Origin of the sequence: Streptomyces sp. NPDC056160, from assembly GCF_042268205.1 — a bacterium.
In the GTDB taxonomy this organism is placed as follows: domain Bacteria; phylum Actinomycetota; class Actinomycetes; order Streptomycetales; family Streptomycetaceae; genus Streptomyces.
This window is the reverse complement of sequence record NZ_JBHJUW010000029.1, coordinates 1-57,671: the sequence shown is the minus strand read 5'-3', so window position 1 is coordinate 57,671 and position 57,671 is coordinate 1. Positions and strand designations below refer to the sequence as shown.

The following is a 57,671-nucleotide window of genomic DNA, read 5'->3' as shown; positions in this document are numbered from 1 at the left end:
CAGCGGCTGTCACCGGGATGCGGCCGTCCCGTGGCGTACGGGTTCTCCTGGTCCTCGGCCAGTACGCCGGAGAACGGCTCGCCCTCGCCGGCGAAGGTGTACGCCCCGCCCCGGACGCGGTCGATCAGTCCCCGCGTCCACTCGGCGCCGGTGTCGGCCAAGTGCACCCAGAAGTTCATGATCTCGCCGATGTGGCCCAGCCGGCCGGGGCCGTCCTCGGGGGTGTAGTACTCGGTGACCGACCTGCGCCACTCCCCGATGCTGCGCACCCGCTCCTCCAGAAGGGCCAGCGCCTCCGCCCGCTCCAGGTCCACCATGAAGCCGAGGGCGGCGGTCAGCACGTCGGGACGCTGGTCGTAGGAGGTGAGGGAGGCGCGCAGCAGGGAGAAGTACTCGTCGGTGCCCTTGTCGGTGATCTCGTACTCGACGCGCGGCGGGCCGCCCGCCGTGGACGGCGCGATCTCGTGCGCGTGCAGCATTCCCTGCTTCGCCATCTGCTTCAGGGCGTGGTAGACCGAGCCCGGCTTGGCATTGGACCACTCGTGGGCGCCCCAGTACTCCAGGTCGTTGCGCACCTGGTAGCCGTGGGCCCGCCCGTGCTGGCGGACGGCGCCCAGCACCAGGAGACGGATCGCTGACATGCGGTCCAGGTTATTGCCGGGGCCCCGGCCGCCCGTGCGAGGGCCGCCGGGACGGGGCGCGGGTCAGAACGGGAAACCGCTGCGGCCGTGCTGCACCGAGATCCACTTCACCGTGGTGAAGGCGTCCACCGTCGTCTCGCCGTTGAGGCGGCCGACGCCCGAGTGCTTCTCGCCGCCGAAGGGCACCAGCGGCTCGTCGTGCACGGTGCCGTCGTTCACGTGGAACATGCCGGTGTCGATCCGCTTGGCGAAGGCCACGCCCCGCTCGATGTCGCCCGTGTGGACGGCGCCGCTGAGGCCGTAGGGGGTGTCGTTGACGATCCGGACCGCCTCCTCCTCGCCGTCGAAGGGGATGAGGAAGGCGACCGGGCCGAAGACCTCCTGCTGGAGCAGTGCCGAGCCGGCCGGTACGTCCGTCAGGACGGAGGGGGCGACCAGGTTGTCGGTGGTGGTGCCGTGCACCAGCGCGGTGGCTCCCTCGGCGATCGCCTGCTCCACGACACCGGACACGGCGTTCGCCTGCGCGGAGTTGATCACCGGGCCGATGACGGTCCGCGGGTCGCGCGGGTCGCCGACCTTCAGCGACTTCACCTTGGCGACGAACTTCTCGGTGAACGCGCCGGCGATCGAGCGGTCCACGAGGACCCGGTTCGCGGCCATGCAGACCTGGCCCTGGTGGACGTAGCGGCTGAAGACGGCCGCGTCGACCGCGTAGTCGAGGTCGGCGTCGTCCAGGACCACGATCGCGCTGTTGCCGCCCAGTTCGAGGACCGAGCGCTTGAAGTTCGCGGCGCAGACGGTGGCCACGTGCCGGCCGACCTTGTCGGAGCCGGTGAAGGAGATCAGCTTCGGGACGGGGTGCTCGATGAAGGCGTCGCCGATCTCGGCGATGTCCGTGACGACGACGTTGAGCAGGCCGCCGGGCAGCCCCGCGTCCTCGAAGATCTTCGCGACCAGGGTGCCGCCGGCGACCGGTGTGTTCTGGTGCGGCTTGAGCACCACGCCGTTGCCGAGCGCGAGCGCCGGGGCGACCGACTTGACCGACAGCAGGAAGGGGAAGTTGAAGGGGCTGATCACGCCGACGACGCCGACCGGGACCCGGTAGACGCGGTTCTCCTTGCCGTCGGACGGCGAGGGCAGGATCCTGCCCTCCGGAGCCAGCGCCAGGTGGACCGACTCGCGCAGGAACTCCTTGACGAGGTGCAGTTCGAAGGCGGCCTTGAGATGCGTACCACCCAGCTCGGCGATGATCACCTCGGTGATCTCCCGCTCGCGCTCCTCGACCAGCCGCAGCGCCTTCTCGAAGACCGCGCGGCGCGTGTAGGGGTTGATGGCGGCCCACTGCTTCTGGGCGCGGGCCGCCGCGCGGTACGCCTCGTCCACCTCGTCGGCCGTGGCTATGGTGATCGAGGCCAGCTTCTCGCCGTCGTACGGGTTGAAGTCGATGATGTCCCAGGAGCCGGTGCCCTGGCGCCACTCGCCGTCGATGTACTGCCGGGCCAGGTCGGTGAAGTAGGACGACATGTGATCCCTCGAATCCCAGGCTCTCGCTGTCCGATGTGACGTCATCGTACGTGCGGGTAACCGGAGTTGAGGGCTTACCGGCACTTCTCCGGCGGAGCCGGGCGAGACCGGGGGGCCGCGCGCGCCTAGGAGAGCTGCAGCAGGCCGCGCAGGACGTCACGGCTCTCGTCCGGGCCGGGGCTGTCGTGCTGGAGTTCCTTGAGCGCCTTCTCGTACTGGGTGACGTCCTCGCGCTTGTCCAGGTAGAGCGCGCTGGAGAGCTGCTCCAGGTAGACGACGTCCGACAGGTCGGACTCGGGGAAGCTGAGGATGGTGAACGAGCCGGACTCGCCGGCATGACCGCCGAAGCTGAACGGCATGACCTGCAGCCGTACGTTGGGGCGCCCGGAGATCTCGATGAGGTGCTGCAACTGCCCGCGCATCACCTCGCGGTCGCCGTACGGACGGCGCAGGGCGGCCTCGTCCAGGACGATGTGCAGTTCAGGCGCGTTCTCCGACACGAGGTACTTCTGCCGCTCAAGGCGCAGCGCCACGCGCCGCTCCACGTCCGCCTCGCTCGCGCCCTGCATGCCGCGCCGGACCACCGCACGGGCGTACGCTTCGGTCTGCAGCAGGCCGTGCACGAACTGCACCTCGTAGACGCGGATCAGGGACGCCGCGCCCTCCAGGCCCACGTAGGTGGGGAACCAGCTGGGCAGGACGTCGGAGTAACTGTGCCACCAGCCCGCGACGTTGGCCTCCTTGGCGAGCGAGAGCAGTGAGGTGCGCTCCGCGCCGTCGGTGATGCCGTACAGCGTCAACAGGTCTTCCACGTCCCGCGTCTTGAAGCTCACCCGGCCCAGCTCCATCCGGCTGATCTTCGATTCCGAGGCGCGGATCGAATACCCCGCCGCCTCCCGCGTGATCCCCCGTGCCTCTCGCAGTCGCCTCAGTTGCGAGCCGAGCAGCATGCGCCGCACCACCGATCCGGGCTCTCCCGCGCTCACGTTCGCCAGCCTCCCCAGCCGTCCTCAAGAGCCGCAGTCTGCCACTAAAGCACTTCGAGCAGTACTCGGGTGGTTACGGAAACGGAAAGAGATCACAGAAAACGTGCAGCCCGAGGCAAGAAGGAGGCAAGCGGCGCTCGAGAAGATGGCGGAAAAAATGGCCAACAAGCGGTACGTGTCGGTCCAATTCGGTCGCGTGCACGTGCATCTGCCCTTGCATCTGCTGTGCGCATCCGAAACCATGGTCCCGCGCCACCGCTGCATCGCAACGACCAATGCATCGCAACGATCGCGATTTCCCGGGAGTGCCTCGCATGGGGACGAATGGATCGACCATGCTCCAGCCGTTACGGCAGGGCCTTCCGCCACTGGACCCCTCGGCCGTCTGCGATGCCGCCTCCCGTGCCCTGCCCGCCCGTTACGAGGCCGTGCGCGAGGCCAGGCAGTTCACCCGCGCCACGCTCGACCAGTGGCAACTGGGCGACCGCTTCGACGACGTCTGCCTGGTGGTCTCCGAACTCGTCACCAACGCCCTGCGGCACGCGCTGCCGGCCACGTCGGCCCCGCGCGCGTGCGAGGAGGGCCCGTCGGTGCGCCTGCACCTGATGCACTGGACCGAGCGGCTGGTGTGCGCCGTGCGCGACCCCAGCCAGGACAGTCCCGTCGCCCGCGACACGGACGACTTCTCGGCCGAGTCCGGCCGGGGCCTGTTCCTCGTCGACTCCTTCAGCGACAGCTGGGGGTGGCACCCGCTGGCGGGCACGCTCGGCGGCAAGGTCGTCTGGGCGCTGTTCCGGCTGCGGCCCGCGGGCTGAGGCAAGCCTCACGGTCCCCGAGCGCGGCCGGATCGCGGCATTCGCCCGCGCCGTCAGCCCCCGACCAGATGGTCGAACTCGCCGTCCTTGACGCCCAGCAGCATGGCCTCTATCTCCGCGCGGGTGTAGACGAGCGCGGGCCCGTCGGGGAAGCGCGAATTGCGGACGGCCACGTCTCCCCCCGGCAGCCGTGCGAACTCCACGCACGAACCCTGGGAGTTGCTGTGCCGGCTCTTCTGCCAGGCCACCCCGCGCAGGCGCGTGGCCGCCATGCCGTTGTGCACGTCGCACTCCCCGTACACGCCCTCGACGTCGTGATTCACAGGTCGCTCCCCGGTGGTGCACTGGCTGGTGTGGCCATAGATGCATTGGTCAACTGAACCGGATCATAACCTTGTTCATATGCAGTTGCATGAGCAGATGCACGTGCACGCGGAGTGTTTCAGCGGTTACAGCTTTGACGAGCGCTTTACCGAAGATGCTCCCGCGTTCGCCCCCGGAAGGGCAGGGCATGCGCGCGGGTGATCCGCGTCCCTGCCCCGCAAGCCACCACCGCACGCCCTCGCTGACACGTGCATGGAGGAAAGACGCACGGGGAGCCCGCGGTGTTCCGTCCACCACCGAGGAGCTTCGCGCGGGCGGCCGCTAGCCTGCTGAGTCGTACCGCCACCGGGCGGCCTACCGGTTCCAGGTTGGGGGATCTCAGTGACCAGGACGACCACGGCAGTACGGTTCGCCGCCGCCGGGCTGCTCGGCGCGCTCGCGCTGACCGCGTGCGACAGCGGCGGGAGCACCGGTTCCGACGGCGCCGCCGGGAGCGAGGCCCCCGCCTCCGCGGCCGGCACGCCCTCGGCGACCGGCGGCACGCCCCCGTCCACCGGCGGCGCGAGCGGCCCGGACAGCGCGCTGAACGGCAGTTGGCTCACCACCAGCGGCGGCAAGGCCGTCGTGCTCATCATCACCGGCCGCCAGGCGGCGCTCTTCTCGACGGACCGGACCACCTGCACCGGCACCGCGGCCGGGCAGGCGGGCAAGGGTGTGATCCACCTAACGCCGTGCAAGGCGCGGTCGACGGGCGCCGTCGACTCCGTCAACAAGACCACGCTCCAGGTGACCTGGGAGGGTGGTCTCGGCAAGGAGACGTACACCAGGGCCGAGGGCGGGGCGCTACCGTCAGGGCTGCCCACGGCGAGCCCCGGCACCTGAACGTCCGCGGCGTCCGCTCAGACCGCTGGCGGGGCGGGCAACCGCGCCGCACGCTCGTACGTGATGATCCTTGAGCATCGTCACGACCCGAGGAACCACCACATGCGCGCCTTTCCGATCACCGTCAGCGCCGTCGCCGCGGCCCTCCTCCTCGCCGCCTGCGACAGCGGTGGCGGCAGCGGTACCGACACCGACACCGGCAGCAAGAACACCGACAGCACGGCCTGCCGGATCGGCGAGGTGGGGCTCCAGGTGGGCCCCGCCAACGCCGCGCCCGCCGCCGGCGACACCGGCGACGTCCCGGTCACCCTCACCAACCGGGGCGCCCGGTGCACCCTGGACGGCTTCCCGGGCGTCACCCTGGCCGCCGGGGGCACCGCCGCGCGCGTGGCGGAGGACAAGACCGGCCGGCCGCAGAAACTCACCCTCGCCAAGGGCGACACCGCGTCCTTCACCCTCACCTACGTGCGGGGCAAGGAGGGCGACGGGAAGAGCCTGGCGGCGAACTCACTGAAGATCGCGCTGCCCGGGGCGGGCGAGGGCCAGAGCTTCAAGTGGTCCTACGGCCCGGTGCGGGGCAAGAAGGACGCGGGCGACCCGGACGCCTCGGTGACGGCCTTCCAGCAGGCCGGGGACTGACGACCCACGACGACACGCGTGCCGTGAGCGGCGGCTGGGGCGGGGGCCGTGTCCCGGCTGGGGCGGGGGCCGTGTCCCGGCTGGGGCGGGGTCGGGGTCCATGGCCCAGAGCGGGGGCCGGGTTCCGGCTGGGGCGGGGTCCGCGTTCCGGCTGGGGCGGGGGGTCCGCGTTCCGGCCGAGGCGGGGCCCGGGTTCCGGCTGGGGCGGGGGCCGGGTTTCGGCTGGGGCGGGGGGTCCGCGTTCCGGCCGAGGCGGGGCCCGGGTTCCGGCTGGGGCGGGGGCCGTGTCCCGGCCGAGGCGGGGGCCGGTGTCCCGGCTGGGGCTCGTGGGTCCGGCGGGACGCGGTGGCCCTCACTCCAGCCTGCGGCGGGATCCCACCTGGGCCCGGTCGGCCGCCTGCGCGCCCTCCGTCCAGCCCGCCTCGTCGCTCACGCCGCGCAGCCGCGTCGTGGTCGTCTCGGGGAACATGCGGTCCAGCCGGTCGGTGACCGCGACGTCCCGGCTCGCCAGGACGGGCAGCAGGTCCTCGGTCACCTGGGTCTCGGCGGCCGCCGCGAGCCGGGTGCCTATGCGGTGGGCGTAGGCGGCCAGGAAGGACTGGCGGAAGGTCTTGGTCCGTTTGCGCCCGCCCGCTCTCTGGGCCGCCTCGGCCCGCGCCATGGCGGTCGTGGCCTGCACGAGGAGCGAGGTGTACAGCAGTTCGACCGCGTCGAGTTCGGCCTCGAAGCCGACGACGGTGGAGAAGCCGAGGGGTTCGTTCCACACGGCACGGCAGTGGTTCGCGGTGGCGACGGCGTCCAGCAGGACGGCCTTGGCCTGTTCGTACGGCGGCTCGACGCCGATCCGGCAGGCGCCGGGGGCGTCGGGCGAGGGAGCACGGGCGGCCAGCAGCGCCTCGTCGACGCTGTGCCGGGCCATCAACTCCTGTGCCTTCGCGCTCAACGCCTCCGCCTCCTCCGGGAACCCGGTGGCCTCCGCCTTGGCGAGCAGCGCGCGGATGCGGCCGAGCACACGGGACTCGCCGGCCGGTGCGGCGGACGGGCGCCCGACGGGTGCGTCCAGGTGTTCGAGCGTGGGCAGCCGCAGCAGCAGGCGGTACAGCTGCAGCACGGCGGTGGCGTACGAGAAGCGGTCGGTCGGCGCCGGCTCCTCGGTGGTCAGCTCGTCGAGCTGGGCGGCCCAGCGGCGGCCGCGCGGCCGGTCGTGCGCGGCCTGGGCGCGGATCAGGGCGGCCACGAGCCGGGTCTGCGTCTCGCCCAGCTCCCGCCCCACGATCCGTACGACGTCGGCGGGCTGCCATCCGCGCTGCCACGCCGCCGACACGAACTCCCTTCCGCGCAGGCCGAGTTCGGCGTCGGACGCGGGGTCTGACGCGAGCAGGGAGGCACCCGCGTCGAGGGCGTCGTCGGAGGCGGCGTAGAGGGCGGCCCGGAAGGCGCGGTCGACGGTGCCGGACTCACCGGCCTCGCCGGCGGTCTCGGAGGTGCTGGACGTGCGGGACGTACGGGGCGGGGTCACGCATCGATCGTGCCACGAGCACCGGATTTGCCGTCCACACCCTGTGGACAACTCTGCGGGTGGTGGCAACGGGCGGTGGCACTTCCGGGTGCCGGGCCCGCGCCCGGGCGATCGCCCGCATCTTCATGTCAACCGAAGGTTGACACCCCTCGACTGTCAACTTAAGGTTGACATATGACGAACCCCATCCGGTCGACGGTCCGTCTCGACGACCTCATCTCGGCCATCAAGAAGGTCCACCAGGAACCCCTCGAACAGCTCCAGGACGCCGTACTCGCCGGCGAGCACCTCGGCGAGGTGGCCGACCACCTCATCGGGCACTTCGTCGACCAGGCCCGCCGCTCCGGCGCCTCCTGGACCGACATCGGCGCGAGCATGGGCGTCACCCGGCAGGCCGCGCAGAAGCGGTTCGTGCCCAAGGAGTCCGCCGACCTCGACCCCAGTCAGGGCTTCAGCCGCTACACGCCCCGCGCGCGGCAGGTCGTCATGGCCGCCCACGAGGCCGCCAAGTCGGCGAAGAGCGCCGAGGGGCTGCCCGCGCACCTCGTCCTGGGCCTGCTCACCGAGCCGGAGGCGCTGGCCTCCAAGGCGATCCAGGAACAGGGCGTCACCCTGGAGGCGGTCCGCCGGGCCGCGACCGCCGCCCTGCCGCCGGCGTCCGCCGACGCACCCGACCTCGTCCCCTACGGCCCGGCCGCCAAGAAGGCCCTGGAACTCACCTTCCGCGAGGCCCTGCGGCTGGGCCACAACTACATCGGCACCGAGCACATCCTGCTGGCCCTGCTGGAGCTGGAGAACGGCGAGGGCCCGCTGAGCGGACTCGGCCTGGACAAGGCGCGCACCGAGCAATACGTCGTGGGCACCGTGGAGCAGTTCCTGGCCGACCGCGAGCAGGACGGGGCCCCCTCCGAGTGATCCGCCGGGCCGCGGGCCGCGGGCGATTGTCAGAGGTGCCTGCGACACTCACGGCATGACCGACCGGTGGGCTCTCGCTCCGGCCGAGGACGGCGGCGCCGACGTCGCTCCCCTCGGCCCGGACGGGCTGCCCGCCGGACCGGTGCGCCGGGAGCCGGACCTGGCCGGGGCCGTCCGCAGCAGGCCGGACGTCACCCGGTGGGTGTGGCGGTCCACCGCGGAGGTCTACCCGCGCCTGCTCGCCGCGGGCGTGCGCGTCGAGCGGTGCTACGACATCGAGGACGCCGAGACGCTCCTGCTCGGCCACGAGGGGCACCACGGCGAGCCCCGCTCGGCCGCCGCCGCCCTGGCCAGGCTGCGCGGCGGCCCCGTACCCCCGGATCCGCCGCAGCGGCCGGCCGAACCCGGCGCCCAGTCCCCGCTCTTCGAACCGCAGGGCACGCACCTGCCGCTGACCGACCTGCTCACGGTCTACGCCGAGCAGCAGCGGCGGCACGACCGGACCGGGCACCCCGACCGCATGCACCTGCTGACCACCGCCGAGTCGGCCGGGATGCTGGTGGCGGCCGAGATGAACCAGGCGGGCCTGCCCTGGAGCGCGGACGTGCACCGCCGGGTCCTGCACGAACTGCTCGGCGAGCGGTACACGGGCGGCGGCGAGCCGCGCCGCCTGGCCGAGCTGGCCGACGAGGTGTCCGCCGCCTTCGGCCGCCGGGTGCGGCCCGATCTGCCCGCCGACGTGGTCAAGGCCTTCGCACGCGCCGGGATCAAGGTCAGGTCCACCCGCCGGTGGGAGCTGAAGTCCGTGGACCACCCGGCCGTCGCCCCGCTGCTCGAGTACAAGAAGCTGTACCGGATCTGGGTGGCCCACGGCTGGTCCTGGTTGCAGGACTGGGTGCGCGAGGGCCGGTTCCGGCCCGAGTTCCTGGCCGGCGGCACGGTCACCGGGCGGTGGGTGACCAACGGCGGCGGCGCGCTGCAGATCCCCAAGGTGATCCGGCGGGCCGTGGTCGCCGACCCGGGCTGGCGGCTGGTGGTGGCGGACGCCGATCAGATGGAACCGCGTGTGCTGGCGGCCATCTCCCGTGACCCCGGCCTGATGGAGGTGGCCGGACGCCCCGACGACCTCTACCAGTCGGTGTCCGACCGCGCCTTCTCCGGCGATCGCGGCCAGGCCAAACTGGCCGTGCTCGGCGCCGTCTACGGCCAGACCTCCGGGGACGGCCTGAAGAACCTCGCCGCGCTGCGCCGCCGCTTCCCCCGCGCGGTTGCCTACGTCGACGAGGCCGCGCGGGCGGGCGAGGAGGGCCGGCTCGTACGGACCTGGCTGGGGCGCACCTGCCCGCCCGCGGCCGGGGCGGCGGCCGACGAGGCGACGCAGGAGGCCGGCCTTCCGCAGGACGAGCCGGACGAGCAGGGCGCCGGTGGCCACGGCTGGACGCCGGGGTACGCCTCCGGCGACTCCCGGGCCCGGGGCCGCTTCGCCCGCAACTTCGTCGTTCAGGGCAGCGCCGCCGACTGGGCCCTGCTGATGCTCGCCGCGCTGCGCCGCACCTGCCGGGACATGGCGGCGGAGCTGGTCTTCTTCCAGCACGACGAGGTGATCGTGCACTGCCCCGAGGAGGAGGCCGACGCGGTCGCCGCGGCGATACGCGAGGCGGCGGATCTGGCGGGGCGCCTCACGTTCGGCCGGACGCCGGTGCGGTTCCCGTTCACGACGGCGGTGGTGAAGTGCTACGCGGACGCCAAGTGAGCGCGCGCGGAGCGGGACAGGGGGACGGGGGCAGGGCTGGGGCGGTGGCGGTGGCGGTGGCGGTGGCGGGACCGTCGTCAGACGATCGGGGGGCGGCCCAGCCGGGTGAGCCGCCAGACGGTTCGCCAGCGCATGGGGCGCCGCTCCCCCGCCGGCCGGCGCAGGCCCTCCGCGAACCCGCCGAGCCACGCCCGCAGTCCGGCGGCCGAGCGCGTCCGCAGCAGGGTGAGAAGCGTCCACACGCCGAGGTGGACCGGGATCAGGACGAGCGGCAGCCTGCGGCGGACCAGCCAGACCCGGTTGCGGGCGGTGACGCGGTAGTAGATGGCGTGCCGGGCGGGCGAGGTCTTCGGGTGCTGGAGCAGCAGCTCAGGGGCGTAGAGGATCTTCCAGCCCGCGTCGGCGGCCCGCCAGGCCAGGTCCGTCTCCTCGTGCGCGAAGAAGAATTCCGCGGGCCAGTCGCCGGTCTGGTCGAGCATCGGCATGCTCAGGGCGTGCCCGCCGCCGAGGAACCCGGTGACGTAGCCGCCGCGCATCGGGTCGGCGGAGCCGAGCCGGGGAACGTGCCGCTGCTGGGTCTCGCCGCGCTCGTCGGCGATGCGGAAGCCCACGATGCCGAGCCGCGGATCGGCGGCGTACAGGTCCCGGACGCGGCGCAGCACGTCCGCGTCGACGAGCAGCCCGTCGTCGTCGAGTTCCACGACCACGTCGACGTCGCCGAACTCGCGGAGCCGGGCGAGGGCGACGTTGCGGCCGCCGGGGCAGCCGAGGTTGTCGTCGACGTCGATGGTGGTGACCTCGCCGGGCAGGGAGAGGCGGTGCGCGAACTCGGGCAGCCGGCAGCCGTTGCCGACGATCACGATGCGGGCGGGCGCGAGGTCCTGCTTGGCCACGGACTCCAGCAGGGCGTCGACCTCGTCGGGCCGGTTCCCCATGGTCACCACGGCGACGGCGATCCTCGGCTCCACCGCTTCCACCACCTCTGCTCACCCCATCCGGCGACGGCGGACCCGTACTCCACCGCACGGCGCCCTGCTCCTCGTTCACCAAGATGTTGCCTCATTTCCGCCGGTTGTCCCGACGCGACATCGCTTTGCCGCCTCTTTCCGGCGTCCTACCGCGACTCACCCGGCGGCCGCTCCTGCGGTACCCCTGGAGAGCCAAGGAACCGTGGAGCCGTGGAGCCAAGGGGCCAAGGAGCCAAGGAGCCAAGGGGCCAAGGGGCCACGGAGATCCACTACCGGACCGGAACACCGAACCCGCAGGAGGAACGACAGACATGCGACTGCGCTGCGCTGTGCTCGACGACTTCCAGAACGCCGCGCTCACCGCCGCCGACTGGTCACCGCTGAGCGACCGGGTGGACGTCGTCCCGTACACCGAGCACTTCGCCACGGAGGACGCGCTGGCCGAGGCGCTCGCCGACGCCGACATCGTGGTGACCCTGCGCGAGCGGGTCGCCTTCCCGGCCTCCCTCCTGAACCGGCTGCCGCGCCTGAAACTGCTGATCGCCTCCGGCATGCGCAACTCGGTCATCGACCACGCGGCGGCGCGCGCAGGCGGCGTGACCGTCTGCGGCACCCAGTCCTCCTCCACCCCGCCGGTGGAGCTGACCTGGGCCCTGCTGCTCGGGCTGGCCCGCGGGGTCGTCCAGGAGAGCAACGCGCTGCGCGGCGGCGGCCCCTGGCAGTCCACCGTGGGCGCCGACCTGCACGGCCGCCGCCTCGGCCTGCTCGGACTCGGCAAGATCGGCAGCCGGGTCGCCCACGTGGGGCTCGCCTTCGGCATGGAGGTCGCGGCGTGGAGCCAGAACCTCACGAAGGAACGGGCCGACGAGGTGGGCGTGACCCTGGCCCCGAGCAAGGAGGACCTGCTGTCGGACGCCGACTTCGTCTCCGTCCACCTCGCCCTGAGCGACCGCACCCGCGGACTGCTCGGCCCCCGTGAACTGGCCCTCCTGAAACCGACGGCGTACCTCGTCAACACCTCCCGTGCCGCCATCGTCGACCAGGAAGCGCTGCTCACGGCGTTGCGCGAGGGAAGAATCGCCGGGGCGGGCATCGACGTCTTCGACACCGAACCGCTGCCCGCGGACCACCCGATGCGCACCGCGCCGCGCCTGCTGGCCACCCCGCACCTCGGCTACGTCTCCCAGGCGAACTACGCGCGCTGCTACGGGCAGGCGGTGGAGGACATCGAGGCATACCTGGCGGGGAGCCCGGTCCGGGTGCTCGGCTGACCCGGCCCCGCCCTCCCCTCGATAGCATCGGGTGGGCGACGAGGAGGGGAGCGGCGGGGATGGGCGGGACGGCGCGACTGCGCGTACCGGTGGGCGAGGACGCGGAGCGGTGGATCACCCGGGCGGGCTGCCGTCGCATCCTGTTCATCGTCCACAACGTGACCTCGGCCACCCGCCTGCTGGACACACTCCCGCTGTTCGACGGCGATCTACGCGTGCAGTTGTTCGCGACGTGCACGGGCTCCTCGCCCTTCCTCGCCGGCGTACCGGAGCTGCTGGCGCGGGCAGGGCTGCCCGTCCTCCCCTGGGAGCAGGCCAAGGAGACCGAGTTCGACCTGGCGGTCTCGGCCAGCTACGGGGGCGAACTAGCCGCTTTCCAGGGCAAGTTGGCGGTCTTGTCACATGGCGTTGGATACAATAAGAAACTGGCGTCACCGAGCACCGAGCACCGAGCACCGAGCACCGAGCACCGAGCACCGAGCACCGAGCACCGAGCACCGGTCTTCGGTATGTCGCCGGACTGGCTGCTCGATGACGGGCGTCCGCTCGCGACCGCGACCGTGCTGTCCCACCCCGAACAGCTGGAGAGGCTGAGGGCGTACTGCCCCGAGGCGGCGCCCACGGCGGTACTCGCCGGCGACCCCTGTTACGACCGCATCCTCGCCGCACTCCCCCGGCGCGACAGTTTCCGCCGCGCGCTGGGCGTCGGTCCGGGCCGTCGGCTGATCGTGCTCAACTCCACCTGGTCGACGGGCGCGCTCTTCGGCGCCACCACCGGAACCGGCGAGGAACACGGAACCGGTGGCAGGGACACTGCCGGCCGGGGAAGCGGGGCCCGCCGGGAAGGCGCGGCCGGCGACCTGCTGCCCTGGTTGCTCTCACGGCTGGCCGCCGAACTGCCCGCCGACGAGTACCGCGTCGCCGCCGTCCTCCACCCCAACATCTGGTACGGCCACGGCCCGGGACAGGTCCGGGCCTGGCTCGACCACGCCCGCCAGGCGGGCCTGGACGCCGTCGCGCCCCTCGACGGCTGGCGCCAGGCCCTGATCGCGGCCGACTGCGTGATCGGGGACCACGGCAGCGTGACGTACTACGCGGCGTCGATCGGTGTCCCCGTCCTCCTCGGGGCCTTCCCCGAGGACGCCCTCGACCCGCACTCCCCCGTCGCCGCCCTCGGCCGTACCGCTCCCCGGCTCGTCCGGCGCGGCGGGCCGGACGCGCTGCGGACCCAGATCGACCAGGTCATCGCCGCCCACGAGCCGGACCGGTACCGCGAACTGGCGGCGCAGACGACGTCGTCACCGGGCGAGTCGGGCGCGCTCCTGCGCCGCCTGTTCTACCGGCTCATGGACCTGCCCGAGCCCCGCGGCCTCCCGGCCCTGCTCGACCCCCTGCCCCTGCCGCCGTTCACACCGCCCCGGTACACGGCTCCGGTCCGCGTACTGACACGAGTGCTCGGCGGAGACCCGCCGGAGGTCACGGTGGTCCGCCGCGCCACCGCCGACGAGGACGGCCCCGAGCACCTCGACGCCGCCCACACGGTGGTCGACGAGGACACGAGACACGCGGGACGGCTGGGTATCGCCGATGTCGTCGTGCGGTACGGCGCCGCGGACGATCCGCGGGTCGGGCCCCCGGGCGCCTGGACGGCACAGACGCTCGCCCGGTACCCGTACTGCGGCATGGCCGTCTACGTCGACGGAGTCGACCGCTGTGTCGTCGGCACCCGCGAGGACGCCCCCGTACGGCTGACGGCGGCCCCGGACTCGGACGGCAGGCCCGATCTGTGCGATCCGGCGGCCTACGCGTCCGCGCTGTACGCCTGGACCACCGGCGGCAAGCCGCTGCCCGAGGCCGCGTGGGACCTCGTCGTACGGACCGGGGACACGGTCCACCGCGTACGGGTCGAGCCCCTTCGACCGGTGCGGTGACGAGGTCCGGTGGGAAGGCGGACGCATGCGACGGAGTCGGTGCTCAGGACTCCGGCCCGGCCGACCGGGTCCGTCCGGCCGACCGGGCCCGTAGGCGGGCCAGGGCCTGCTGGTCGTCACCGCGCTCGTGGAGAAGCGCCGCGGCCCGCAGGTCCTCCCGCTCCGCCTCCGTGCGGCCCGCGCGGTGATGGCATCCGGCTCTCAGCTCCAGGGCGAAGGCGAGTTGCGGTTCCGCGCCCTCGGCGCTCATCGTGTCGACCGCCTTGTCCAGGCACACCAGGGCGAGTTCCGTGTCCCGCGCGTCCAGGTGCGTCTCCCCGAGGCTCATGTACACGCGGCCCTCGTTGTAGCGGTCACCGCCGCGGGGCAGTTCGCGGAACCGCACGAGCGCGGCGTTGAGCCGGGCGACCGCCTCGGCGGTGCGGCCCTGCTTGGCCTGCGCGCGGCCGGTGTGGTGGTCCAGCAGGGCGCGGGCGCGCGGCAGATCCGCCCAGCCCTGGTCGCCCTCCCCGATCCGGTCCAGGATCCGGCCGGCCTCCCCGAAGGCCTGTTCGGCGTCCGCCCACCGCCACTGCTTGAGGTGGAGCAGCCCCAGGGCCTCCACCGCGCTGGCCTTCCCGCGGTGGTGCCCGCAGTCCTCCTCCGCGATGGCCGCCTCCGTCAGGGCCCGCTCCGCGTCGGCCGCACGCCCGAGCCCCATGAACGCGAAGGCGAGTTGCACCAGCACACGGCCCACGGCCCGCCGGTCGCCGAACTCGGCGGCGCCGCGCCGGGCCGCCGCCACGCCCAGCAGGTGGGTGTCGGCCCACTGTTCGTGGAAACCGAGCCGCAGGTGCAGCCCCCACATCGCCTCGCACAGCTGCCACACGAGGTCGTCGAAACCGTGGTGCGCGGCGGCACGCACGGCCGCCGCGAGGTTCTCGCGCTCCGCACGCAGCTCCCGCAGCGCGCGCTTGCCGTCCTCCGGGTCCCGGTGGTCCGGCAGGGTGAGCGAGGCGTAGGCGGGGCCGAGCCGCCACCGGGACGGGATGACCCGGAAGTCGGCGCCCGCCGCGAACCTGAGCTGCCCGACCGCGACCCGGCGGACGGCGGTGGCCATCCGTCCGTGCCCGTCCTCCGTGACGGCCAGGTCGTGGGCGAAGGCCCGTGCCACGTCGTGGAACCGGTAACGCTCCTGTGCCACTTCCTCCAGCAGGTGCACATCGGCCAGTTGCTCCAGCAACCGGCGCGCCTCGCCCTCCTCGACGTCGGCCGCCAGCGCCGCGCAGCGCACCGTGACCTCCGGCCAGGGCCAGACGGCGATCGCCCGGTAGAGGGCGGCGCACTCGGGTGCCAGTTCGCGGTACGCACCGTCATGCGCGAGCCGCACCGGGTCCCGCGGTTCCCCCTCCCGCATCGCCTGCCCCTCCTGCCCGTCCTGTCCGCCCGGTCCCGCCTGCCCTTCCTGACCGGAGCCGGAACGCCGTTCCGACAACTGCCGCGCCACCCGTTCCCACGCCAGGTGCTCCCGTACGGCCAGACGCGCGCCCGTGGTGCACAGGGCCAGCGGGACTCCGCCGGTGCCCTCGGCCACGGCCCGGACGCCCGCCTCCGCGTCCGCCGCCCGCTCCTGCCCGACGATGCGGGTGAGCAGGCGGACCGAGTCCGCCGTCGAGAGCGGGGGCACGGTGAGGTGACGGGCCCCGGTGGCGGCCACGAGCCGGTCCAGTCTGCGCCGGCTCGTCACCAGGACCAGACAGTCGGGGGAGGCCGGTAGCAGGGGGACGACCTGGGCGTCGGAATGGGCGTTGTCCAGCACGAGCACCATGCGCCGCCCGGCCGTACGGTCCCGGTAGAGGTCCCGCTGACGCGCCTCGTCGCCGGGCACCATGGCGGCCGGCACGCCGAGCCGTTCGAGGAAGCGGGCCAGCACCTCGGACGGCGCGAGCGCCGTGCCCGCGGACGCTCCGGCCAGGTCCACGTGGAGCGCGCCGTCCGGGAACCGGTCGGCCAGGAGGTGCGCGCAGTTGACCGCGGCGGCGGTCTTGCCGATGCCGCCCGGCCCGGTGAGGACGGCGACCGCCGGGGCGCCGTGCGGGCGCCCGGTGTCGTCGAGCAGCGCGGTGACCGCGGCCGTCAGGTCCTCGCGGTCCGTGAAGACCGCGGTGGCCGGTGGCAGCATCCGGGGGCGGACGGCTCCGTACGCCCCGGCGGGCACCGCCTGTGGGCCGACCCAGGACGCCTCGTCGAGCCACTGCGCCACCTCGCGGGCGAACTCGGGCGACCTGCGGGCGACTTCCGTCAGCCATGCCGCCGCCGCGCGCTGCTCGTCCTCGGTCACCGGCAGCGTGGGGGCCGCGCCGGCGACCGCCCGCGGCCCGGCCGCCCGGGGCTCACCCGACCTCGGCGCGGTGCGCGCCGACGCCCCCTGCTCGGCGCGCGCCCGGTTCAGCAGTCCGAACAGGGTCTCCGAGGACCGCCGGCCCATCTCCCCGCCCGCCCCGGACAGCGCGCCCGAGGCGACCGTCCCGACGGCCGACAGCACCACTCCCATGAAGGGTTCCACGCAAGACTCCCCCAACTCGCCGCTGCGCAGATCGTATCGACCCCGTCCTACCCGCCAGAAGACGTCGCGCGGCGCACATCGAGCACCGCGATCACCCGCACGTCACGGTCAGCCGCACATGAGGCAGCACCGCCGGAGGCGGCCTACCCACAGCCCCCCACTGGGACCCCTTGGGCCCCGCCCCGGAGCCGTCTCGGACCCGACAGGCCCGATTCCCGGCGGGAGGGCAGCGGGTTAGACCACGCAGCGATCATGAAAGCGAGAAAGACCCAGGTCACAGTGAGTGACCTGGGTCTTTCCAAGGGAGCCGCTTTCGGGATTCGAACCCGAGACCTACGCATTACGAGGGCCTGCAAGATCATCCCGAGTGGTGCTGGACGATGCCGCAGAATCCCGTTTCCCCAGGTCAGAGGCGTCCGACCGTGATCATCATGATGCTGGGTCCACCCTAGTGCCACTCAGTCCGCTCACGCAGCGCTCACGCACAGGACCTGGGCATGCACACTGGCCCCATGAGTGCTCAGAAGTCCAGAGGGTCACTCTGGGCAAGATCGTTAGTGATGTCGGGAGCACCTGCCGCCCACGGCCAGTTCGGGTTGCCGTGCCTCCGGAAGAGGAAGGACCGATCCGCAAGGAACAGCTTTCGGCTGGACTTGTTGTAAGTGAGCACAAGAGGCTGCACGCCGATCTTCAACTTGCAGACTGTCGATGCGGTCGAGGGCCTGCGTCAGGTCCGAGGCCCGGATTGCAGCCCCACCGGGATGAGATGCGATCCGCTGCAGCAGGACTGCAGAGTCGATGCCGTCGAGCAGCTCTTGGTCGCTGGCATCGGTGACGGCCTCGAGCAGGTGCCTGTAGACCTCAAGCCCTTGCGGAAGTCGGCGCATCCCTCGGACGAAGTTGTCAGCGAAAGTCTCGAAACGCCCCTCCATCTGATCAGCGACAGCTTGACGAGCCGCAGCGAGGGAGGCGCCAACATCGAGGGTCCGTCGTGCGCCTCCGAACCCCGGCGAAGTCGCTGAAGCACCCCACGTTCCCCGACGCCTCCTTGACCAACTCTGCGATCAAGGCTGCCGAGAAAGTGATCTTCAAAGCGTCGGCACCCTGAACAAGAACTCCGGCGAGAAGCCGTCCCCCGTGATGGTCTGGACGCCGAAACACACTGGCGCCTTCCTCGACTTCGTCGCCGAGGACCGGCTGTACGCGATGTGGCACCTGATCGCCTTCCGCGGCCTGCGGCGCGGGGAGGTGTGCGGGCAGCCCTGGTCGGAGACCAACCTCGACCGGCACTCCCTCACCGTCACCGGCCAGCTCGTCCAGGACGGCTGGGAAGTCGAGGCGTCGGAGCCGAAGACGGACAGCGGCTTCCGTACCGTCGCCCTGGACGATGACACGGTCGACGTCCTGGAGCGGCACCGTAAGCAGCAGGAGACCGACCGTGCGGAGTGGGGGGCGGCCTGGGTGAACACCGGCCTCGTCTTCACCCAGGGGGACGGCTCCTGGCTCCACCCGGGCAAGGTCACCGACCTCTTCGAGCGGCTTGTCGCCGCCTCCGGTCTGCCGCCGATCCGGCTGCACGACCTCCGGCACGGCGCGGCCACGCTCATGCTGGCCGCCGACATCGACATCAAGATCGTGTCGGACACACTCGGGCACAGCGACACCCGGATCACACGCGACATCTACCAGAGCGTGCTCCCCCACGTCGGCAAGAGCGCCGCCGAGGCCACCGCGAAGCTCGTCCCCCTCCAGCGCAAGGCCGAGCAAGAAGCGCAGGTCCGCCAGGCCGCCAAGGAGGCGAAGAAGGCCCAGAAGGCGAAGGCCAAGCGGAAGAAGAAGGCCAAGGCCAAGAAGGCCACGAAGAAGGGCTGACGGCCGCTCTGCTCACGCGAACAAGCCTACGGCGCCGCAGCCGTGCGCCCAGCCATGCCCAAGCAACAGAAAGGCCAGGTCCAGATGGCGTCTGACCTGGCCTTCCCGGAGCCGCTTTCGGGATAGTTCGAAATCCTTACTTACGTCAGCATCATCGCTTCTGGCGCTTCGTCGTCCCAGTCGAGACCGAACCTGTACGGAGCACCAAGATTGCGCAGCTTCTCCCCTCGTTGAGTGATGAGCCGCCTTACATCCCCGGCCAGGACATCGCGCACGCCCGACCATGCCTCGCTCGGGACAGCTGGAGCCACAGGTACATTCCGCCGCAGCTCAGCCTCGGCGGCGTCTCCACGCTCATGTATCCACCGGCCATCCTGCTGCCATCTGATCCACCGGGAGCTTCGGATCGCGTTCTTCAGCGAGGCCACGTTGTACCGATATCCGAGTTGCTTCAGGCAGTAGTCCAACGCATCGACTGTCATGGGCTCCTCCGCCGCCAGGAGAACCAGCCGGCTCACCCCCTCCAAGTTCCGTGGGCCAGGCAAGGGGCCGTGCCGGTACAGACCGTACGTTCCCTGTCCGGCCCAGCAGAAGCGCTGGTCGGGTGCGAGCACTGCGGTGGCACTCGGGACGGCGATCTCACATCCGTAATCACGCTGGGCCAGGCGGACGAAGTCGCGGACGTGGAGCGGTGAGCGGACCGAGCAGGCGATCGCGTACATGATCTCCGAACGGCTCGCCCAGCGCGGTCCGCCGCATCCGCAGCGCTTCTTCTCCCAGGGCGACAGGCGGTCTCCGCACAGCCGGCAGGCGTCCGTCGTCACGTCGGCTCTCCACGGCACGGCCATAACCGGCTCATCCCGCGCTCCAGTCGAGGGTCATGGACACCGGTCCCGTCACGACGGGGCCGATGTCCTCGTCGGTGTCCGGTCCCACCGCGTCCAGGTATCGCATGACGTCCTGCTCGTCGATGGTCACCAGGTTGTCCCCCGACGCGGCCTCGATAAGACCATGCGCCTTGCGCAGCACGTCACGCGGCTTGCGGTTAGACCGGCTAAACAGCGCCGAGACCGCGTCCATAGTGAACGGGTACACGTCGTCGCGTGGCCGGTCATCGCTCTTGCGAGCGGCGGCAAGGTACTTGGAGAGGAGTTTGACGGCCGAGTCGAGGTCGCGCAGCGCCGGCAGAACCACGATCCGGTGCTTGTTAGCCTCCGAGACCTCGAAGGTCGGCAGATCCGCCAGTTCCCAGGCCGTACCGATGGTGAGCGCCGCCCGGGGGTGCATGGTGACGACGATGCTAAGCATGTCGGCCATCGGCAGCGTTTCGAGGATGATGTCGCGGAACCGTTCGGTTTCGAGATCGCGCTTGGCCTTCGCCGTGGTGGTGCTCGCAAGATCCTCCAGCTGGTCACAGCACAGCAGGACGTGCTTCATGCCCGCGGCCGCCGCGAAGAGGAGGAACGTCGCGAGGTACACGGCGCCGTTCCGGGTGCGCGAAGCGGGCTTGACCTTGTCCAGGTAATCCTGGGCCACCGTCGGATCGGCGTCGCACAGGGCCAGGATGAGCTTGTCATCCGGCGGTCCCAGAGTGCGGCCCCGCAGGTCTCGATGCTGCTCGACCACGATCTTGGCCAGGCTCTGCGGATCGTCGGTCGCGGTCCGGGCGACGAACGCCTCGCGCAGGCGCTGCACGAGCGTGGGGCCCGCGTCGTCCACGCGGAAGTCCGTCGCGTACTCGACGGCGGTGAAGAGGGCCGCACTCAGGGACCGGATCTGGGCAGTGTCGAAGCTCGTCAGTAGCCCGCAGATCGGCTCCTCGGCGGCGTCCTCCTCATCGAGCCCGCAGCTCAGATATGCGGCGCGGCCGAAGTCCTCGTTGAGGCTGCCCGTCAGGTGCTGCATGAGCACGGACTTCCCGAAGCCGCGGGCGTCTGAGTCCCCCGGCCCGGTTCCGGTCGACCACAGGTAACCGAACCGGAGTCCGGAGAAGGCCGCCCCGAGCACGAACTTCTCGACGGCTTCTTCGAGTTTGTCCGCGTTTACGTCGGGCTCGTAGAGCAGTCCGTTCTCGCGCAGGTCGGCGCCGCCCAGGCGGGCGATGCCGGTGGTCGGGAAGGGGTTGTTGCGCAGCCCCCATTGCCTCTTCAGCCAGACGGGGCCCGCACTGCGGGTGGAGGCGGTCATCGGGTCAGGTCTCCTCGGTGGTGGTCGAAGGGGTGAGGTGGGCGGAGGCTTCCGGAGCGACGCTGATGACGTTGAACACGCGCCGGAGCCCGCTCGCGCTGGGAATGATCAGGGGCTTGGTCGAGGCGGGGGCGCCCCGCATCGATGCCTGATCGAGGTGAATGCGCAGGCCGAGGCCGGGGTGCTCGCCAGCAAGGGCTTCGCGCAGCGCCCGGTCGAACTCGTCGTCGCTGATCCGCTGCTTCCAGCAGACGGCCGCACGGAGCTGCCAGACCGGCAGGTACATGCCTCCAGCCGCGTCGGAACGCTGCTCGCGCCAGACTGCCCAGAGGGCGTCCAGAGCGGCCCGACGCACCTCTTTACCGACTCGTCGCCTGATCTCCACGGAAGCGTCGCTCCCCGTGACCAGAGCGGTGGACCAGAGCCGCATCGCCGACGGGCCCGGCGCGTAGTAGCTGAAGTTGGCCAGCCCCAGGAACCGCGTCCACCTGCGCAGCAGCTCGAGGCTGATGTAGTCCAGGGGACAGCCAGCCGCGCTGAACACCAGCCGGGACATGGCCTCCTCACAGGTGGTGGCGAACTGCTTCCGGCTGAGCTCCTTCTGCCTGGCACGCGCCCGCTCCTCGATCCGGCGGACGTAGCCGCGGACACCCTCGCTGATGGCTTCGGGCGGGGCAACCCAGCCGAGCACGCCCTGAGCCGCCGCCTCCGTGGCGAAGTCGACGAAGGCGTCGAGATAAACCGCGTTGGACCGGTACCCGGAGGCACTGAACCTGAGGAGCGGAATCGTCAGGTGCTCAACCTCACTGTCCGGCCGGGCCCCCAGCAGACGCAGGAAGCCCTCGAACTGCGGATGCGTGGAGAGCAGCACACCAGTAAGTGCGTTGTACGCCGCACGCCGGTCGCTGGCGACCAGCGCCGCCCACGTCTCACCCGCCGAGGTGAGGGTGAACACCGAATCGGAGTGGGCGTAGGCAGAGCTGGGCCCAGAGGGAAGGATGTGCTTCTCGACCCAGCCGAGCCGCATGAGTTCCTTGAGGACGTCGACGGTGTTGTGGACATGCTTCTTCGTGTCCGCCCTTGTCAGCTCCCACTTCCTGGCGGAGTACGAGCCGTCGGTGTCCCCGTCCCGCGCCACCGCAGCAGCACGATCGACAAGGGCACGGCGGACCTGCTCGAATGTCGCCCCCTGCGCGACATTGCCGAGGGCGACCTCGATGTAGGTGAGGTCCTGCAGCCGCGGAATGCCCACTCCCCCGACGCTCATCGTTGCGCTCCGTGGAGCACAGCAGCTGTGAGACGGGGCCGTGCCGGCGACTGATGTCCCGGCCACACCCCTGGGGGCGTGAAGCAGATGAGGCGCATCAATGCTCCGATGACGAGAATGGCGTGGTGGATGACCCCACTGTCACCTCAACCAGCTCGCACAACAAGGGAGTTATTGATGCTTGCGTCCTCATGGGGCATGAGAGCCGGAACATTCTTATATGAGGGCAAGGTCAGCGGGCGTGACCGCCCTCCACAGCAACACTGTGCGTGAACAGCGGCCCCGCACCGAACCGAGATCACCACTCCGAGCGGCCGGGCGGCGGCGAGCGCCCGCCGCCCCACAGGCAAGCCTCGGCGGAGGCTCGCTCACGCAAGCAAACCTGCGGCACCCCGGCCGCACGCCCGCCGATGTCTGGGCAACAGAAAAGGCCAGGTCAGACGATGCCTGACCTGGCCTTTCTCTGAGCCGCTTTCGGGATTCGAACCCGAGACCTACGCATTACGAGTGCGTTGCTCTGGCCATCTGAGCTAAAGCGGCGTGCTGGCCACACCATGGTGCGATCGGCAACGTCCGTAAGTCTACACAGTTTCGTGTGGTGCTTCGTACCCGCCCCGGAGGGGGTGCCCCGAGGCGGGTGGGAGCGGCTATGAGCAGCGCTTTCCCCGGGACGGCGGGGTGCCGCGGAGCAGGTAGGCGTCAATCGCGGTGTCGATGCAGCGGCTGCCGCGGCCGAAGGCGGTGTGACCGTCGCCGTCGTAGGTCAGGAGGCGGGCGGAGGAGAGCTGGCCGGCGAGCGACCGGGCCCAGCGGTAGGGGGTGGCCGGGTCACGGGTGGTGCCGACCACCACGATGGGCGCCGCGCCCTTCGCCTCGATGCGGTGCGGGGCACCGGTGGGCTTCACCGGCCAGTACGCGCAGTTCAGGGACGCCCAGGCGAGGCCCCTGCCGAAGACCGGGGACGCCTTCTCGAACGTGGGGAGGGCCTTCTCCACCTGCGCGGGGGTGGAGAAGGACGGGGGGAGGTCGAGGCAGTTCACGGCGGCGTTGGCGTACATCAGGTTGTTGTAGTGGCCGCCGGAGTCGCGTTCGTAGTAGCTGTCGGAGAGGGCCAGCAGGGCGGCGCCGTCGCCGTCCTTCATCGCCGAGTCCAGCGACCCGCGCAGCCGCGGCCACGCGGACTGGTCGTACATCGCTGCGATCACCCCGGTCGTGGCGAGCGCCTCGCCGAGGTCGCGGCCGTCCGGGTCCCCGGTGTGGATCGGGTGCGCGTCGAGCTTCCGGAAGAAGGCCGCCAGGTGGTCGCCGGCCTGCTTCGGCGTCGTGCCGCGGCCACCGAGCGGGCAGTCACTCTGCGTCACGCAGTCCTTCGCGAACGACTGGAACGCCGTCTCGAATCCCGCCGTCTGGTCCAGGTTCATCCGCGCCGCGGTCAGCGACGGGTCCAACGCGCCGTCGAGCACGAGGCGACCCACCCGGTCCGGGAACAGCCCGGCGTACGTCGCCCCCAGGAACGTCCCGTACGACGCCCCCACATAGGTCAGCCGGCGGTCGCCGAGGACGGCCCGCAGGATGTCCATGTCGCGGGCGGCCTCGACTGTGGAGACGTGCCGCAGCAACCGGGGAGCGTGCGCGCCGCAGCCCTCGGCGAACTTCCGGTACGCGCCCACCAGCGCGTCGGTCTCCCCGCGGTCGTCCGGGGTGACGTCGATCTGCGTGTACGAGTCCATCTCCCGGTCGCCCAGGCACTCGACGGGCTCGCTGCGGGCGACCCCGCGCGGGTCCATCGCCACCATGTCGTAGCGGGCGCGGACCTCGGCCGGGTAGCCGAGCCCGGCGAACTGCTGCAGGTAGCCGATGGCCGAACCGCCCGGCCCGCCCGGGTTCAACATGAGCGAGCCCAGCCGGCTGCCCGGTCCCGTGGCCTTCTTCCTGGCCACGGCCAGCCGCACGTCGCCCGCCGACGGCTTGGCGTAGTCCAGCGGCGCCTTCAGCGTGGCGCACTGGAAACCGGGCGCCCCGCAGTCGCGCCACGTCAGCTTCTGCCCGTAGTACGGCGTCAGCGCGGACGGCGTGGAGCGCGGCAGTGCCGCGAGCACCGCCTCCGCCGCGGGCGCGGGCTGGTGCCGCGGCTCCCCGGCGGAACAGGCCGGTACGAGGAGTGCGGCGGCTGAGAGGAGCGCGACGAGGCCGGCACCGGTGCGGGGACGGCTCGGCGAGTCGGTGAAGGGTGGTGCGGTCGGGCGTGCGGTGGTGGTCATGGGGCCGCTCAGCTGGTCGTTCTGGGGGTCGCTCGGAAGGTCGCTCGGACGGAGGGCGCGCCTGAAGTACATCGAGCGAGCGTAACTCTCCGCGATCACATACGTACGTTTTGTCCGCGCTGTGCCCCGTACGAGTGACCCCCGGCGCGACGAGCGCTACCGAGAGTGAAGAAGTGGCGGCGGGTCGGGGCGACCGTCAGCCGTCAGCCGTCTCAAGCGTCAGGAGTCACGCGTCAGGCGTCAGGCGTCAGGCGTCAGGCGTCAGCCGGATCTGAGGGCCATCGTCATGGCCTCCACAGCCAGCAGTGGGGCCACGTTGCGGTCGAGGGCGTCGCGGCAGGCGGCGATCGCCTCTATGCGACGCAGCGTGGCCTCCGGGGAACTCCCCCGGGCGATCCGCTCCAGGGTGTCCTCCACGTCCGAGTTGGCGATCGCCACCCGGGAGCCGAGCTGGAGGGCCAGGACGTCGCGGTAGAGGGCGGTGAGGCCGGTCAGGGCGAGGTCGAGGCTGTCGCGCTGCGTCCGGGTGCGGCGGCGCTTCTGCTTGTCCTCCAGGTCCTTCATCACGCCCGCCGTGCCGCGTGGCAGCCGGCCGCCCTGGGCCGCGCCCAGCGCCGCCTTCAGCTCCTCGGTCTCCTTGGTGTCCGTCTCCTCGGCGAGCGCCTTCGCGTCGTCCGCGGCGGCGTCGACCAGTTCCTGGGCGGCCTTGAGGCAACCGCCGATCTCGTCGAGGCGGAGCGGGAGCTTCAGCACGGTGGCGCGGCGCTCGCGCGCGGCCGGGTCCGTGGCCAGGCGGCGGGCCCGGTCGATGTGCCCCTGCGTGGCGCGGGCGGCGGCAGCGGCGACGTCCGGCTCGACACCGTCACGGCGTACGAGCATGTCGGCGACCGCGTCCACGGAGGGGGTGCGCAGGTTCAGGTGGCGGCAGCGGGAGCGGATCGTGGGCAGGACGTCCTCGACCGACGGGGCGCACAGGAGCCACACCGTGCGGGGGGCGGGCTCCTCCACCGCCTTCAGCACGGCGTTGGCGGACTTCTCGTTCAGCCGCTCGGCGTCCTCCACCAGGATCACCTGCCAGCGGCCGTTCGCCGGGGAGGTGAACGACTTGCGGACGGTGTCCCGCATGTCGTCGACGAGGATCTGCGCGCCGACGGCGGCGACTGTGGAGACGTCGGCGTGGGTGCCGACCAGCGCCGTGTGACAGCCGTCGCAGAAGCCGCAGCCGGGGGTGCCGCCGAGAGCGCGGTCGGGGCTGACGCACTGCAACGCGGCGGCGAAGGAGCGTGCCGTCTGCGTGATCCCCGCGCCGGGTGGGCCGGTGAACAGCCACGCGTGCGTCATCTTCGACGCCTCGGGCGGCGGGGTACCGGTGACGGCCGCCGTGACCAGGGCGTCGGCGTCCCGGGCAGCGGCGGCCAACTGCTCGCTGACCTTCTCCTGCCCGACGAGGTCGTCCCACACGCTCATGGGTCACGCCGCCCTTTCGTCATGGTTCATGGTGCGGGATCCATTGTGCGGGGAGCCACTGACAACGGGGCGAGGGCGGGGCGGGGGCGGGGCGGAGGTGCGGCTGGGGTGCTGGGGTGCGGCTGGCTGGGGGCACGGGCGGCCCGTACGGCAGTTCGACGCTCGCCCGGCCCGGTGCCCTCGCGCTCCGGGCCCGGCAGTCCCGCATGCCGGACCCGCCCCCGCCGACGCACGCCGTCTGCCCGGCTGACACCGTCAACCCGGCGCACGCCGTCAGTCCGGCACTCGCCCTCAGCCCCGCGCTCCTCGTCAGCCCCTGCGTCCGCGGCCCCGGCCGTCTCCGGGGCCCTCACCGCGCCCGCGGGTGCGGCCGTCGTCGTACTCCTCGTACTCCTCCTCGCCCTGATGCGGACCCAGCAGTTCGTCCGCCAGGGTCGGCAGGTCGTCGAGCGGCGTCTCCTCGGCCCAGTCCGGCCGCGGTCGTGCCGGGCGTGCGTCCCCGGCGTGCCCGTCGGCCTCGAACTGCGGCAGTTCGCGCGTCCTGTCGTCGGAGCCGTCGGGCCGGACGGACGACACTCGCTCGTCCCGGAAGAACCCCGGCGGGACCCGGTCCGAGATGTCCCCGCCCCGCACGTCCGCGGGGCCCGCGTCCCGCACCGGGGGCAGCACGGTGGTCTCGTCGGCGGCCCCGGTGGGCACACCGGCACCCGTGTCACCGCCGTCGGCGGGCACCTGCGGCAGGACCGCCGTCTCGTCCGCCGAGCCGGCGGGCGCCGACGGGGTCCCGGAAGCCTCCGGCCGGATCGGCGGCTGCGGCAGTTCGGCCGTGACCTCCGCCTCGGACTCCGGCCCGGCGTTTCCGCCGGAGGCGCCACCCCCGCCCCCCCGGCCACCCGCAGCGCCCGGAGCGCCGGACCCGCCGGGTCCACCCGCGACACCGTCGCGCCCGCCCCGGTCACCCCACGGGTCACGCATGTCACGCACGTCACGCACCGCCGGCAGGACCGCCGTCTCGTCCGGCGTCGCGTCCGTGGCCCCTTCCGGTCCCGGGCTCCCCGCACTCGCAGGGCTCACCAGCGGCGTCGGCACGGTCGCCGCGTCCGACGGCGGTGCGGAGGCGGCGGGGGGCGTCGGCCTGCGGGGGCCGGTCTGCGCCGCGACAGCGGCCTGCTCGGCCGCCCGCCGGGCCTCCTCGGCGCGCAGCAGCGCCTCCTCGGCCTTCTTCTGCTTCTCCAGGCGCCGCGCCTCGGCCTCGGCCCGCACCCGGGCTTCCTCCTCGGCCTGCTTGCGCAGTCGCTCCTCCTCGGCCTTGCGCCGGGCCTCGGCCTCCACGCGCGCCTGCTCCTCCGCGAGCAGCCGGGCGCGCTCCTCCTCGGCGCGGCGACGCGCTTCCTCGGCGCGCTGCCTGGCCTCCTCCGCCTGCCGTTCGGCCTCGCGCCGCTGCGCCTCCTCCAGCTCGCGCCGCTTGCGCTCCTCCTCCTCGGCGCGCAGCCGGGCGAGTTGCTCCTGGCGCTCCCGCTCCAGGCGCTCCTCCTCGGCCTTGCGCCGGGCCTCTTCCTCGGCCTTGCGGCGGGCCTCCTCCTCAGCCTGCTTCCGCGCCTCCTCCTGGGCCTTCACCTCGGCCTCGGACAGGGGCAGCATCTGGTCGAGCCGGTGCCGGACGACGGTGGTGACCGCCTCGGGCTGCTGACCGGCGTCCACCACCAGGTACCGCCCGGGGTCGGCGGCGGCCAGCGCCAGGAAGCCGGACCGCACGCGCGCGTGGAACTCGGCCGGCTCCGACTCCAGGCGGTCGGGCGCCTCGGTGAACCGCTCCCGTGCCGTCTCCGGAGAGACGTCCAGCAGGACCGTCAGGTGCGGCACCAGTCCGTTCGTCGCCCATCGGGAGATGCGGGCGATCTCCGTCGGGGACAGGTCCCGGCCCGCGCCCTGGTAGGCGACGGACGAGTCGATGTACCGGTCGGTGATCACCACGGCGCCTCGCTCCAGGGCGGGCCGTACGACCGTGTCGACGTGCTCCGCGCGGTCGGCGGCGTACAGCAGTGCCTCGGCGCGGTGGGACAGGCCCTGGGAGGAGACGTCCAGGAGGATCGAGCGCAGCCGCTTGCCGACCGGCGTGGCGCCCGGCTCGCGGGTGAGGACGACCTCGTGTCCCTTGGCCCTGATCCAGTCGGCGAGCGCCTCGGCCTGCGTGGACTTGCCCGCGCCGTCCCCGCCCTCCAGGGCGATGAAGAAGCCGGACCCGGCGGGCGCCGTCACGGGGTCGTCGCCGCCGCGCAGCGCGTCCACCAGGTCCTGGCGGAGCGGTACGCCGGAGCGGTCGTCGACCTTGGCCAGCACCAGCGCGGCCACCGGCAGCAGCAGCGCGCCGACGAGCATCAGGGTGAAGGCCGCGCCGCCGTGCGCGAAGACGAACCTGCCGTTCTCCAGCCGGTGCGGCCCGATCCCGGCCGCGACCACCGGGGCGCACAGGGCACCGAGGGCCACGACGACCCGTACCACCGCGTGCAGGTGCTCGGTCATGCGCGGCCTGCGCTGGTCCTCGGCCTCCAGGTCGAGCAGCGTGTGCCCCGCGTTGGCGGCGATGCCCGCGCTCACCCCGGCCAGGGCGAGGAGCAGCAGGACGGTGGTGACGTCGGGGACGAGGCCTGCGGCGAGCAGGGCGATCCCGGTGACGGCGACGGCCAGCGCGAGCAGCCGGCGCCGCGACAGCGAGACGAGCACCTTGGGCGCCGTACGGATGCCGGCGACGACTCCGCCGGTCAGGGCGAGCACCGCCAGCCCGTAGAGGACCGGGCCGCCGCCCAGGTCCCGGGCGTGCAGCGCGCAGACGGCGACCGCGGCGGCGATCGCCCCGGCGACGGCCGCGGAGGCGAACACGAGCAGCGGCACCGCTCCGGTACGGCCCTTGTCCACTCCGGTGCCCGTCTTGGGGCGACGCAGCCCCTCCAGCGGCGACCGCGCGCGCGGGGTGCGGGTGCCGGGCAGTTCCAGGTAGGTGAGCACGGACAGCGACGCGGCGAACAGACCGGCCGCGACGTACGCGGCGAGGGCCGCCTGGTGCTGGTCGAACCACGCGACGCCGGTGCCCAGGAGGTTGTTGAACAGGGAGGCGACGATCAGGAAGCAGGCCGCCAGCGGGATCGTCAGGAAGGTCGTGCGCAGCGACAGGCGGCGCAGGGCGTCGAGATGGTCCGGCAACGGGCGCACGGTGGCGCCCTCCGGGGGCGGGGCGGGCAGCAGCGCGGGTGCCGCGCTCTCCCGGCACACCGTCCACAGCCGCTCGGCGGCCCCGGTCACGAAGGCGGTGACCAGGAGGAGCGTCAGTGCGTTGCCCGGTGTCCAGTCGATCCACAGCGGGGCGACGATCAGCAGGGCGGCACGGACGCCGTCCGCGCCGACCATGGTCCAGCGGCGGTCGAGCGGGCCGTCGGGTGAGGTGAGCGTGGTGAGCGGGCCCAGGAGGACCGCTCCGAAGAGCAGCGTCGCGATGACGCGCGCGCCGAAGACGGTCGCCACCGCGAACGCCGCGCCCCGGTAGCCGCCGCCGAAGGACCCCTGGGCGACGGCCGCCTGAAGGACCAGGGCGACCAGGACCAGGAGCGCGAGGGTGTCTCCCACGCCCCCCACCAGTTGGGCGTTCCACAGCCGCTTCAGCTGGGGTCGGCGCAGCAGGGCGCGCACGGCGCGCTCGCGGGAGTCCACCACCAGTGCGTCGTCGGGGGCCGGGGTGTGGGCCGTTGGCTGCTCGGCTCGCGTCATGCGTTCAGCCTATCGGGACGCACCGACAGCATGCGGTGACCGTCCGAACGTCTGCGCGCCTCGGTGGAAACGCGGCTGCGCGCCCCGGTGGAAACGACCGCGCGCCCCGGCAGCGATGTGCTGCCGGAGCGCGCGCACGGGGCGTGCGATGTGTGAATGCGTGAACGGGTGTGAAGATCCGCGGCACAGGGCCGAGGCTCCGTACCGTGCGGCGGCTCAGTCCTCGGCCGTCGCCGTCCGGGAAGCCGTCGCCTTCTTGGCGGTGGTCTTCTTGGCGGCCGTCTTGGCCGTGGTGGTCTTCTTCGCCGTGGTCTTCTTGGCCGCCGTCTTCTTCGCGGCCGTGGACGAGGTCGTCTTCTTCGCGGTCGTCTTCTTGGCGGCGGCCTTCTTCGCGGTCTTCTTGGCCGGGCCCTTGGCGCGCTTCTCCGCCAGCAGCTCGAACCCGCGTTCGGGAGTGATCGTCTCGACGCTGTCGCCCGAGCGCAGGGTCGCGTTGGTCTCGCCGTCGGTGACGTAGGGCCCGAAGCGGCCGTCCTTGACCACGACCGGCTTGCCGCTGACCGGGTCCTCGCCCAGCTCCTTCAGCGGCGGCTTGGCCGCCGCACGACCGCGCTGCTTGGGCTGGGCGTAGATCGCCAGCGCCTCCTCCAGCGTGATCGTGAAGAGCTGGTCCTCGGACTGCAGTGAACGCGAGTCCGTGCCCTTCTTCAGGTACGGCCCGTAGCGGCCGTTCTGCGCGGTGATCTCGACGCCTTCGGCGTCGGTGCCGACGACGCGCGGCAGCGACATCAGCTTCAGCGCGTCCTGGAGGGTCACGGTGTCCAGGGACATGGTCTTGAAGAGCGACGCCGTGCGCGGCTTGACCGCGTTCTTGCCCGTCTTCGGGGTGCCCTCGGGGAGGATCTCCGTGACGTACGGGCCGTAGCGGCCGTCCTTGGCGACGATCTGGTGGCCGGTCTCCGGGTCGGCGCCCAGCTCGAAGTCGCCGCTCGGCTTGGCGAGCAGTTCCTCGGCGAGTTCGACGCTCAGCTCGTCCGGGGCCAGGTCGTCCGGGATGTCTGCGCGCTGGTGCTGCTCGGTGTCCTTCTCGCCGCGCTCGATGTACGGGCCGTAGCGGCCCACGCGCAGCACGATGCCGTTGCCGACCGGGAACGACGACACCTCGCGCGCGTCGATCGCGCCCAGGTCGGTCACCAGTTCCTTGAGGCCGCCGAGGTGGTCCCCGTCGCCGTTGCCGGCGTCCGCGGCACCGCCCTCGCCCGTGCCTTCACCGAAGTAGAACCGCTTCAGCCACGGCACGGCCCGCGCCTCGCCGCGCGCGATGCGGTCGAGGTCGTCCTCCATGCGGGCGGTGAAGTCGTAGTCGACGAGCCGGCCGAAGTGCTTCTCCAGGAGGTTCACCACGGCGAAGGACAGGAAGGACGGCACGAGCGCCGTGCCCTTCTTGAACACGTAGCCGCGGTCGAGGATCGTGCCGATGATCGACGCGTACGTCGACGGGCGGCCGATCTCCCGCTCCTCCAGCTCCTTGACCAGGCTGGCCTCGGTGTAGCGGGCCGGGGGCTTGGTCGCGTGCCCGTCGACCGTGATCTCCTCGGCGGTCAGCGCGTCGCCCTCGGCGACCTGCGGCAGACGGCGCTCGCGGTCGTCCAGCTCGGCGTTCGGGTCGTCGGCGCCCTCGACGTACGCCTTCAGGAAGCCGTGGAAGGTGATCGTCTTGCCGGACGCGCTGAACTCGACGTCCCGGCCGTCGGCCGCCCTGCCGCCGATCTTCACGGTGACCGAGTTCCCGGTCGCGTCCTTCATCTGGGAGGCGACGGTCCGCTTCCAGATCAGCTCGTAGAGCTTGAACTGGTCGCCGGTCAGACCGGTCTCGGCGGGCGTGCGGAAGCGGTCGCCCGAGGGACGGATCGCCTCGTGCGCCTCCTGCGCGTTCTTGACCTTCCCGGCGTACGTGCGCGGCTGCGGCGGCAGGTAGTCGGCGCCGTACAGCTGCGTGACCTGGGCGCGGGCGGCGCTGATCGCCGTGTCGCTCAGGGTGGTGGAGTCCGTACGCATGTACGTGATGTAGCCGTTCTCGTACAGCTTCTGCGCGATCTGCATGGTGGCCTTCGCGCCGAAGCCGAGCTTGCGGCTGGCCTCCTGCTGCAGCGTCGTCGTACGGAACGGGGCGTACGGCGAGCGGCGGTACGGCTTGGACTCGACGGAGCGCACGGAGAAGTCCGTGTTCTCCAGGGCGGCGGCGAGCGCACGCGCGTTCACCTCGTCGAGGTGGAGGGTGTTCGCGCTCTTCAGCTGCCCCAGCGAGTCGAAGTCACGGCCCTGCGCGACGCGCCGGCCCTCGACCGTCTGCAGGCGCGCGACCAGGGACGACGGGTCCGACGAGTCGCCCGCGCGGCCGGTCGCGAAGGTGCCCGTCAGGTCCCAGTACTCGGCGGAGCGGAAGGCGATGCGCTCGCGCTCCCGTTCGACCACGAGCCGGGTCGCGACGGACTGGACGCGGCCGGCGGACAGCCGCGGCATGACCTTCTTCCACAGGACCGGCGAGACCTCGTAGCCGTAGAGGCGGTCGAGGATGCGGCGGGTCTCCTGGGCGTCGACCAGCTTCTGGTTGAGCTGGCGCGGGTTCGCGACGGCGGCCCGGATCGCGTCCTTGGTGATCTCGTGGAAGACCATCCGCTTGACCGGGATCTTCGGCTTCAGCACTTCCTGGAGGTGCCACGCGATGGCCTCGCCCTCGCGGTCCTCATCGGTGGCGAGGAAGAGTTCGTCGGAGTCCTTCAGCAGGTCCTTGAGCTTCTTGACCTGGGCCTTCTTGTCGGCGTTGACCACGTAGATCGGCTGGAAGTCATGTTCTACGTCCACACCGAGGCGGCGGACCTCGCCGGTGTACTTCTCGGGGACCTCCGCGGCCCCGTTGGGAAGGTCACGGATGTGCCCGACGCTCGCTTCGACGACGTAGCCGGGGCCGAGATAGCCCTTGATCGTCTTCGCCTTGGCAGGCGACTCGACGATGACGAGTCGGCGGCCGCCCTGTGCGGTCTCGCTGGTCGGGGACAACTTCGCTCTTCTCTCCGGTCGACGCTGGGTCTCGCTGTGTCTCGCTGGGTCCCCCCGGGCTGTGGATTCCCGGGGCCGGGCAGTGCTGACGCTGCGGAGTGTGACGGTACATCCCGCCCCCGTGTCAAACGGGAAAAGCCCGCAACGGCCACTCGAACGGTAACCCGACTACCGCCCTTCCTGCCGCCCGGAGTGTCCACGGGCCCGTTCGGGCGGATGCGGAAGGTGATCTGCCGGATACGGAGGGCGGAGCGCCGCGTCGGTTCTCACACACCCGTCAGGCACCACGCCCCGAGCACGAGGGACCCCAGGGCGATCACGGTCGCGAGGGCCGCCGACACGGTCTGGCGCATCCCGAGGGCGACCGGCTCCCGGCGCCGCGCCCGGACCGCCGTCCACACCAGCAGGGCCGCTCCGAACAGGGCGAACACCGTCCCCACGAAGATCGCCGGACCGCTTTCCATCTACGTGCCCTCCCGCCCCGGATGCCCCCGGACGGGGAGGCTGGCACCCCCGGGCGGCGATCCGGCCAACCCCGAGTGAACGCCGGACGGCCGGACGGCCGCGCGGCTCGGCGGACGACGGTCCGCGGGGCGCGGGGCAGCCGGTGGGGGATGACCGAAAAATGGCCGAGGAAACGGTGTGCGGCACCACCCCCGCGACCGCCACGCCCCTCGTACTGCAACGGTCTACAACCCTGCGGGCCAACACACCTAGCCCGCAGGCTCCCACTGCGCCGGCTCCAGGAAGCCCTGCTCCACCAGCAGCCGGATCTGGGCCGGCGTTCGGTCGCGCAGCACCACCGGATCCTCGCCGACCAGCTGGGCGATGGCGTCCAGGATGCGGCCGGCGCTCAGCGTGCCGTCGCACACACCCGCGAAACCGGCACCGACCGTGTCCACCGCGGTGGCCCGGCGCATGCCGCGGTGCTGGCGCAGCACCACGTGCTCGGGATCCTCCGCACCGGGCAGCCCGACCTGCTCCTGCACGACTTCCCGGGCGAGCCGGAAGTGCCCGTCGAGCAGCGCCGCGTCGTCGTGTTCCCGCAGGTAGTCGAGACGGGCGAAGTGCGCGCGCACGGTGTCGCCGAGCGGCTGCTCGACCGGGTGCGGCCACTCCTCCGCGGTGACCGAGGGCAACGCGGAACCCGTCCTGCGCAGGGTGATCCAGCCGAACCCCACGGCCTTCACCTTGCGCGCCTCGAACTCCTCCAGCCAGGCGTCGTACCGCGCCTGGTACTCCGCCGGGTCGCCGCGGTGGTCACCGGCGTCCCTCAGCCACAGCTCGGCGTACTGCGTGACGTCCTGCACCTCGCGCTGCACGATCCACGCGTCGCACCCGCGGGGCACCCATGACCTGAGTCTGTCCTGCCAGTCCTCCCCCTCGACGTGCTGCCAGTTGGCGAGGAACTGCGCGAACCCGCCCTCGTTCAGCCGCTCCCCCGCCTGCTGAACGAGCGTGCGGCACAGATCGTCCCCGCTCATCCCGCCGTCGCGGTACGTCAGCCGGGCGCCCGGCGAGATCACGAAGGGCGGGTTGGACACGATCAGGTCGAACGTCTCGTCGTCGCGGACGGGTTCGAACAGCGAACCCTCCCGCAGGTCGGCGGCCGGGGCCCCGGACAGCGCGAGGGTGAGGGCGGTGATGTGCAGCGCGCGCGGGTTGAGGTCCGTCGCGGTCACGCGCGTGGCGTGCCGGCTCGCGTGCAGCGCCTGGATCCCGGAACCGGTACCGAGGTCGAGCGCGGAGCCGACGGGCGTGCGGACCGTGATGCCGGCCAGGGTCGTGGAGGCGCCGCCGACGCCGAGCACGACGCCCTCGTCCTGGCTGCCGATGCCTCCCGCGCCGCCGACCGCACAGCCCAGGTCGGAGACGATGAACCAGTCCTCGCCGTCGAGCCCGCCGTACGGCCGTACGTCCACCGTCGCGGCCACCTCGTCGCCGCCCACGCGCGTCAGCCAGCCGGTCTCCAGGCAGGCCTCGACGGGTAGGACGTCCGCCACGCGCGCGTGGGGCACGGGCTGCTGCAGCAGGAAGAGCCGGACGAGCAGTTCGATCGGCGTGTCCCCGCGCGTGGCCCGGAGCGCGGGCACGGTCTCGCTGCGGGCCAGCGCCGCGTACGCGGGCGCGCCGAGCAGTTCGAGCAGTCCGTCGGCGGTGAACGACGCGCCGAGCAGGGCGTCCCTGAGCCGGGCTGCGACGTCCGGGCGGTCGGCAGCGGGCAGGGCGGTCGGGGCGGGCAGGCTGGAGTCACTCACGCACCCATTGTGTCGGCTCCCACCGACATCGCGCGCGCGTCCGGCCCGCCCCGGGCTCCGCGTCCCGTCTCCACGTCCGCCTACGGGACGGACCGCGCCGGGGCGAGCGCCGTCAGGGGCAGCCCAGCAGCCGCTCGCCGGGGAAACTCAGCCGATCGACGGGGAAACTCAGCCGTTCGACGGTGAGGCGGTCGCGGAGGAGGCCGTGGTCGAGGCCGACTTGCAGCTCGGCTGGGTCGCCATCGCCTTGCCGACGTCGCCCTCCTCCAGGTTCTTCAGCGCGTCGTTCCCGGTCTTGCTCAGCTTGTCCAGCTGGGTGGCGATGTCCTTGAGCCCGTCCGCGAACTTGGCCTGGTCCTTGGTGTCGAGCTTGTCCACCTGCTGCTTGAGCGAGGCGTACGAGGTGCCGAGGTCGTTGAGTTCCTTGACCGCGTCCTGCTGCTTCTTCTGGCCGCCCTCGACGTCGGGCGCGCCGGCCTTGTTCACGGCGGCGCCGATCGCCTTGTAGGCGTCGGACATGTCCTGGAAGGCCTGGGCATCGGTCTCCTGGACCGTCTTCGTCGGCGTGTTGTCCGAGGTCTGCTTCTGGATCGCGGCGCTGGCGGCCTGGATCTTCTTCGCCTGCGGCTGGACTCCGTCGCACACCTGTTTGGCCCAGGTGTCCAGGGCGTCGTTCTTGCCGTCGTCGCTGCTGCCGGAGCATCCCGTCAGTGCCAGTGCCAGTACCGCACCGCCGGACAGTGCGGCCGCGAGCTTCTTGTTCACCGGATCGGTCCCTTCCATGGCTCTCGGCCCCGGAACATACACGTCGTTCGGTCACGGCCAGGGTTCGATCCAGGGTTTGATCACCCCTTATCCGCCGTCTTGACGCCATTTGCACCAAGCGAGAGAAGGCTCACGGACGCCGCACACACAGTGGGCGGGCGACGCGTCGAACGCGCCGCCCGCCCACTGCCGAGCCGACCTGCCCTGCGGCCCCTACGAGACCACCGCGGGGTCCGCCGGCTTGGCCACCCGTTCGGCACTGTCCTCGTCGTCCCCGACGGCGATCCCGCGCCGCTTGGAGACGTAGACCGAGCCGACGATGACGACCAGCGCGAGGATCGCGATCAGGATCCGTACGCCGATGCTCTTGTCGTTGCCGTAGGAGAACTTGATGACCGCGGGCGCGATGAGCAGCGAGACGAGGTTCATCACCTTCAGCAGCGGGTTGATCGCCGGTCCCGCGGTGTCCTTGAACGGGTCGCCGACCGTGTCGCCGATCACCGTGGCGGCGTGGGCCTCACTGCCCTTGCCGCCGTGGTGCCCGTCCTCGACCAGCTTCTTGGCGTTGTCCCAGGCACCGCCGGAGTTGGCGAGGAACACCGCCATCAGCGTGCCCGCCCCGATGGCGCCCGCGAGGTACGCGCCGAGCGCGCCGACGCCGAGCGTGAACCCGATGAAGATGGGGGCCATCACGGCGAGCAGTCCGGGCGTGGCGAGTTCGCGCAGGGCGTCCTTGGTGCAGATGTCGACGACCTTGCCGTACTCCGGCTTCTCGCTGAAGTCCATGATCCCGGGCTTCTCGCGGAACTGCCGCCGCACCTCGAAGACGACCGACCCCGCCGACCGCGAGACCGCGTTGATCGCCAGCCCCGAGAAGAGGAAGACGACCGCGGCACCGGCGATGAGCCCGACCAGGTTGTTGGGCTGCGAGATGTCCATGATCAGGGTCATCGGCGCACCGGCCCCGGACAGCTTCGCGCCGACGTCGCTCGCGCCGGTGGTGATGGCGTCCCGGTAGGACCCGAAGAGCGCCGACGCCGCCAGGACCGCGGTGGCGATGGCGATGCCCTTGGTGATGGCCTTGGTGGTGTTGCCGACCGCGTCCAGGTTGGTGAGCACCTGGGCGCCCGCGCCCTCGACGTCGCCGGACATCTCGGCGATGCCCTGGGCGTTGTCGGAGACCGGACCGAAGGTGTCCATGGCGACGATCACACCGACCGTGGTGAGCAGGCCGGTGCCGGCCAGCGCCACCGCGAACAGCGCCAGCATGATCGACGTGCCGCCGAGCAGGAACGCCCCGTACACCCCGAGCCCGATCAGCAGCGCGGTGTAGACGGCCGACTCCAGGCCTACGGAGATGCCGGCGAGGACGACGGTGGCAGGGCCGGTGAGCGAGGTCTTGCCGATGTCGCGGACCGGCCGCCTGCTGGTCTCGGTGAAGTAGCCGGTCAGCTGCTGGATCACCGCGGCCAGCAGGATGCCGATGGCGACCGCGACCAGGGCGAGGACCCGCGGGTCGCCGCTCTTGGCGCGGATCGCCGCGTCGGTGACGCCGGTCAGGTCGGCGTAGGACGACGGCAGATAGGTGTAGACGGCCGCCGCGACCAGGGCGAGCGAGATCACCGCGGAGATGAAGAAGCCGCGGTTGATCGCGCTCATGCCGCTGCGGTCGGCGCGTCGCGGTGCCACCGCGAAGATGCCGATCATGGCGGTGATCACGCCGATCGCCGGGACCAGCATCGGGAAGGCGAGCCCGTCGTTGCCGAAGGCCGCCTTGCCGAGGATGAGCGCGGCGACCAGCGTGACCGCGTACGACTCGAAGAGGTCTGCCGCCATGCCCGCGCAGTCGCCGACGTTGTCGCCCACGTTGTCGGCGATGGTCGCGGCATTGCGCGGGTCGTCCTCCGGAATGCCCTTCTCGACCTTGCCGACCAGGTCGGCGCCGACGTCGGCGGCCTTGGTGAAGATGCCGCCGCCGACACGCATGAACATGGCGATCAGCGCGGCGCCGAGGCCGAAGCCCTCCAGCACCTTCGGCGCGTCCGCCGCGTACACGAGCACCACACAGGAGGCGCCCAGCAGGCCGAGCCCCACCGTGAACATGCCGACGACGCCGCCCGTACGGAAAGCGATCTTCATCGCTTTGTGCGAGACGGTGGTGAGATCTTTTTCCGGTTCGCCCCGGGCGGGAGTCGCCTCCCGGGCCGCGGCGGCGACACGCACATTGCTGCGCACGGCGAGCCACATGCCGATATAACCGGTGGCCGCCGAGAACCCGGCCCCGATCAGGAAGAACACCGACCGTCCGGCGCGCTGATTCCAGTCGTCGGCGGGCAGCAGCAGGAGCAGGAAGAACACCACCACGGCGAATACGCCGAGGGTGCGCAGCTGACGGCCCAGGTACGCCTTGGCGCCTTCCTGGACCGCTTCCGCGATCTTCTTCATGCTGTCGGTGCCCTCGCCTGCCGCGAGCACCTGGCGCACCAGGACGCCTGCGACCACGAGCGCGGCCACCGCGACGACGGCGATCACCGCCACGATGATCCGATTGTCGTTGGTCAGTACCGCGGCTGCGAAAGTTGTGGGTTGAACCGACTGATGAGGGGTAAAAAGCCCCGCCATTCGTCCTCCTTGACGCTTGGGCTGAGCTCAAGATGTGGACGGATTGTAGGTAGCGGAAGCGGATCTAAACAGTGTGCGGTAAATGGAATCAGCCTGCACACGCCTCCCAGCAAATGATCGCCGGGCGCCATGGAACCCGAAAGCGGTAATGCCTCAAAAGCATTGACCCTTGATCCATTATCAGGCTATCGATCGTGAATGAATTCACGAAAGGATGGCAGGCCTACTGTATCCGCGCTTCGGAACCCGGACCGGGACACGTCGAAGGGCCCCCGGACATGCCGAAGACCCCGGACACGTCGAAGGGCCCCGGACATGCCGAAGGACCCCGCGGGTGCGGGGCCCTTCACAATGGTTCGGAACCGTTCGGAACGGTCTGTGCCGTACGGGTCGGCACGGGTCCGGCTCAGGTGAGCACGACGTCCGGCGGCGCGGTCGGCCAGGTCATCTTGATCTGCCCGCCGTCCTCCCCGGCCGAGACCCGCACGTCGTCGACGAGGCCGCTGATGACCGCGAGGCCCATCTCGTCCTCCTCGGCCTCCGCGTCGTCCACGGCACCCGGGGCCTCCCCCGGGTGGTGAGGGGCATGCCTGGCTTCGTCGCCGACCTCGATGGAGAACTGCTTCTCCTCCTCGGTCAGCACCACCGTCACCGGCGCGGCGATCCCGCCGCTCTGGTGCAGTCCGACGGCACGGGAGCAGGCCTCGCCCACGGCGAGCCGGACCTCGTCGAGAACGGCCTCGTCGACCCCGGCCCTGCGCGCCACCGCTGCCGCCACCAGCCGGGCGGTCCTGACGTGCTCCGGCAGCGCGCTGAAGCGGAGTTCGACGGTGGCCATGCATCCCCCTAGGAGCTACGGGTTGCTGTCGCGGGGCCGGGCCGCCGAGGGCGGGCCCCCCGCATGAACTTCTTCCGCCCCGGACACCGGCCCGGGGCCGGCGGTCAGTCGGTGGCCGCCACCGCCTCGTCGACCGAGGTGTGGATGGGGAACACCTTGGTCAGACCGGTGATGCGGAAGATCTTGAGAATGCGCTCCTGGTTGCAGACCAGGCGCAGCGAGCCCTCATGGGCCCGCACTCGCTTCAGGCCGCCCACCAGCACGCCGAGCCCGGTGGAGTCGAGGAAGTCCACGCCCTCCATGTCGACGACGAGGTGGAAATTCCCGTCGTTCACCAGCTCGACCAGCTGCTCGCGCAGCTTGGGCGCGGTATATACGTCGATTTCGCCACCGACCTCGACGACCGTACGATCGCCGACGGTACGGGTCGACAGGGACAGGTCCACGGATCCTCCAGCACCTTGCTATCGAGCGGTCGCCCCTCGGGCACCTCGGCTTGAAGCCCCCAGGACGGTTCGCCAGCCGCGATGGCATTCAATCACTTACCGGCAGGCGTGCACGACGCCTTGGCTCCATTGTCCGTCACGCCGGTGACACACTCGGTGCCAATGGCCAAGAATCACCGATCCGATCGAACCCCGACGGACCACGCAACCCGCCTGTCGCCGGGCGCGGTTCTGGACCGGCTCGCCTCCGGGCCGAGCCGGGCTGCGCGCATCACTCATACGGAGCACTTGCCCCCGCGGGCGGGTCGCCATGCCGTCTGGCCCGATCGGATTCGACCGGAGGTCGTCGCAGCCGTCCAGGCGTGCGGCGTCGAACACCCCTGGGCCCACCAGGCGCGCGCCGCCGAGCACGCCCTGGACGGCGAATCCGTGGTGGTCGCCACCGGCACGGCGTCCGGCAAGTCGCTCGCCTATCTGGTCCCGGTGCTGTCGACGCTGCTGGAGGGCTCCGAGGCCGCCAACGGCCGGGGCGCCACCGCCCTCTACCTGGCCCCCACCAAGGCCCTGGCCGCCGACCAGTGCCGTGCGGTGCGGGAACTGGTCCGGCCGCTCGGCACCGCGGTACGTCCCGCCGTGTACGACGGCGACACGCCGGTCGAGGAACGCGAATGGATCCGCCAGTACGGCAACTACGTCCTGACCAATCCCGACATGCTGCACCGCGGGATCCTGCCGTCCCACCCCCGCTGGTCCTCCTTCCTGCGCGCCCTGAAGTACGTCGTCATCGACGAGTGCCACACCTACCGCGGTGTCTTCGGCTCCCACGTCGCCCAGGTCCTGCGCCGACTGCGCCGGCTGTGCGCGCGCTACGGCGCCTCCCCCGTCTTCCTGCTGGCCTCGGCGACCGCGGCCGAGCCGTCGGTGGCGGCCCGCCGTCTCACCGGCCTGCCCGTGGTCGAGGTGGCCGACGACGCCTCACCCAGAGGGGAACTGGTGTTCGCGCTCTGGGAGCCGCCGCTCACCGAGCTGCACGGCGAGAAGGGTGCCCCGGTCCGCCGCACGGCCACCGCCGAGACCGCCGACCTGCTGACCGACCTGACCCTCCAGGGCGTGCGCTCGGTCGCCTTCGTCCGCTCCCGGCGCGGCGCCGAACTGATCTCGGTGATCGCCCAGGAACGGCTGGCGGAGATCGACCGGCCGCTGGCCCGGCGCGTCGCGGCCTACCGGGGCGGCTACCTCCCCGAGGAGCGCCGCGCCCTGGAACGGGCCCTGCACTCCGGCGAGCTGCTGGGGCTGGCCGCCACGACCGCCCTGGAACTCGGCGTGGACGTGTCCGGTCTGGACGCCGTGGTGATCGCCGGATACCCGGGCACCCGCGCGTCCCTGTGGCAGCAGGCGGGCCGGGCGGGCCGCGCCGGGCAGGGCGCCCTGGCGGTGCTGGTCGCCCGCGACGACCCGCTGGACACCTTCCTCGTCCACCATCCGGAGGCCCTGTTCGACCAGCCGGTCGAGTCCACCGTCCTCGACCCCGACAACCCCTACGTCCTCGCCCCGCACCTGTGCGCCGCCGCCGCCGAGCTGCCGCTCACCGACGAGGACGTCGAACTGTTCGGCCCCGCGTGTCCGGAGCTGCTGCCGCAGCTGGAGGCGGCGAAGCTGCTGCGCAGGCGGGCCACGGCCTGGCACTGGACACGCCGGGAGCGGGCCGCGGACCTGACCGACATCCGCGGCGAGGGCGGCAGGCCGGTGCAGATCGTCGAGGCCGGCACCGGACGGCTGCTCGGCACGGTCGACGAGGCCGCCGCGCACACGAGCGTCCACGAGGGCGCGGTCCACCTGCACCAGGGCCGCACGTACCTGGTGCGCTCGCTCGACCTGGACGACTCGGTCGCCCTGGTCGAGGAGGCGAACCCGCCGTACACGACGGTCGCCCGCGACACGACGGCGATCTCCGTCCTGGAGACGGACGTCGAGGTGCCCTGGGGGCACGGCCGTCTGTGCTACGGCTCCGTCGAGGTCACCAACCAGGTGGTCTCCTTCCTGCGCCGGCGGGTCATCACGGGTGAAGTGCTCGGTGAGACGAAACTCGACCTCCCTCCTCGTACGCTGCGCACCCGCGCGGTGTGGTGGACGGTCACCGAGGACCAGCTCGACGAGGCCCGGATCAATCCGGAGATCCTCGGCGGCGCCCTGCACGCCGCCGAGCACGCGTCGATCGGCATGCTGCCGCTCTTCGCCACCTGCGACCGCTGGGACATCGGCGGTGTCTCCATCCCGCTGCACCCCGACACGCTCCTGCCGACCGTCTTCGTCTACGACGGCCATCCCGGCGGCGCGGGCTTCGCCGAGCGTGCCCTCCACACGGCCCGCGAGTGGCTCACCGCCACCCGTGAAGCCATCGCCTCCTGCGAGTGCGACGCCGGGTGCCCGTCCTGCATCCAGTCCCCCAAGTGCGGCAACGGCAACGACCCGCTCCACAAGAGAGGCGCCGTCCGGCTGCTGACGGTGCTGCTGAAGGGGGCGCCGGACAGGCCCGCCGAGCGGAAGGAGACCGCTCCCCACCGGTGAACGCCGGTGCCGGTGCCCCCGGGAGCCGACGGGCCCGCCCGCGCCCGGACCCGCGCCGCGAACGGCCCGCCTCCCGAGGTGGCCGTCACGTCCGAGATGTCACCCGTGATCACGCACCGGACGAGGTGGGCGCGCTGCGCCTGTGCCACCCGGTCCGCGCGGGCACAGGCCGCGCCGCCGCCCTCCGCCCAGTGGTCCGCGGCGGCCAGCGCCGCCAGGTCGGCGGCGCCGGCCGCGCGGTGCCGGGCGACCACCGCCTGCCCCAGCGCCAGGCCGATGCCGAACACCGCGCACAGCAGGGCGATCACCCCTACGCTCCACACGGTGGCGGAGCCACGGTCGCGCTCCTGGAAGCGGCGCTTCACGGTCCCGCCCCTCGCCCCGGCCCGGCCGCCGCCGGTCCCGCCGCCACCGTCTCCTCCGTCTCCGCCACGGCCTCCTCCCGGAGTCGGAAGGACAGCAAGCCCAGCCCCGGTGGCGCGGCGGTGACGACCACATGGACGCGCTCTCGCCGCCGGGACACCGTGATCTTCGCTCCGCGCGGTGCCGTCTCGCGGGCCACCTCGACGACCGCGCCGTCCGGGTCCTGCCGGGCCGCCGCCCGCGCGCCCGCCCGCGCCGCGTCCACGCACTCGATCTGGGCGAGCACGACGAGCAGCCCCCACACCAGCGTGGTCACCACCAGCACCAGCACGGGCAGGACCATGGCGGCCTCCGCCGTCACGAACCCCCGGTCACCCGCTGCCACGTGGCCCCGGCCGCCGGCAGGCCGGTCACCCGCTGCCACCGGTTCCAGGTCGGCACCGTGCCCGCCCCGTCGCTCACACCCGCGCACTGAGGGCTCGCTTCACGATGTTCTGGAGCTCCGTCTTGACCTGCCCGCTCGTCACCACCTCGTACAGCAGCACGGCGAACGCCACCGCCGCGATGATGCCCATGGCGTATTCGGACGTGACCATTCCGGCGTCCTTGCGCATACGGCGCAGAGCCCGCCGCCCCAGCCCACGCAGCCGGACCCGCACCTTCGCGTCCATCTCAACCGTGTTCGTCTCAGCCGTGTTCGTCTCAGCCGTGTTCGTCTCGACCGTGTTCATCTCAACCCCCGTGAGGTGTCGTTCCGTTGTCCAGTCATCGATCGCGCGTTCGTGACGCGCACTCCACGTCCCGTCAGCCACCTCCGCCTCTCCACATCCCGCCCGCCAGGCCGATCACCACGGGCAGCACGCCGACCGCGACGAAGGCGGGCAGGAAGCACAGCCCCACCGGGGCCGTGACGAGCACCGCGGCCTGCCGGGCCCGGGCGGTGGCGGCGCGACCGCGGTCGGCGCGGACGTCGGCGGCCAGCCGGGCGGCCGGTCCGGCGGCGGGAAGCCCGGACTCGCCGGCCCGCTCCAGCAACCGCGCCAGGGATCCGGCCCCCGGCATCACGGCGAGGCCGCGCCAGGCGTCGACGGGTCCGCCGCCCAGCCGCACCTCCGCGGCTCCCAGCGTCAGCGCTTCCCCGACAGGGCCGCCGAGGGCCTCGCCCACCGCCTGGGCCGCGATCACCGGACCCGCCCCGGCCGCGATGCAGGCGGCCAGCAGATCGGCGGCGAGGGGGAGCTGCCGGGCGGCTTCGCCCGCCTCACGCTCGGTCCCCGGCCGCCGCGCGGCCCGCTGTCGCCACCGCCACAGCCCGGCCGCGCAGACCAGTCCGGCCGCGGCACCGGCGAGCCCGCCGAGCAACGCCCACCCCGCGCCCGCGACCGCCGCCAGGGGAACCCACAGCCGTAAGACGTGCGGCCCCCCGGCCCGCACCGGCGCTCCGGTCCCCGCGGGCTCCGCGCGGGGCGTGACCGCCGCCTCCAGCAGGGCGGCCGTACGCCGCCGCACGCGCCGCTCCCGGCGCGCCGTCTCCAACCGCCGTGCCACCGACGCGAGGAGCGCCGCGGTACCCAGAACCATCCCCAGCCTGTGGACGACCTCCGCGCTCATGCCGCCTCCGCCCGTCGCACGATGCCCAGGGCCCACCACAGCCCCAGACCCTCCAGCACGCCGCCGACGGCCAGGCAGACCAGGCCCGCCCCGGTGTGCAGCAGCACGTGCAGCGGGTCGGCGCCCATGGCCGTACCGAGCAGGAGTCCGAGGGCGGGCAGTCCGGCGAGCATCACCGCCGTGGCCCGCGCGCCCGCCAACTGGGCCCGTAGGTCCGCACGCTGGTCGCGGTCCGCACGCAGCGCCCCTTCCAGCCGGTCGAGCCCCGCGGCCAGGCCCGCGCCCTGATCGACGGCCACCCGCCAGCACGCGGCGAGCCCCCGCAGTCCCTCGGCGCCCGGTTGCCGGGCCGCGGTGGCGAGCGCACCGGGGACGTCCCCGCCGAACCGGGCCGCCGCCAGTACGGCCGCCTGGGCGTCCCCGAAGCCGTCCGAGTCCCGAGCGGCGCACAGCAACGCCTGGCCCGGCTGCCGCCCCGCGCGCACCTCCCCGGCGAGCGCCCCGCACAGGGCGATCACCGCGTCCGCCCGCTCCTCCCGGGCCAGGCGGGCGGACCGGGCCAGCCGGGTCCGGCGCAGTACCGGCACCCCGGCCGCTCCCGCGAGGACCGGCAGCACCGAGGCGCCCAGCACCCCCAGCAGCAGTCCACCGGCCAGCGCCCACCACTCGGCCCGCACCCGCCTGCGCAGCCGGGCCAGTTCCCCGCGGGCCCGTTCCCCCAGCGGCGGGCCGGGGACCACCGCCCCGCCGCCGGCGAGCAGCAGACGCGCCCGCCGCCCTCCGGAGTGCCACCCACCCGGTTGCCTGGCGGCCAGCCAGGCGCACACCAGGGCCGCCGCGGTGAACACCGCTTCCGTCCCTCCCGGCGGCCCCAGGCCCCACTCGCCCATCACGCTCACCACTTGCTCACTCCGCTCTCCGTGCAGCTCTCCGCGCCGGCCGGGCGGAGCAGGTCCCGCAGTCGCTCCCACCCCCGCTCCTCCACGAACGCCTCCGCGCTCCAGCGCAGCGCCGGTACCGTCCGCACCAGCCCGCTCGTGTCCCGCTCCAGCACCCGCACCTCGGCGATGCGCCGCCGTCCGGCGCGGTCGCGCACCAGGTGCACCACCACCGACAGCGCGGCGGCCAACTGGCTGTGCAGTGCCGCCCGGTCCAGGCCGGCCGCGGTGCCCAGCGCCTCCAGCCGGGCCGGGACGTCCGCCGCCGCGTTGGCGTGGACCGTGCCGCACCCGCCCTCGTGCCCGGTGTTCAGCGCCGCGAGGAGATGGACCACTTCGGCGCCGCGTACCTCGCCCACCACCAGCCGGTCCGGCCGCATCCGCAGCGCCTGCCGCACCAGGTCCTCAAGCGTGACCAGGCCCGCCCCTTCCTGGTTGGCGGGTCTCGTCTCCAGGCGGACGACGTGCGGATGGTCGGGACGCAGTTCGGCGGAGTCCTCGGCCAGCACGATGCGCTCGCCCGGCCCGACGAGCCCCAGCAGCGCGCTGAGCAACGTGGTCTTGCCGCTGCCGGTGCCACCGCTGACGAGGAAGGACAGCCGTGCCCCGACGAGTGCCCGCAGCACGCGGTCCCCGCCCGGCGGCACCGTGCCCGCGGCGACCAGTTCGCCGAGTGTGAACGCGCGGGGCCTGACGACGCGCAGGGACAGGCACGTGCAGCCGACGGCGACCGGTGGCAGTACCGCGTGCAGCCGGGTGCCGTCGGGCAGGCGGGCGTCGGCCCACGGCCGGGCGTCGTCCAGTCGCCGTCCGGCCACGGCGGCCAGGCGCTGCGCGAGACGGCGCACGGCGGCCGCGTCGGGGAAGGCGACGGCGGACCGCTCCAGGCCGCCCCCGCGATCCACCCAGACCTGGTCGGGAGCTGACACGAGGACGTCGGTCACCGCGGGGTCGGCGAGCAGCGGCTCCAGCGGACCGCTGCCGATCAGCTCGGAGCGCAGCCGCTCGGCCGCCCCGAGCACTTCCTCGTCGCCGAGCACCCGGCCCTGTTCGCGCAGGGCCTGCGCCACGCGCGCGGGGGTCGGCTCGGCCCCGCTCTCGGCGAGCCACTGGCGTACGCCGTCCAGGAGCCGGGCCGGCATCCCCGGCGGGTCGACGGCGCCGGGCGCTCGCGGCCGGTCCGCCGCCGCGCTCCGCCCGGCCGTCGGCCACCGCTGTCCGGACGGCGCCCTCATGCGGCACCCGCCTCGATCAGCGCCCGCTCCCAGAAGGCCGTGCAGAAGCGGGCCAGTGGTCCGCGCGCCGCCGCGCCGGGCGGTGTCCTGCCCCCGCCGGGGCGCCGCAGCGCGGACTCCACGGGCACCTCTCCCGCCAGCGGCAGTCCGAGCAGCCGGGCCACCTCGCGGTCGTCGAGGCCGGGTGCGTACGGTCCGCGTACCGCCACCCTCAGGTCGCGCAGGACCATGCCGGCCGCGGAGGCCACCCGGGAGGCGGCTGCCACGGCGCGCAGTTCGGCCGGGACCACGAGCAGTCCGATGTCGATCTGCGCCAGTGCCTCGGCCGCGCCTTCGTCGATCCGGCGGGGCAGATCGACGACCACGGCCCCGCCGCCGCGCCGGGCGGCGGCCAGCACCGCGCGGACGGCCCGCGACGGGACGGTGACGCAGTCGCCGCGGTCCCAGCTGAGCACGCGCAGCGCGTGCAGCTCGGGCAGTGACTCCTCCAGCGCGCCGCCGCCCACTCTGCCGCGTGAGGTGGCGAAGGCCGGCCAGCGCAGCCCCTCGGCCGTCTCCCCGCCGAGCAGCACGTCGAGCCCGCCGCCCAGCGGATCGGCGTCCACGAGCAGCGTGCGCAGACCCTCCCGCGCAGAGGTCACGGCGAGCGCGCAGGCCAGCGTGGAAGCCCCCGCGCCGCCACGCCCGCCGATGACGCCCACGGTGAGCGCGGGCCGGCCCACGCCCTCGGCGACGTCGGCGATCCTGTCGACCAGCCACTGCTCGCCGTCGGGCAGCACCAGCACGTGGTCGGCGCCGATCTCGACAGCGCGCCGCCAGACACCGGAGTCGTCCTGGTCCCGGCCGACCAGCACGACCCCCCGCCGGCGCAGGGCTCCCCGCACCCGCTGCGCGGCGTCGTCGCCGACCAGCACCAGCGGGGCCGCCTCCCAGCTGCCCCGGCGCTCGGGTACGCCGTGGTGCACCTCGGGTGTGGCGCCCGCCGCCGCGCACAGGCGCAGCAGGTCGTCGAGGAGTTCGACGTCCTCGGTGACGATCAGTGGCCCGCCCTGCCGTCCTGCGGCGCCGGACGGCGGATCGTGGGTGACAGTTGTGGCCATGGGCCGTTCCCCCTTCGCTGCAACTTCCGCGCGGCCCCTGCGGCCTCGCGAATCCCGGACATGTGAAGAACCGGCGAACGGCGCCCATATGGGCGGCCGATACGAACCGGCCATACGCGCCCGACAAACGGAACCGGCCATGAACTCCGCCGCGAGCGGTGCGCGCAGGAATCACGGTGCAGCGAACCGGAAAATGATGTGGATCTTGGTCGAAATCTGTGGACAACTCGACCGTTGTGAAAATGGCCGTCACCCAAACCAGTGACCCCTGTGCTGGTTCTCGTACGACTTCCGCAGCGCAGCCTCGCGGCTACCGAGAGTGACGGATCTGCGGGCCCGCACAGGAACGGAGCAAGCGGGTGCCGCGCGGCCCCTGGCGGCCCAGAGCGCGTGGAGAGGAGGGAAAAACCCATCCGGACATGCGACGACCCCCGCCGGGGGGGAGAGCGGGGGTCGTCTCCACGGCCGACTCGGGGGGGGAGGAGTCGGACCGGGTTAGCACGGTCGCGAACGATCCGTGACTTCCATGGTGTACCCGAGAGCCCTCTCAGGCAAACCCACGCGCCCAGCTTACGCCGAATGGGCTGCCCCTATGCTCGACGTCGCGGAAAACCACTCCTTGCCCCGCACAGCGGCGTTCTTTGATCTGGACAAGACGGTCATTGCGAAGTCGAGCACGCTCACCTTCAGCAAGTCGTTCTACCAAGGTGGCCTGATCAACCGCAGGGCTGTCCTGCGGACCGCATATGCCCAGTTCGTCTTCCTCGCAGGCGGCGCCGACCACGACCAGATGGAGCGCATGCGCGAGTACCTGTCCGCGCTGTGCCGCGGCTGGAACGTACGCCAGGTCAAGGAGATCGTCGCCGAGACGCTGCACGACCTGATCGACCCGATCATCTACGACGAGGCCGCCTCCCTCATCGAGGAGCACCACCGCGCCGGGCGCGACGTGGTCATCGTCTCCACGTCGGGCGCCGAGGTGGTCGAGCCGATCGGCGAACTGCTGGGCGCGGACCGGGTGGTGGCCACCCGGATGGTGGTGGGCGAGGACGGGTGCTTCACCGGTGAGGTGGAGTACTACGCCTACGGGCCCACGAAGGCGGAGGCGGTCCGCGAGCTGGCCCGGTCCGAGGGTTACGACCTCGCCCGCTGCTACGCGTACAGCGACTCGGCCACTGATGTGCCGATGCTGGAGGCCGTCGGGAATCCGCACGCCGTCAACCCGGACCGCGCGCTGCGCAGGGAGGCTCTCGCGCGCGGGTGGCCTATTCTCGACTTCCACCGGCCGGTGCGGCTCAAGCAGCGGCTGCCCGCGCTCTCCGTACCGCCCCGCCCGGCCCTCGTCGCCGCGGCGGCCGTGGGAGCGGCCGCGGCCACCGCCGGACTCGTCTGGTACGCGAGCCGCCGGCGGGGCACGCTCGCCTGAGCCGTGGCTTCCGGGCCGGAACTCCATTTCGTCGACCGGCCGACGAGACCGTCCGGTTACGCCCTGTTTGAACGTAAAAGTAAAGAAGTGAGGGCAAGGGTTCCGCTTGTCACCCGCGTGCAGTACAAAGGACTCAACGGCCCGCGAGACCTGAGGACATCCGAAAGGATCACCCTTATAACGCATTCGGCCCCACGGACCGAGCATGGACACCGGGCACCCACGCGACGTCGACCCGTCGATTACGGGCCAGCCGCACCAGGTGACGGGCGAAGTTCCCGACCTGATGGGCGACATATCGAGGACGCTTGGTAACGCGGTGGACATGCCAGCGGCGGTACGAGCACTCGTACCGCCGCAACCCTCTTCCCGGCCGGATCCGCCCCGGCCGCAGCCCCATTCGGCGTCCCCGCCTACGCCGCCCCGCGCTGCAGTGCCTCGCACACCGCCGTCGACTCGCGCGCCCCCAGCTCGACCGCCCTGGCGCAGTGGGTGATCCAGGCCGCCATGCCGTCCGGGGTGCCGGAGACGTACCCGTCCAGGGCCGCCAGATAGGCCGCCCTGCCCAGTTCGGCGTGGCCCACCTCGGCCGGGCAGACCGACTTCGGGTCCAGGCCGCTGCCGACCAGGACGATGCGTTCGGCGGTGCGCGCGATCAGACCGTTGCGGGAGACGAAGGGGCGCAGCGCCAGAAGTTCGCCGTGCACCACGGCAGCCGTCACCAGGGCGGGTGCGGAACTGCCCGCGATGATCAGCTCCGACAGGCCTTCCAGACGCCCCGAGACCTCGGCCGCGCCGGGCGGCGGCAGCTCGACCAGCGGCTCGTCGACACTCTCGCCCGCCTGGCGCGGCCGTCCGACGCTGTCCTCCTTGCCGGCCGCGGCCACCAGGTGGAGCCGGGCCAGCACCCGCAGGGGCGACTGCCGCCAGATGGAGAGCAACTGACCGGCCTCGGCCGTCAGCCGCAGCGCGGCGCCAAGCACGCGTGCCTCGTCGTCGCCGCTGAAATCGGTCCGCCGGCGCACCTCCTCCAGAGCCCAGTCGGCCCCGGACAGCGCCGCGGAGCCGCGCGCGCCGCGCAGGGCGGCCTCGGCGGTGACGGCGTTGCTGCGGCGCCGCATGATCCGGTGTCCGTAGACCCGGTCCACGGCCTTGCGCACGGACTCCACGGCCTCGGCCACCCCGGGCAGCGCCGCGAGGGCGGCGAGGGGGTCCTCCCCGTTCGGAGTCGTCCGCGGGCTGGGCGGCGGACCGGCTGACGCGCCTGTCGTACTCATGAGTAAGACCCTACGCACCCGGGTGCCCGCTTCCCCGAAGGAGTGGTCTTCTTCACGCAACCTGCCACGTACAGCTATCTCCGCACTACGCTTCGTGAACATGAAAATTGCTTTCGTCGGGAAGGGCGGCAGCGGGAAGACCACGCTGTCGTCCCTCTTCATCCGCCACCTGGCGGCGACCGGGGCGCCCGTCGTCGCCGTCGACGCCGACATCAACCAGCACCTGGGAGCGGCGCTGGGCCTGGAGGAGGACCGTGCGGCGGAGCTGCCCGCGATGGGTGACCGGCTCCCCCTCATCAAGGACTACCTGCGCGGCAGCAACCCGCGCATCGCCTCCGCCGAGACGATGATCAAGACGACACCGCCCGGCGAGGGATCGCGGCTGCTGCGCGTGGCCGAGAACAACCCGCTCTACGACGCCTGCGCACGGCACGTGGAACTCGACGGCGGCGCCGTCCGTCTGATGGTCACCGGGCCCTTCACGGACGCCGACCTGGGGGTCGCCTGCTACCACTCCAAGACGGGAGCGGTGGAGCTGTACCTGAACCACCTGGTGGACAGCCGCGACGAGTATGTCGTGGTGGACATGACAGCAGGTTCGGACTCCTTCGCCTCCGGCATGTTCACCCGCTTCGACATCACGTTCCTCGTCGCCGAGCCGACTCGTAAGGGGGTCTCCGTCTACCGCCAGTACAAGGAGTACGCCCGCGACTTCGGCGTCGTCCTGAGGGTCGTCGGCAACAAGGTGCAGGGCCAGGACGACCTCGACTTCCTGCGCGCCGAAGTCGGGGACGACCTGCTCGTGACGGTCGGGCACTCCGACTGGGTGCGCGCCATGGAGAAGGGCCGCCCGCCCCGGTTCGAGCTCCTGGAGGGCGCCAACCGCCGCGCCCTGCGCACCCTCCAGGTCGCCGCAGACGCCACCTACGAACTGCGCGACTGGGAGCGCTACACCCAGCAGATGGCGCACTTCCACCTGAAGAACGCCGCCTCCTGGGGGAACGAACGTACCGGGGCCGACCTGGCGGCCCAGGTCGACCCCGGTTTCGTCCTGGGCGAGGGCGTCACCGCCTCCGTCTGACGATCGCTACGGCTTCGGTGCCCCGGGGACTCCCTTGGGCGCCGGGGCCGGGCGGCCGGACAGGAAGGACGCCCAGCCCTGTTTGGGGGCTTCGCCGACCTTCAGCCCGCGCAGCTCGGCGAGGGTCTGCGGGTCCTGGGCGTCGAGCCAGTCCGCCAGCTGATGGAAGGAGACGCAGCGCACGTCGGGCTTGTTGCAGACCTCCTTCACGACCTCCTCGACGGCGCGCATGTAGGTACCGCCGTTCCACGACTCGAAGTGGTTGCCGATGACCAGCGGCGCGCGGTTGCCGTCGTAGGCCCGGTAGAAGCCCTTGAGCAGGCCGTCGCGCATCTGGTCGCCCCAGTAGTCGAACTTGTCGGGGTCGCCCTGGGTCTGCGTGCCCGACTGGTTGACCATGAAGTTGTAGTCCATGGTCAGTTGCTCGAAGGTGTGCCCGGGGAAGGGCACCAGCTGCATCGACAGGTCCCACAGGCCGCTGCGCTTCTTCGGCCACACCTGGTCGTTCACACCGCTGCTGTCGTAGCGGAAGCCCATCTGGCTCGCCGCCTTCATGAAGTTCTTCTGACCCTCCAGGCAGGGGGTGCGGCCGCCGATCAGCTCCTTGTCGTAGTCGAAGGGCAGTGCGGCGGCCTTCTTCAGACCGCTGGTGGTCTTCCAGGTCTTCACGAACTGCTTGGCCTGGTCGATCTCGCTCTTCCACTCATCCACCGACCACTGGCCGACGCCGCCGTCGGGGCCGCAGAAGTGGCCGTTGAAATGGGTGCCGATCTCGTTGCCCTCCAGCCACGCGAGGCGTACCTGCCGGGCGGTGTCGGCGATGCCCTGCTCGTCGTTGAAGCCGATGTCCGAACTGCCCTGGACGTGCTGCGGCGGCCGGTACAGATCACGTTTCTCCTTCGGCAGCATGTACACACCGCTGAGGAAGAACGTCATCTTCGCGTTGTTCTCCTCGGCCACCTTGCGGAAGTGGGAGAACAGCTTCTGGCTGTCCTCGCCCGCACCGTCCCAGGAGAACACGACGAACTGCGGGGGCTTGTCACCCGCCTTCAGCCGCTCGGGCCTGGGCAGGTGGGGCTGGGCCCCGGTGTACGAGGTCGACCCGTCGCCGATCAGGCGGACGGCGCTCCCGGGCGCCTGCGCGGCCTTCGGTGCACCGTGCGCGCCGTGCCGCTCGGGCGCGTCGGTGCCGCTCGCACAACCGGCGAGCGACGAGGCACAGGCCACGGCGGCGACGACGCTCGCGGCGATCCTCTGGTTGGCGGCCATGTTCCGCCCACCTTCTTCCTTCTCTCGTCCAACGCCGAGACGGCGTGTGCTGGTGCTGTGCCGGCCGTGCCGACAGCGCCGTCAAGGTCGCACGTGGGGTGAGAAGGGATTAATACGACAAGCCGATAAAAGGCTCACTTCACCCGCCAAGGTGATTCAGTCCCCCATTTGCCCAGAAAATCTATGTGAGGACTTTACGTTGCATTACCTTTACTTTACCCAATCTTGCATTCGCCTTCTCCCGCAAGGAGAGCAGAGACATGTCAGCCTGCGTCCCCACCCACACCGGCTCCGCGCGGACCGAGCGCTCCCACCCGCCTCACAGCCCGCCTCCGCCGCGGCGCCGCTCCCGTGTCGCGGGCGCCGACCTCTCGGCCGCCGTCGCGGTCTTCCTGATCGCCCTGCCGCTCTCCCTCGGCATCGCCCTCGCCACCGGCGCCCCGCTCCAGGCCGGGCTGGTGGCCGCGGCCGTCGGCGGGCTGGTCGCCGGACGCCTCGGCGGCTCCCCGCTCCAGGTCAGCGGGCCCGCAGCCGGGCTCACCGTCGTCACCGCGGACCTCATCCACCGCTACGGCTGGCGAACGACGTGTGCCATCACCGTCCTCGCCGGCCTGGCCCAACTCGCCTTGGGCTGCCTGCGGGTGGCCCGCGGCGCCCTCGCCGTCAGTCCCGCCGTCGTGCACGGCATGCTCGCCGGCATCGGGATCACCATCGCCGCCGCCCAGCTGCACATCGTCCTCGGCGGCAGCCCCCGCAGTTCCGTGCTCGGCAATGTGCTCGCGCTGCCCTCCCAGTTGTCCGCTCCCGACCCCGCCGCGCTCGCCGCGGGCGCGCTCACCCTGGCACTCCTGCTGTCCTGGCCCCGGCTGCCGGGCCGCACCGGGCGGCTCCTGCGCACCGTGCCCGCCGCGCTCGTCGCCGTCGCCGGGGCCACCGCGATCGTCTGCCTCACCGGGCCGGCACTGCCCCGGGTCGACCTGCCGTCCTGGCGCAGCCACGCCCTGGCCGGCCTGCCCGAGGGGCCGGTCCTCGGCCTCGCCGCCGCGGTGTTCAGCACCACGCTGGTGTGCAGTGTGCAGTCGCTGCTCGGCGCCGTAGCCGTGGACAAGCTGGTGGCCGGCCGCCCGGGACCGGCTGTTGGTCCAGCCCGCTCCGACCTGGACCGGGAACTGCTCGGCCAGGGCGCCGCCAATGTCGTCTCCGGCGCGCTCGGCGGCCTCCCGGTGGCGGGGGTGGCGGTGCGCAGTTCGGCGAACGTGCGCGCGGGGGCCGTGAGCCGGAACTCCACGATGCTGCACGGCGTTCTCGTAGTGATCGCCGCGCTACTGCTGGTCCCGGCCCTGGAGTTCATCCCGCTCGCCTCGCTCGCCGCCCTCGTGATGACCGTCGGCATCCAGATGGTCTCCCCGCGCCACATCCGTACGGTGACCCGCCACCGGGAAGTCCCGGTGTACGCCGTGACCACCCTCGGCGTGGTGACGCTGGGCGTCCTGCAGGGCGTGGCCCTCGGGGTCGCCGTGGCCGTCGCCGTCGCCCTGCACCGCCTCTCCCGCACTCGCATCACCCACGACGAGCAGGAAGGAGTCCATCGTGTCCGGGTACGAGGGCAGTTGACGTTCCTCGCGGTGCCCCGGCTCAGCCGGGCCCTGCACCTCGTCCCGCACGGAGCGGACGCGGTCGTCGAGTTGGACGGCTCCTTCATGGATCACGCGGCGTACGAGGCCCTGTCCGACTGGCAGCGCACTCACACCGCGCAGGGCGGCTCCGTCCGGCTCACCGGCCGCCGCACGGCTGGATTCCGCATCGTCGAGCCGGCCGGACCGGCCGGTGTCGGATGCCACTGCGGTCCGTGGACGCCCTGGCGCAACCACCAGTGCCCCGGCCACGTTTCCCGCTCCGGCGTTGCAGCCCTTTCCGGACCTCCCACCGCTTCCGAACCGGCCACTGCTCTCGGACCCGCCGCGCCTCCGGAACTCGCCGCGTCTTCAGAACACGCCCCGCCTTCGGAACCCACCGCGCCTTCGGAACACTCCACCGCTTCCGGTCCGGCTCCTTCGCCCGGCCCGGGCAAGGAGCAATTGGCGCGTGGCATCAGCACGTTCCGGCGGACCACCGCTCCCCAGGCGCGGGACGAGCTGACGCGACTGGCACGGGAGGGGCAGCAGCCGACCCAGCTCTTCCTCACCTGCGCCGACTCACGGTTGGTCACCTCGGCGGTCACCGCCGGCGGCCCCGGCGACCTCTTCGTCGTACGGAACGTGGGCAACCTCGTGCCGCTCCCCGGGCGGGACGGCGGGGACGACTCGGTGGCCGCCGGGATCGAGTACGCGGTGGACGTGCTCGGGGTCCGCTCCCTCACGGTGTGCGGCCATTCCGGGTGCGGCGCCATGCAGGCCCTCCTCGGTACGGGGCCAAGCCAGGGCTCCGGCGCGGGCTCCGGCAACGGCTCCGGCTCCGGCTCCGGCTCCGGCTCCGGCTCCGGGGGCAGCGGTACGCCGCTCGGGCGGTGGCTGCGGCACGGAGCCGCCGGCCTGGAGCGGATGACCGACGGGGACGGCACCGGCCCGCTGTTGGACGGCCGACGCCCCACCGACGCGGTCGAACGACTGTGCCTGACCAACATCGTCCAGCAACTGGAGCACCTGCGGGCCCACGACTCCGTGGCCCGGGCGCTGCGCGAGGGCGCGCTGGAGCTGCACGGGATGTACTTCGACGTGGCCGAGGCGCGGGCGTATCTGCTCACGGAGACCGACGGCAACGGGAAGGAGGCCTTCATGCCCGTAGAAGTGCAGGCAGAGGCAGAGTCGGAGACTGCGGAATCGGCGACGGGCCTGTCCAGCGCAGTGTGAGAATGATCAACCGGCCGACCCGACGACACGCGTCTGCGAGGCATGGCCCCCCTTGCTTGCGGGGGCCATGCTGAACCTGGCCGTCACCCGCCGCCCGCCGCCGACCGCCGGGACCGGGTGAGTACACCGCAACAGGTCTAAACCAATTGCCCGTCGGCCCTTGTCATCCGGCCCCCGGGTCTGATGAGCTGTGGTCTGGGACACAACGGACACCCTGGGAAAGGGAGATGTCGTGAGCAACGAAAGCCTGGCCAACCTTCTTAAGGAGGAGCGACGCTTCGCGCCGCCTGCTGACCTGGCCGCCAACGCCAACGTCACGGCAGAGGCGTACGAACAGGCCAAGGCTGACAGGCTCGGCTTCTGGGCCGAGCAGGCCCGTCGGCTGACCTGGGCCGAAGAGCCGACCGAGACCCTCGACTGGTCGAACCCCCCGTTCGCCAAGTGGTTCAAGGACGGCACGCTCAACGTGGCGTACAACTGCGTGGACCGGCATGTGGAGGCCGGACACGGGGACCGCGTCGCGATCCACTTCGAGGGTGAGCCCGGCGACAGCCGTTCCATCACCTACGCCGAGCTGAAGGACGAGGTGTCCAGGGCGGCGAACGCCCTGACCGAGCTGGGTGTCCGGAAGGGCGACCGGGTCGCGATCTACATGCCGATGATCCCGGAGACCGCGGTCGCGATGCTGGCCTGTGCCCGCATCGGTGCGGCGCACTCCGTCGTCTTCGGCGGTTTCTCCGCGGACGCGCTCGCCACCCGCATCCAGGACGCCGACGCCAAGGTCGTGATCACGGCCGACGGAGGCTACCGCCGCGGCAAGCCGTCCGCGCTCAAGCCGGCCGTCGACGAGGCGGTCGGACGCGTGGAGAACGTCCGCAACGTGCTCGTGGTCCGCCGCACCGGCCAGGAGGTCGCCTGGGACGACAGCCGCGACCTGTGGTGGCACGAGGTCGTCGGCCGGCAGTCGGCCGAGCACACCCCGGAGGCGTTCGACGCCGAGCACCCGCTGTTCATCCTCTACACCTCGGGCACCACGGGGAAGCCGAAGGGCATCCTGCACACCTCCGGCGGCTACCTGACCCAGGTCGCGTACACGCACTGGGCCGTCTTCGACCTGAAGCCGGAGACGGACGTGTACTGGTGCACCGCCGACGTCGGCTGGGTCACCGGCCACTCGTACATCGTGTACGGGCCGCTGGCCAACGGCGGCACCCAGGTCATGTACGAGGGCACGCCGGACACGCCGCACCAGGGCAGGTTCTGGGAGATCGTGCAGAAGTACGGCGTCACGATCCTCTACACGGCGCCGACCGCGATCCGTACGTTCATGAAGTGGGGCGACGACATCCCCGCGAAGTTCGACCTGTCCTCCCTGCGGGTGCTCGGCTCGGTCGGCGAGCCGATCAACCCCGAGGCGTGGATCTGGTACCGCAAGAACATCGGCGCGGACCGCACCCCGGTCGTCGACACCTGGTGGCAGACGGAGACCGGCGGCATGATGATCTCCCCGCTGCCGGGTGTGACCGAGGCCAAGCCGGGCTCCGCGCAGCGCCCGCTGCCCGGCATCAGCGCGACCGTCGTCGACGACGAGGCGAACGAGGTGCCCGACGGCGGCGGTGGCTACCTGGTGCTCACCGAGCCGTGGCCGTCGATGCTGCGCACCATCTGGGGCGACGACCAGCGGTTCATCGACACCTACTGGTCCCGCTTCGAGGGCCTGTACTTCGCCGGTGACGGTGCCAAGAAGGACGACGACGGCGACATCTGGCTGCTCGGCCGCGTGGACGACGTGATGCTGGTCTCCGGGCACAACATCTCCACCACCGAGGTGGAGTCCGCGCTCGTCTCGCACCCCTCGGTCGCCGAGGCGGCCGTGGTCGGCGCGGCGGACGAGACCACCGGACAGGCGATCGTGGCCTTCGTCATCCTGCGCGGTACGGCCGCCGAGACCGACGACCTGGTCAACGACCTGCGCAACCACGTGGGCAGCACGCTCGGCCCGATCGCCAAGCCGAAGCGGATCCTGCCCGTGGCGGAGCTGCCGAAGACCCGCTCCGGCAAGATCATGCGCCGCCTCCTGCGTGACGTGGCGGAGAACCGGCAGCTCGGGGACGTGACGACCCTGACGGACTCCACCGTCATGGACCTCATCCAGACGCAGCTCCCGGCGGCGCCCAGCGAGGACTGACGCCAGGACCGGCTCCGGGCACGACGGGCTCAGCGGCCCGCTCCGAGCACGACCGGCTCCAGGGCCCTGGTCCAGGACCGGCTCCCGGACAGGCCCAGGACTGGGAACAGCGCGAAAGGGCACCCCGCGGAAGCGACGCCGGGTGGCCGTTGGCGCGCGCCGCGCCCCCCATGGGCGGTCTCTTATACACAAATACGAGCCCACCAGACCGCGGGATATCGGGTATGCCGTCGTGTGCGTGGAAAAGG

40 protein-coding genes, 1 tRNA gene and 2 pseudogenes (1 of these 43 running past the window's edge) are annotated in these 57,671 nt (G+C 72.1%); 13 read left to right on the top strand and 30 right to left on the bottom strand.

What is annotated here, in order from left to right; genetic code table 11:
* The 3 genes from ACFC02_RS13785 to ACFC02_RS13775 form a co-directional block, all read right to left on the bottom strand.
* A protein-coding gene (locus tag ACFC02_RS13785) for a PadR family transcriptional regulator (RefSeq protein WP_376356135.1) crosses the window boundary here: on the bottom strand, positions 1-641 show its 5' portion. The gene continues 1 nt to the left of window position 1, outside the view; the window shows 641 of its 642 coding nt (coding positions 1-641); the start codon lies at positions 639-641; its stop codon straddles the left edge of the window (only 2 of its three bases are visible, at positions 1-2).
* Between the two features lie 63 nt (positions 642-704).
* Positions 705-2,165 (bottom strand): aldehyde dehydrogenase family protein, encoded by a 1,461-nt coding sequence (locus ACFC02_RS13780; protein WP_376356133.1) that lies wholly within the window; start codon positions 2,163-2,165, stop codon positions 705-707.
* Positions 2,166-2,290: 125 nt separating this feature from the next.
* Positions 2,291-3,115: a helix-turn-helix domain-containing protein gene (locus ACFC02_RS13775; protein WP_376356171.1), complete on the bottom strand. Its 825-nt coding sequence runs from the start codon at positions 3,113-3,115 to the stop codon at positions 2,291-2,293.
* 350 nt (positions 3,116-3,465) lie between these two features.
* Here ACFC02_RS13775 and ACFC02_RS13770 point away from each other — a divergent pair, with 350 nt between their 5' ends.
* Positions 3,466-3,966 (top strand): ATP-binding protein, encoded by a 501-nt coding sequence (locus tag ACFC02_RS13770; RefSeq protein ID WP_376356131.1) that lies wholly within the window; start codon positions 3,466-3,468, stop codon positions 3,964-3,966.
* 53 nt (positions 3,967-4,019) lie between these two features.
* Here the strand turns inward: ACFC02_RS13770 and ACFC02_RS13765 are convergent, their stop codons facing one another.
* Entirely contained in the window at positions 4,020-4,289 is a 270-nt protein-coding gene (locus tag ACFC02_RS13765) for a DUF397 domain-containing protein (RefSeq protein WP_360971078.1), read from the bottom strand.
* Between the two features lie 382 nt (positions 4,290-4,671).
* On the opposite strand from ACFC02_RS13765, the gene ACFC02_RS13760 reads away from it, so the two are divergent.
* Both ACFC02_RS13760 and ACFC02_RS13755 read left to right on the top strand, forming a co-directional pair.
* Entirely contained in the window at positions 4,672-5,172 is a 501-nt protein-coding gene (locus ACFC02_RS13760; RefSeq protein WP_376356129.1) for a hypothetical protein, read from the top strand.
* Positions 5,173-5,274: 102 nt separating this feature from the next.
* The gene (locus ACFC02_RS13755; protein WP_376356127.1) at positions 5,275-5,811 is read left to right on the top strand and encodes a DUF4232 domain-containing protein; all 537 of its coding nucleotides are present in this window, start codon (positions 5,275-5,277) and stop codon (positions 5,809-5,811) included.
* 352 nt (positions 5,812-6,163) lie between these two features.
* Here the strand turns inward: ACFC02_RS13755 and ACFC02_RS13750 are convergent, their stop codons facing one another.
* A complete protein-coding gene (locus ACFC02_RS13750; RefSeq protein WP_376356125.1) occupies positions 6,164-7,330 on the bottom strand; it encodes a DUF2786 domain-containing protein in 1,167 nt (388 codons plus the stop codon).
* 174 nt (positions 7,331-7,504) lie between these two features.
* Between ACFC02_RS13750 and ACFC02_RS13745 the strand changes: the two genes are divergently transcribed.
* Together ACFC02_RS13745 and ACFC02_RS13740 are read left to right on the top strand one after the other, a co-directional pair.
* Positions 7,505-8,245 carry a Clp protease N-terminal domain-containing protein gene (locus tag ACFC02_RS13745; RefSeq protein WP_376356123.1) on the top strand — a complete coding sequence of 247 codons (741 nt, stop codon included), beginning with the start codon at positions 7,505-7,507 and terminating at the stop codon, positions 8,243-8,245.
* Between the two features lie 55 nt (positions 8,246-8,300).
* Complete coding sequence (locus ACFC02_RS13740) at positions 8,301-9,998, top strand: bifunctional 3'-5' exonuclease/DNA polymerase (protein ID WP_376356121.1); 1,698 nt, start codon at positions 8,301-8,303, stop codon at positions 9,996-9,998.
* 77 nt (positions 9,999-10,075) lie between these two features.
* Here the strand turns inward: ACFC02_RS13740 and ACFC02_RS13735 are convergent, their stop codons facing one another.
* Positions 10,076-10,978, bottom strand: coding sequence for a glycosyltransferase family 2 protein (locus ACFC02_RS13735; protein WP_376356119.1), 903 nt, complete (start codon positions 10,976-10,978; stop codon positions 10,076-10,078).
* Between the two features lie 299 nt (positions 10,979-11,277).
* On the opposite strand from ACFC02_RS13735, the gene ACFC02_RS13730 reads away from it, so the two are divergent.
* Complete coding sequence (locus ACFC02_RS13730; protein WP_376356117.1) at positions 11,278-12,237, top strand: D-2-hydroxyacid dehydrogenase family protein; 960 nt, start codon at positions 11,278-11,280, stop codon at positions 12,235-12,237.
* Positions 12,238-12,296: 59 nt separating this feature from the next.
* Positions 12,297-14,168: a hypothetical protein gene (locus ACFC02_RS13725; RefSeq protein ID WP_376356115.1), complete on the top strand. Its 1,872-nt coding sequence runs from the start codon at positions 12,297-12,299 to the stop codon at positions 14,166-14,168.
* Between the two features lie 43 nt (positions 14,169-14,211).
* Here the strand turns inward: ACFC02_RS13725 and ACFC02_RS13720 are convergent, their stop codons facing one another.
* On the bottom strand, positions 14,212-16,713 hold the full coding sequence (locus ACFC02_RS13720) for an NB-ARC domain-containing protein (protein WP_376356113.1): 2,502 nt from the start codon (positions 16,711-16,713) through the stop codon (positions 14,212-14,214).
* A 1,110-nt stretch (positions 16,714-17,823) separates the two neighbouring features.
* Here ACFC02_RS13720 and ACFC02_RS13715 point away from each other — a divergent pair.
* Positions 17,824-18,585: pseudogene (locus ACFC02_RS13715) on the top strand (site-specific integrase); the annotation flags it as partial.
* Positions 18,586-18,725: 140 nt separating this feature from the next.
* Here ACFC02_RS13715 and ACFC02_RS13710 read toward each other — a convergent pair.
* The 14 genes from ACFC02_RS13710 to bldG all read right to left on the bottom strand — a co-directional run bounded on the left by ACFC02_RS13710 (position 18,726) and on the right by bldG (position 39,518).
* Positions 18,726-19,409: a hypothetical protein gene (locus tag ACFC02_RS13710; RefSeq protein ID WP_376356111.1), complete on the bottom strand. Its 684-nt coding sequence runs from the start codon at positions 19,407-19,409 to the stop codon at positions 18,726-18,728.
* Positions 19,410-19,440: 31 nt separating this feature from the next.
* Entirely contained in the window at positions 19,441-20,772 is a 1,332-nt protein-coding gene (locus ACFC02_RS13705) for a hypothetical protein (protein ID WP_376356109.1), read from the bottom strand.
* A 4-nt stretch (positions 20,773-20,776) separates the two neighbouring features.
* Positions 20,777-22,039 carry a hypothetical protein gene (locus ACFC02_RS13700; protein WP_376356107.1) on the bottom strand — a complete coding sequence of 421 codons (1,263 nt, stop codon included), beginning with the start codon at positions 22,037-22,039 and terminating at the stop codon, positions 20,777-20,779.
* A 466-nt stretch (positions 22,040-22,505) separates the two neighbouring features.
* Positions 22,506-22,579: transfer RNA gene (locus ACFC02_RS13695), tRNA-Thr, on the bottom strand.
* A gap of 107 nt (positions 22,580-22,686) precedes the next feature.
* Positions 22,687-24,300 carry an alpha/beta hydrolase gene (locus tag ACFC02_RS13690; protein ID WP_376356169.1) on the bottom strand — a complete coding sequence of 538 codons (1,614 nt, stop codon included), beginning with the start codon at positions 24,298-24,300 and terminating at the stop codon, positions 22,687-22,689.
* A 261-nt stretch (positions 24,301-24,561) separates the two neighbouring features.
* Positions 24,562-25,767 carry a DNA polymerase III subunit delta' gene (locus ACFC02_RS13685; protein WP_376356105.1) on the bottom strand — a complete coding sequence of 402 codons (1,206 nt, stop codon included), beginning with the start codon at positions 25,765-25,767 and terminating at the stop codon, positions 24,562-24,564.
* Between the two features lie 309 nt (positions 25,768-26,076).
* Positions 26,077-29,529 (bottom strand): dTMP kinase, encoded by a 3,453-nt coding sequence (gene tmk, locus ACFC02_RS13680; RefSeq protein ID WP_376356103.1) that lies wholly within the window; start codon positions 29,527-29,529, stop codon positions 26,077-26,079.
* Between the two features lie 216 nt (positions 29,530-29,745).
* Entirely contained in the window at positions 29,746-32,589 is a 2,844-nt protein-coding gene (gene topA, locus ACFC02_RS13675; protein WP_376356101.1) for a type I DNA topoisomerase, read from the bottom strand.
* A 266-nt stretch (positions 32,590-32,855) separates the two neighbouring features.
* A complete protein-coding gene (locus ACFC02_RS13670) occupies positions 32,856-33,053 on the bottom strand; it encodes a hypothetical protein (protein WP_376356099.1) in 198 nt (65 codons plus the stop codon).
* Positions 33,054-33,302: 249 nt separating this feature from the next.
* Positions 33,303-34,847 (bottom strand): methyltransferase, encoded by a 1,545-nt coding sequence (locus ACFC02_RS13665; protein WP_376356097.1) that lies wholly within the window; start codon positions 34,845-34,847, stop codon positions 33,303-33,305.
* Positions 34,848-35,015: 168 nt separating this feature from the next.
* Entirely contained in the window at positions 35,016-35,630 is a 615-nt protein-coding gene (locus ACFC02_RS13660; RefSeq protein ID WP_376356095.1) for a small secreted protein, read from the bottom strand.
* 195 nt (positions 35,631-35,825) lie between these two features.
* Positions 35,826-38,234: a sodium-translocating pyrophosphatase gene (locus ACFC02_RS13655; RefSeq protein ID WP_376356093.1), complete on the bottom strand. Its 2,409-nt coding sequence runs from the start codon at positions 38,232-38,234 to the stop codon at positions 35,826-35,828.
* A gap of 406 nt (positions 38,235-38,640) precedes the next feature.
* Positions 38,641-39,072, bottom strand: a complete 432-nt coding sequence (locus ACFC02_RS13650; RefSeq protein ID WP_376356091.1) for an ATP-binding protein — start codon at positions 39,070-39,072, stop codon at positions 38,641-38,643.
* A gap of 104 nt (positions 39,073-39,176) precedes the next feature.
* The gene (gene bldG / locus ACFC02_RS13645) at positions 39,177-39,518 is read right to left on the bottom strand and encodes an anti-sigma factor antagonist BldG (protein WP_009189842.1); all 342 of its coding nucleotides are present in this window, start codon (positions 39,516-39,518) and stop codon (positions 39,177-39,179) included.
* 81 nt (positions 39,519-39,599) lie between these two features.
* On the opposite strand from bldG, the gene ACFC02_RS13640 reads away from it, so the two are divergent.
* Positions 39,600-42,086: a DEAD/DEAH box helicase gene (locus ACFC02_RS13640; protein WP_376356089.1), complete on the top strand. Its 2,487-nt coding sequence runs from the start codon at positions 39,600-39,602 to the stop codon at positions 42,084-42,086.
* 20 nt (positions 42,087-42,106) lie between these two features.
* On the opposite strand, the pseudogene ACFC02_RS13635 reads toward ACFC02_RS13640, so the two are convergent.
* The 7 genes and pseudogenes from ACFC02_RS13635 to ssd form a co-directional block, all read right to left on the bottom strand.
* Positions 42,107-42,451: pseudogene (locus tag ACFC02_RS13635) on the bottom strand (Rv3654c family TadE-like protein); the annotation flags it as partial.
* On the bottom strand, positions 42,448-42,873 hold the full coding sequence (locus ACFC02_RS13630; protein ID WP_376356087.1) for a TadE family type IV pilus minor pilin: 426 nt from the start codon (positions 42,871-42,873) through the stop codon (positions 42,448-42,450). The pseudogene ACFC02_RS13635 and the gene ACFC02_RS13630, both read right to left, overlap by 4 nt.
* A 34-nt stretch (positions 42,874-42,907) precedes the next feature.
* Positions 42,908-43,120 carry a DUF4244 domain-containing protein gene (locus ACFC02_RS13625; protein WP_360971425.1) on the bottom strand — a complete coding sequence of 71 codons (213 nt, stop codon included), beginning with the start codon at positions 43,118-43,120 and terminating at the stop codon, positions 42,908-42,910.
* Positions 43,121-43,253: 133 nt separating this feature from the next.
* Positions 43,254-44,060: a type II secretion system F family protein gene (locus ACFC02_RS13620; RefSeq protein WP_376356086.1), complete on the bottom strand. Its 807-nt coding sequence runs from the start codon at positions 44,058-44,060 to the stop codon at positions 43,254-43,256.
* On the bottom strand, positions 44,057-44,950 hold the full coding sequence (locus ACFC02_RS13615; protein WP_376356166.1) for a type II secretion system F family protein: 894 nt from the start codon (positions 44,948-44,950) through the stop codon (positions 44,057-44,059). The genes ACFC02_RS13620 and ACFC02_RS13615 overlap by 4 nt, the downstream gene beginning before the upstream one ends.
* Positions 44,951-44,955: 5 nt before the next feature.
* Positions 44,956-46,140, bottom strand: a complete 1,185-nt coding sequence (locus ACFC02_RS13610) for a TadA family conjugal transfer-associated ATPase (protein WP_376356164.1) — start codon at positions 46,138-46,140, stop codon at positions 44,956-44,958.
* Between the two features lie 89 nt (positions 46,141-46,229).
* Positions 46,230-47,333 (bottom strand): septum site-determining protein Ssd, encoded by a 1,104-nt coding sequence (ssd, locus tag ACFC02_RS13605; RefSeq protein WP_376356084.1) that lies wholly within the window; start codon positions 47,331-47,333, stop codon positions 46,230-46,232.
* 592 nt (positions 47,334-47,925) lie between these two features.
* On the opposite strand from ssd, the gene ACFC02_RS13600 reads away from it, so the two are divergent.
* A complete protein-coding gene (locus ACFC02_RS13600; protein WP_376356082.1) occupies positions 47,926-48,759 on the top strand; it encodes an HAD family hydrolase in 834 nt (277 codons plus the stop codon).
* 413 nt (positions 48,760-49,172) lie between these two features.
* Here the strand turns inward: ACFC02_RS13600 and ACFC02_RS13595 are convergent, their stop codons facing one another.
* Positions 49,173-50,036: an oxidoreductase gene (locus ACFC02_RS13595; protein ID WP_376356080.1), complete on the bottom strand. Its 864-nt coding sequence runs from the start codon at positions 50,034-50,036 to the stop codon at positions 49,173-49,175.
* 100 nt (positions 50,037-50,136) lie between these two features.
* On the opposite strand from ACFC02_RS13595, the gene ACFC02_RS13590 reads away from it, so the two are divergent.
* On the top strand, positions 50,137-51,117 hold the full coding sequence (locus ACFC02_RS13590) for an ATP-binding protein (RefSeq protein WP_376356078.1): 981 nt from the start codon (positions 50,137-50,139) through the stop codon (positions 51,115-51,117).
* A gap of 6 nt (positions 51,118-51,123) precedes the next feature.
* Here ACFC02_RS13590 and ACFC02_RS13585 read toward each other — a convergent pair whose 3' ends face one another.
* Complete coding sequence (locus ACFC02_RS13585) at positions 51,124-52,386, bottom strand: hypothetical protein (RefSeq protein ID WP_376356076.1); 1,263 nt, start codon at positions 52,384-52,386, stop codon at positions 51,124-51,126.
* A 260-nt stretch (positions 52,387-52,646) separates the two neighbouring features.
* On the opposite strand from ACFC02_RS13585, the gene ACFC02_RS13580 reads away from it, so the two are divergent.
* Together ACFC02_RS13580 and acs are read left to right on the top strand one after the other, a co-directional pair.
* A complete protein-coding gene (locus ACFC02_RS13580; protein ID WP_376356074.1) occupies positions 52,647-55,235 on the top strand; it encodes a SulP family inorganic anion transporter in 2,589 nt (862 codons plus the stop codon).
* A 232-nt stretch (positions 55,236-55,467) separates the two neighbouring features.
* The gene (acs, locus tag ACFC02_RS13575; RefSeq protein ID WP_376356072.1) at positions 55,468-57,423 is read left to right on the top strand and encodes an acetate--CoA ligase; all 1,956 of its coding nucleotides are present in this window, start codon (positions 55,468-55,470) and stop codon (positions 57,421-57,423) included.
* Positions 57,424-57,671: the final 248 nt, after the last annotated feature.

What these genes read in the sequence shown, in the direction of transcription:
- ACFC02_RS13780 (WP_376356133.1), bottom strand. Translation starts at nt 2,165, where the DNA reads ATGTCGTCCTACTTCACCGACCTGGCCCGGCAGTACATCGACGGCGAG.
- ACFC02_RS13775 (WP_376356171.1), bottom strand. Translation starts at nt 3,115, where the DNA reads ATGCTGCTCGGCTCGCAACTGAGGCGACTGCGAGAGGCACGGGGGATC.
- ACFC02_RS13770 (WP_376356131.1), top strand. Translation starts at nt 3,466, where the DNA reads ATGGGGACGAATGGATCGACCATGCTCCAGCCGTTACGGCAGGGCCTT.
- ACFC02_RS13755 (WP_376356127.1), top strand. Translation starts at nt 5,275, where the DNA reads ATGCGCGCCTTTCCGATCACCGTCAGCGCCGTCGCCGCGGCCCTCCTC.
- ACFC02_RS13745 (WP_376356123.1), top strand. Translation starts at nt 7,505, where the DNA reads ATGACGAACCCCATCCGGTCGACGGTCCGTCTCGACGACCTCATCTCG.
- ACFC02_RS13740 (WP_376356121.1), top strand. Translation starts at nt 8,301, where the DNA reads ATGACCGACCGGTGGGCTCTCGCTCCGGCCGAGGACGGCGGCGCCGAC.
- ACFC02_RS13730 (WP_376356117.1), top strand. Translation starts at nt 11,278, where the DNA reads ATGCGACTGCGCTGCGCTGTGCTCGACGACTTCCAGAACGCCGCGCTC.
- ACFC02_RS13725 (WP_376356115.1), top strand. Translation starts at nt 12,297, where the DNA reads ATGGGCGGGACGGCGCGACTGCGCGTACCGGTGGGCGAGGACGCGGAG.
- ACFC02_RS13705 (WP_376356109.1), bottom strand. Translation starts at nt 20,772, where the DNA reads ATGACCGCCTCCACCCGCAGTGCGGGCCCCGTCTGGCTGAAGAGGCAA.
- ACFC02_RS13700 (WP_376356107.1), bottom strand. Translation starts at nt 22,039, where the DNA reads ATGAGCGTCGGGGGAGTGGGCATTCCGCGGCTGCAGGACCTCACCTAC.
- ACFC02_RS13690 (WP_376356169.1), bottom strand. Translation starts at nt 24,300, where the DNA reads ATGACCACCACCGCACGCCCGACCGCACCACCCTTCACCGACTCGCCG.
- ACFC02_RS13685 (WP_376356105.1), bottom strand. Translation starts at nt 25,767, where the DNA reads ATGAGCGTGTGGGACGACCTCGTCGGGCAGGAGAAGGTCAGCGAGCAG.
- tmk (WP_376356103.1), bottom strand. Translation starts at nt 29,529, where the DNA reads ATGACGCGAGCCGAGCAGCCAACGGCCCACACCCCGGCCCCCGACGAC.
- ACFC02_RS13670 (WP_376356099.1), bottom strand. Translation starts at nt 33,053, where the DNA reads ATGGAAAGCGGTCCGGCGATCTTCGTGGGGACGGTGTTCGCCCTGTTC.
- ACFC02_RS13660 (WP_376356095.1), bottom strand. Translation starts at nt 35,630, where the DNA reads ATGGAAGGGACCGATCCGGTGAACAAGAAGCTCGCGGCCGCACTGTCC.
- ACFC02_RS13655 (WP_376356093.1), bottom strand. Translation starts at nt 38,234, where the DNA reads ATGGCGGGGCTTTTTACCCCTCATCAGTCGGTTCAACCCACAACTTTC.
- ACFC02_RS13650 (WP_376356091.1), bottom strand. Translation starts at nt 39,072, where the DNA reads ATGGCCACCGTCGAACTCCGCTTCAGCGCGCTGCCGGAGCACGTCAGG.
- ACFC02_RS13640 (WP_376356089.1), top strand. Translation starts at nt 39,600, where the DNA reads ATGGCATTCAATCACTTACCGGCAGGCGTGCACGACGCCTTGGCTCCA.
- ACFC02_RS13625 (WP_360971425.1), bottom strand. Translation starts at nt 43,120, where the DNA reads ATGGACGCGAAGGTGCGGGTCCGGCTGCGTGGGCTGGGGCGGCGGGCT.
- ACFC02_RS13620 (WP_376356086.1), bottom strand. Translation starts at nt 44,060, where the DNA reads ATGAGCGCGGAGGTCGTCCACAGGCTGGGGATGGTTCTGGGTACCGCG.
- ACFC02_RS13615 (WP_376356166.1), bottom strand. Translation starts at nt 44,950, where the DNA reads ATGGGCGAGTGGGGCCTGGGGCCGCCGGGAGGGACGGAAGCGGTGTTC.
- ACFC02_RS13610 (WP_376356164.1), bottom strand. Translation starts at nt 46,140, where the DNA reads ATGCCGGCCCGGCTCCTGGACGGCGTACGCCAGTGGCTCGCCGAGAGC.
- ssd (WP_376356084.1), bottom strand. Translation starts at nt 47,333, where the DNA reads ATGGCCACAACTGTCACCCACGATCCGCCGTCCGGCGCCGCAGGACGG.
- ACFC02_RS13600 (WP_376356082.1), top strand. Translation starts at nt 47,926, where the DNA reads ATGCTCGACGTCGCGGAAAACCACTCCTTGCCCCGCACAGCGGCGTTC.
- ACFC02_RS13595 (WP_376356080.1), bottom strand. Translation starts at nt 50,036, where the DNA reads ATGAGTACGACAGGCGCGTCAGCCGGTCCGCCGCCCAGCCCGCGGACG.
- ACFC02_RS13590 (WP_376356078.1), top strand. Translation starts at nt 50,137, where the DNA reads ATGAAAATTGCTTTCGTCGGGAAGGGCGGCAGCGGGAAGACCACGCTG.
- ACFC02_RS13585 (WP_376356076.1), bottom strand. Translation starts at nt 52,386, where the DNA reads ATGGCCGCCAACCAGAGGATCGCCGCGAGCGTCGTCGCCGCCGTGGCC.
- ACFC02_RS13580 (WP_376356074.1), top strand. Translation starts at nt 52,647, where the DNA reads ATGTCAGCCTGCGTCCCCACCCACACCGGCTCCGCGCGGACCGAGCGC.